At 59.0% G+C, this 56,614-nt stretch carries 53 protein-coding genes and 5 pseudogenes; 28 read left to right on the top strand and 30 right to left on the bottom strand.

Annotation, left to right across the window (positions count from 1 at the left end):
• Window positions 1-44 precede the first annotated feature (44 nt).
• The 7 genes from AC1D2N_RS19280 (at window position 45) to AC1D2N_RS19250 (ending at window position 6,804) form a co-directional block, all read left to right on the top strand.
• Window positions 45-1,337: a flagellar hook protein FlgE gene (locus tag AC1D2N_RS19280; RefSeq protein WP_018245722.1), complete on the top strand. Its 1,293-nt coding sequence runs from the start codon at window positions 45-47 to the stop codon at window positions 1,335-1,337.
• 13 nt (window positions 1,338-1,350) lie between these two features.
• The gene (gene flgK / locus AC1D2N_RS19275; RefSeq protein ID WP_477981783.1) at window positions 1,351-2,811 is read left to right on the top strand and encodes a flagellar hook-associated protein FlgK; all 1,461 of its coding nucleotides are present in this window, start codon (window positions 1,351-1,353) and stop codon (window positions 2,809-2,811) included.
• Window positions 2,812-2,813: 2 nt separating this feature from the next.
• Entirely contained in the window at window positions 2,814-3,860 is a 1,047-nt protein-coding gene (locus AC1D2N_RS19270; RefSeq protein WP_130748222.1) for a flagellar hook-associated family protein, read from the top strand.
• 10 nt (window positions 3,861-3,870) lie between these two features.
• Complete coding sequence (locus AC1D2N_RS19265; protein ID WP_018245725.1) at window positions 3,871-4,245, top strand: hypothetical protein; 375 nt, start codon at window positions 3,871-3,873, stop codon at window positions 4,243-4,245.
• Window positions 4,246-4,398: 153 nt separating this feature from the next.
• Window positions 4,399-5,292 carry a DUF6502 family protein gene (locus tag AC1D2N_RS19260; RefSeq protein ID WP_018245726.1) on the top strand — a complete coding sequence of 298 codons (894 nt, stop codon included), beginning with the start codon at window positions 4,399-4,401 and terminating at the stop codon, window positions 5,290-5,292.
• A complete protein-coding gene (locus AC1D2N_RS19255; protein WP_018245727.1) occupies window positions 5,289-6,365 on the top strand; it encodes a DUF5666 domain-containing protein in 1,077 nt (358 codons plus the stop codon). The genes AC1D2N_RS19260 and AC1D2N_RS19255 overlap by 4 nt, the downstream gene beginning before the upstream one ends.
• A 190-nt stretch (window positions 6,366-6,555) precedes the next feature.
• Window positions 6,556-6,804 carry a hypothetical protein gene (locus AC1D2N_RS19250; protein ID WP_018245728.1) on the top strand — a complete coding sequence of 83 codons (249 nt, stop codon included), beginning with the start codon at window positions 6,556-6,558 and terminating at the stop codon, window positions 6,802-6,804.
• 45 nt (window positions 6,805-6,849) lie between these two features.
• On the opposite strand, the gene AC1D2N_RS19245 is transcribed toward AC1D2N_RS19250, so the two are convergent.
• Window positions 6,850-7,263, bottom strand: coding sequence for a type II toxin-antitoxin system VapC family toxin (locus AC1D2N_RS19245; protein ID WP_018245729.1), 414 nt, complete (start codon window positions 7,261-7,263; stop codon window positions 6,850-6,852).
• A pseudogene (locus tag AC1D2N_RS19240) lies at window positions 7,260-7,509 on the bottom strand (plasmid stabilization protein). Before AC1D2N_RS19240 ends, AC1D2N_RS19245 begins: the two are co-directional and overlap by 4 nt.
• Before the next feature lie 224 nt (window positions 7,510-7,733).
• Between AC1D2N_RS19240 and AC1D2N_RS19235 the strand changes: the two are divergent.
• Window positions 7,734-9,551: pseudogene (locus tag AC1D2N_RS19235) on the top strand (methyl-accepting chemotaxis protein).
• A 286-nt stretch (window positions 9,552-9,837) separates the two neighbouring features.
• A complete protein-coding gene (locus AC1D2N_RS19230; protein ID WP_131598569.1) occupies window positions 9,838-10,233 on the top strand; it encodes a DUF4112 domain-containing protein in 396 nt (131 codons plus the stop codon).
• A gap of 27 nt (window positions 10,234-10,260) precedes the next feature.
• Here AC1D2N_RS19230 and AC1D2N_RS19225 read toward each other — a convergent pair whose 3' ends face one another.
• The 8 genes from AC1D2N_RS19225 to AC1D2N_RS19190 form a co-directional block, all read right to left on the bottom strand.
• Window positions 10,261-11,217 (bottom strand): ROK family protein, encoded by a 957-nt coding sequence (locus tag AC1D2N_RS19225; RefSeq protein WP_130748220.1) that lies wholly within the window; start codon window positions 11,215-11,217, stop codon window positions 10,261-10,263.
• Window positions 11,218-11,231: 14 nt separating this feature from the next.
• The gene (locus tag AC1D2N_RS19220) at window positions 11,232-11,933 is read right to left on the bottom strand and encodes a ribulose-phosphate 3-epimerase (RefSeq protein ID WP_018245733.1); all 702 of its coding nucleotides are present in this window, start codon (window positions 11,931-11,933) and stop codon (window positions 11,232-11,234) included.
• 4 nt (window positions 11,934-11,937) lie between these two features.
• Window positions 11,938-12,747, bottom strand: a complete 810-nt coding sequence (locus tag AC1D2N_RS19215) for an alpha/beta fold hydrolase (RefSeq protein ID WP_168331477.1) — start codon at window positions 12,745-12,747, stop codon at window positions 11,938-11,940.
• On the bottom strand, window positions 12,744-13,589 hold the full coding sequence (locus AC1D2N_RS19210) for a sugar phosphate isomerase/epimerase family protein (protein ID WP_018245735.1): 846 nt from the start codon (window positions 13,587-13,589) through the stop codon (window positions 12,744-12,746). Before AC1D2N_RS19210 ends, AC1D2N_RS19215 begins: the two co-directional genes overlap by 4 nt.
• On the bottom strand, window positions 13,589-14,665 hold the full coding sequence (locus tag AC1D2N_RS19205) for a Gfo/Idh/MocA family protein (RefSeq protein WP_168331476.1): 1,077 nt from the start codon (window positions 14,663-14,665) through the stop codon (window positions 13,589-13,591). Before AC1D2N_RS19205 ends, AC1D2N_RS19210 begins: the two co-directional genes overlap by 1 nt.
• A gap of 123 nt (window positions 14,666-14,788) precedes the next feature.
• The gene (locus AC1D2N_RS19200; protein ID WP_020572891.1) at window positions 14,789-15,934 is read right to left on the bottom strand and encodes an ABC transporter ATP-binding protein; all 1,146 of its coding nucleotides are present in this window, start codon (window positions 15,932-15,934) and stop codon (window positions 14,789-14,791) included.
• Between the two features lie 335 nt (window positions 15,935-16,269).
• Window positions 16,270-17,211: a PfkB family carbohydrate kinase gene (locus AC1D2N_RS19195; protein ID WP_018245738.1), complete on the bottom strand. Its 942-nt coding sequence runs from the start codon at window positions 17,209-17,211 to the stop codon at window positions 16,270-16,272.
• A gap of 3 nt (window positions 17,212-17,214) precedes the next feature.
• Entirely contained in the window at window positions 17,215-18,015 is an 801-nt protein-coding gene (locus tag AC1D2N_RS19190) for a beta/alpha barrel domain-containing protein (RefSeq protein WP_018245739.1), read from the bottom strand.
• 245 nt (window positions 18,016-18,260) lie between these two features.
• Between AC1D2N_RS19190 and AC1D2N_RS19185 the strand changes: the two genes are divergently transcribed.
• Complete coding sequence (locus AC1D2N_RS19185; protein ID WP_018245741.1) at window positions 18,261-19,022, top strand: DeoR/GlpR family DNA-binding transcription regulator; 762 nt, start codon at window positions 18,261-18,263, stop codon at window positions 19,020-19,022.
• A gap of 92 nt (window positions 19,023-19,114) precedes the next feature.
• On the opposite strand, the gene AC1D2N_RS19180 is transcribed toward AC1D2N_RS19185, so the two are convergent.
• Window positions 19,115-19,933: a sugar phosphate isomerase/epimerase family protein gene (locus tag AC1D2N_RS19180; RefSeq protein WP_130748217.1), complete on the bottom strand. Its 819-nt coding sequence runs from the start codon at window positions 19,931-19,933 to the stop codon at window positions 19,115-19,117.
• A 279-nt stretch (window positions 19,934-20,212) separates the two neighbouring features.
• Between AC1D2N_RS19180 and AC1D2N_RS19175 the strand changes: the two genes are divergently transcribed.
• On the top strand, window positions 20,213-21,361 hold the full coding sequence (locus tag AC1D2N_RS19175; RefSeq protein WP_130729655.1) for a Gfo/Idh/MocA family protein: 1,149 nt from the start codon (window positions 20,213-20,215) through the stop codon (window positions 21,359-21,361).
• Window positions 21,358-22,293: an alpha/beta hydrolase gene (locus AC1D2N_RS19170; protein ID WP_130729654.1), complete on the top strand. Its 936-nt coding sequence runs from the start codon at window positions 21,358-21,360 to the stop codon at window positions 22,291-22,293. Before AC1D2N_RS19175 ends, AC1D2N_RS19170 begins: the two co-directional genes overlap by 4 nt.
• A gap of 19 nt (window positions 22,294-22,312) precedes the next feature.
• Here AC1D2N_RS19170 and AC1D2N_RS19165 read toward each other — a convergent pair whose 3' ends face one another.
• A complete protein-coding gene (locus AC1D2N_RS19165) occupies window positions 22,313-23,347 on the bottom strand; it encodes a LacI family DNA-binding transcriptional regulator (protein ID WP_477981777.1) in 1,035 nt (344 codons plus the stop codon).
• A 574-nt stretch (window positions 23,348-23,921) separates the two neighbouring features.
• Between AC1D2N_RS19165 and AC1D2N_RS19160 the strand changes: the two genes are divergently transcribed.
• The 3 genes from AC1D2N_RS19160 to AC1D2N_RS19150 all read left to right on the top strand — a co-directional run bounded on the left by AC1D2N_RS19160 (window position 23,922) and on the right by AC1D2N_RS19150 (window position 27,045).
• Window positions 23,922-25,169 carry an ABC transporter substrate-binding protein gene (locus AC1D2N_RS19160; RefSeq protein WP_018245746.1) on the top strand — a complete coding sequence of 416 codons (1,248 nt, stop codon included), beginning with the start codon at window positions 23,922-23,924 and terminating at the stop codon, window positions 25,167-25,169.
• Window positions 25,170-25,255: 86 nt separating this feature from the next.
• Window positions 25,256-26,194 carry a carbohydrate ABC transporter permease gene (locus AC1D2N_RS19155; RefSeq protein ID WP_130729653.1) on the top strand — a complete coding sequence of 313 codons (939 nt, stop codon included), beginning with the start codon at window positions 25,256-25,258 and terminating at the stop codon, window positions 26,192-26,194.
• A 5-nt stretch (window positions 26,195-26,199) separates the two neighbouring features.
• Window positions 26,200-27,045 carry a carbohydrate ABC transporter permease gene (locus tag AC1D2N_RS19150; RefSeq protein WP_130729652.1) on the top strand — a complete coding sequence of 282 codons (846 nt, stop codon included), beginning with the start codon at window positions 26,200-26,202 and terminating at the stop codon, window positions 27,043-27,045.
• 78 nt (window positions 27,046-27,123) lie between these two features.
• On the opposite strand, the gene AC1D2N_RS19145 is transcribed toward AC1D2N_RS19150, so the two are convergent.
• From AC1D2N_RS19145 to AC1D2N_RS19100, 10 genes and pseudogenes are all read right to left on the bottom strand, one after another.
• Window positions 27,124-28,077, bottom strand: coding sequence for a sugar kinase (locus tag AC1D2N_RS19145; protein ID WP_130729651.1), 954 nt, complete (start codon window positions 28,075-28,077; stop codon window positions 27,124-27,126).
• Window positions 28,078-28,095: 18 nt separating this feature from the next.
• Complete coding sequence (locus AC1D2N_RS19140; protein WP_003550140.1) at window positions 28,096-28,911, bottom strand: carbohydrate ABC transporter permease; 816 nt, start codon at window positions 28,909-28,911, stop codon at window positions 28,096-28,098.
• Entirely contained in the window at window positions 28,911-29,849 is a 939-nt protein-coding gene (locus AC1D2N_RS19135) for a carbohydrate ABC transporter permease (protein ID WP_113543068.1), read from the bottom strand. The genes AC1D2N_RS19140 and AC1D2N_RS19135 overlap by 1 nt, the downstream gene beginning before the upstream one ends.
• A complete protein-coding gene (locus tag AC1D2N_RS19130; RefSeq protein ID WP_018245751.1) occupies window positions 29,849-31,177 on the bottom strand; it encodes an ABC transporter substrate-binding protein in 1,329 nt (442 codons plus the stop codon). The genes AC1D2N_RS19135 and AC1D2N_RS19130 overlap by 1 nt, the downstream gene beginning before the upstream one ends.
• A 55-nt stretch (window positions 31,178-31,232) precedes the next feature.
• Window positions 31,233-31,910: a GntR family transcriptional regulator gene (locus tag AC1D2N_RS19125; protein ID WP_018245752.1), complete on the bottom strand. Its 678-nt coding sequence runs from the start codon at window positions 31,908-31,910 to the stop codon at window positions 31,233-31,235.
• A gap of 7 nt (window positions 31,911-31,917) precedes the next feature.
• A complete protein-coding gene (locus AC1D2N_RS19120; protein WP_130729649.1) occupies window positions 31,918-32,802 on the bottom strand; it encodes a dihydrodipicolinate synthase family protein in 885 nt (294 codons plus the stop codon).
• A 112-nt stretch (window positions 32,803-32,914) separates the two neighbouring features.
• Window positions 32,915-34,219 (bottom strand): plasmid replication protein RepC, encoded by a 1,305-nt coding sequence (gene repC / locus AC1D2N_RS19115; protein WP_130729648.1) that lies wholly within the window; start codon window positions 34,217-34,219, stop codon window positions 32,915-32,917.
• A 154-nt stretch (window positions 34,220-34,373) separates the two neighbouring features.
• Window positions 34,374-35,375 (bottom strand): plasmid partitioning protein RepB, encoded by a 1,002-nt coding sequence (gene repB / locus AC1D2N_RS19110; protein WP_130729647.1) that lies wholly within the window; start codon window positions 35,373-35,375, stop codon window positions 34,374-34,376.
• Between the two features lie 4 nt (window positions 35,376-35,379).
• A complete protein-coding gene (gene repA, locus AC1D2N_RS19105) occupies window positions 35,380-36,573 on the bottom strand; it encodes a plasmid partitioning protein RepA (protein ID WP_018245756.1) in 1,194 nt (397 codons plus the stop codon).
• A gap of 274 nt (window positions 36,574-36,847) precedes the next feature.
• Window positions 36,848-37,078, bottom strand: a pseudogene (locus AC1D2N_RS19100) (hypothetical protein); the annotation flags it as partial.
• Between the two features lie 146 nt (window positions 37,079-37,224).
• Here AC1D2N_RS19100 and AC1D2N_RS19095 point away from each other — a divergent pair.
• Window positions 37,225-37,374, top strand: a complete 150-nt coding sequence (locus AC1D2N_RS19095; RefSeq protein ID WP_018245759.1) for a hypothetical protein — start codon at window positions 37,225-37,227, stop codon at window positions 37,372-37,374.
• Between the two features lie 110 nt (window positions 37,375-37,484).
• Here AC1D2N_RS19095 and AC1D2N_RS19090 read toward each other — a convergent pair whose 3' ends face one another.
• Window positions 37,485-39,278, bottom strand: coding sequence for a tetratricopeptide repeat protein (locus AC1D2N_RS19090; protein WP_130729645.1), 1,794 nt, complete (start codon window positions 39,276-39,278; stop codon window positions 37,485-37,487).
• A gap of 264 nt (window positions 39,279-39,542) precedes the next feature.
• On the opposite strand from AC1D2N_RS19090, the gene AC1D2N_RS19085 reads away from it, so the two are divergent.
• Both AC1D2N_RS19085 and AC1D2N_RS19080 read left to right on the top strand, forming a co-directional pair.
• Entirely contained in the window at window positions 39,543-40,010 is a 468-nt protein-coding gene (locus AC1D2N_RS19085) for a hypothetical protein (RefSeq protein WP_112907020.1), read from the top strand.
• 32 nt (window positions 40,011-40,042) lie between these two features.
• A pseudogene (locus AC1D2N_RS19080) lies at window positions 40,043-40,573 on the top strand (CYTH domain-containing protein).
• Here AC1D2N_RS19080 and AC1D2N_RS19075 read toward each other — a convergent pair.
• From AC1D2N_RS19075 to AC1D2N_RS19065, 3 genes are read right to left on the bottom strand one after another with little or no spacing between them, the layout of a single operon-like run.
• Window positions 40,536-41,474 carry a DUF2950 family protein gene (locus tag AC1D2N_RS19075; RefSeq protein ID WP_018245763.1) on the bottom strand — a complete coding sequence of 313 codons (939 nt, stop codon included), beginning with the start codon at window positions 41,472-41,474 and terminating at the stop codon, window positions 40,536-40,538. The pseudogene AC1D2N_RS19080 and the gene AC1D2N_RS19075 sit on opposite strands and share 38 nt — an antisense overlap.
• A gap of 29 nt (window positions 41,475-41,503) precedes the next feature.
• A complete protein-coding gene (locus AC1D2N_RS19070) occupies window positions 41,504-42,895 on the bottom strand; it encodes a DUF3300 domain-containing protein (protein WP_130729644.1) in 1,392 nt (463 codons plus the stop codon).
• A gap of 41 nt (window positions 42,896-42,936) precedes the next feature.
• Window positions 42,937-43,251: a hypothetical protein gene (locus tag AC1D2N_RS19065; RefSeq protein WP_130729643.1), complete on the bottom strand. Its 315-nt coding sequence runs from the start codon at window positions 43,249-43,251 to the stop codon at window positions 42,937-42,939.
• Window positions 43,252-43,557: 306 nt separating this feature from the next.
• On the opposite strand from AC1D2N_RS19065, the pseudogene AC1D2N_RS19060 reads away from it, so the two are divergent.
• From AC1D2N_RS19060 to AC1D2N_RS19045, 4 genes and pseudogenes are all read left to right on the top strand, one after another.
• A pseudogene (locus AC1D2N_RS19060) lies at window positions 43,558-43,680 on the top strand (HlyD family secretion protein); the annotation flags it as partial.
• An 80-nt stretch (window positions 43,681-43,760) separates the two neighbouring features.
• On the top strand, window positions 43,761-45,473 hold the full coding sequence (locus tag AC1D2N_RS19055) for a SulP family inorganic anion transporter (protein WP_130729642.1): 1,713 nt from the start codon (window positions 43,761-43,763) through the stop codon (window positions 45,471-45,473).
• An 18-nt stretch (window positions 45,474-45,491) separates the two neighbouring features.
• Window positions 45,492-46,337, top strand: a complete 846-nt coding sequence (ppk2, locus tag AC1D2N_RS19050) for a polyphosphate kinase 2 (RefSeq protein WP_018245768.1) — start codon at window positions 45,492-45,494, stop codon at window positions 46,335-46,337.
• Window positions 46,338-46,375: 38 nt separating this feature from the next.
• Complete coding sequence (locus AC1D2N_RS19045; protein ID WP_130729641.1) at window positions 46,376-47,488, top strand: AI-2E family transporter; 1,113 nt, start codon at window positions 46,376-46,378, stop codon at window positions 47,486-47,488.
• A 127-nt stretch (window positions 47,489-47,615) separates the two neighbouring features.
• Here the strand turns inward: AC1D2N_RS19045 and AC1D2N_RS19040 are convergent, their stop codons facing one another.
• The 3 genes from AC1D2N_RS19040 to cax form a co-directional block, all read right to left on the bottom strand.
• On the bottom strand, window positions 47,616-47,852 hold the full coding sequence (locus AC1D2N_RS19040; protein ID WP_130718964.1) for a hypothetical protein: 237 nt from the start codon (window positions 47,850-47,852) through the stop codon (window positions 47,616-47,618).
• Window positions 47,853-48,088: 236 nt separating this feature from the next.
• The gene (locus tag AC1D2N_RS19035; RefSeq protein WP_018245771.1) at window positions 48,089-48,439 is read right to left on the bottom strand and encodes a potassium channel family protein; all 351 of its coding nucleotides are present in this window, start codon (window positions 48,437-48,439) and stop codon (window positions 48,089-48,091) included.
• 157 nt (window positions 48,440-48,596) lie between these two features.
• Window positions 48,597-49,691 carry a calcium/proton exchanger gene (gene cax, locus AC1D2N_RS19030; protein WP_112907030.1) on the bottom strand — a complete coding sequence of 365 codons (1,095 nt, stop codon included), beginning with the start codon at window positions 49,689-49,691 and terminating at the stop codon, window positions 48,597-48,599.
• 196 nt (window positions 49,692-49,887) lie between these two features.
• Between cax and AC1D2N_RS19025 the strand changes: the two genes are divergently transcribed.
• The 4 genes from AC1D2N_RS19025 to AC1D2N_RS19010 all read left to right on the top strand — a co-directional run bounded on the left by AC1D2N_RS19025 (window position 49,888) and on the right by AC1D2N_RS19010 (window position 54,361).
• The gene (locus AC1D2N_RS19025; protein ID WP_113543077.1) at window positions 49,888-50,109 is read left to right on the top strand and encodes a hypothetical protein; all 222 of its coding nucleotides are present in this window, start codon (window positions 49,888-49,890) and stop codon (window positions 50,107-50,109) included.
• 502 nt (window positions 50,110-50,611) lie between these two features.
• The gene (locus tag AC1D2N_RS19020) at window positions 50,612-51,811 is read left to right on the top strand and encodes an ATP-binding protein (protein WP_113543078.1); all 1,200 of its coding nucleotides are present in this window, start codon (window positions 50,612-50,614) and stop codon (window positions 51,809-51,811) included.
• Window positions 51,812-51,815: 4 nt separating this feature from the next.
• Window positions 51,816-52,484 (top strand): response regulator transcription factor, encoded by a 669-nt coding sequence (locus tag AC1D2N_RS19015; protein ID WP_113543079.1) that lies wholly within the window; start codon window positions 51,816-51,818, stop codon window positions 52,482-52,484.
• Between the two features lie 95 nt (window positions 52,485-52,579).
• Entirely contained in the window at window positions 52,580-54,361 is a 1,782-nt protein-coding gene (locus tag AC1D2N_RS19010; protein WP_130729640.1) for a hypothetical protein, read from the top strand.
• 7 nt (window positions 54,362-54,368) lie between these two features.
• On the opposite strand, the gene AC1D2N_RS19005 is transcribed toward AC1D2N_RS19010, so the two are convergent.
• Window positions 54,369-55,328 carry a hypothetical protein gene (locus AC1D2N_RS19005; protein WP_130718968.1) on the bottom strand — a complete coding sequence of 320 codons (960 nt, stop codon included), beginning with the start codon at window positions 55,326-55,328 and terminating at the stop codon, window positions 54,369-54,371.
• Window positions 55,329-55,487: 159 nt separating this feature from the next.
• On the opposite strand from AC1D2N_RS19005, the gene AC1D2N_RS19000 reads away from it, so the two are divergent.
• Both AC1D2N_RS19000 and AC1D2N_RS18995 read left to right on the top strand, forming a co-directional pair.
• On the top strand, window positions 55,488-56,129 hold the full coding sequence (locus AC1D2N_RS19000; protein WP_018245788.1) for a helix-turn-helix domain-containing protein: 642 nt from the start codon (window positions 55,488-55,490) through the stop codon (window positions 56,127-56,129).
• An 88-nt stretch (window positions 56,130-56,217) separates the two neighbouring features.
• Complete coding sequence (locus AC1D2N_RS18995) at window positions 56,218-56,520, top strand: hypothetical protein (RefSeq protein WP_018245789.1); 303 nt, start codon at window positions 56,218-56,220, stop codon at window positions 56,518-56,520.
• The last annotated feature ends 94 nt before the right edge of the window (window positions 56,521-56,614 follow it).

Below are 56,614 nucleotides of genomic sequence, written 5' to 3'. Positions count from 1 at the left end.
CCCCTCGTCACATGGCATGTTCCCAAACCTTAAAGGATCGAGCCATGAGCATTTTTGGAAGCATGAAAACCGCCGTCTCCGGCATGAGCGCCCAGGCAAACCGGCTGAGCACGGTTTCCGACAATATCGCCAATGCGAACACCACCGGCTACAAAGCCGTTTCCACGTCCTTCTCGTCGCTGGTTTTGCCCTCTTCCTCGGGCAATTATAATTCCGGCGGCGTCCAGACATCCGTGCGCCAGGCGATTTCTCAACAGGGCGACATCTCCTATACGACCTCCGATTACGACCTGGCGATATCAGGAGACGGCTTCTTCATCGTGGAAAGCGCCGACGGCACGCCGGTGCTCACCCGGGCCGGCGACTTCTCGGTCGACAGCGACGGCAATCTCGTCAACGGCGCCGGTTTCACGCTCATGGGATACTCCTATGATTCCGGCGTACCGGCGGTGGTGGTCAATGGCTTCGACGGCCTGGTGCCGGTCAACGTATCCCAATCGGGCTTGAGCGCTGTCGCTTCGAGCAGCGCCTATTTCAGCGGCAACCTGAATTCCGAGGCAACTGTCGTCACCGATACCACGACGCTGCCGAGCGCCAACACGGCGAGCGTCACCGACGACACGCAGAAGATGTCGCTGGTTGCCTATGACAGCCTCGGCGGCACCGTCCAGTACGACTATTACTTCACCAAGACCGGCGTCACGACGGACGCGGGCGGCGCAGTCACCGGCAGCACCTGGGAGGTCGCGGTTTACCGCAATGCCGATGCATCCACCGGCAGCACGACGTCCTTTCCCTACTCTTCCGATGCCGTCAGCGTCGCGACGCTCTCCTTCGACGCCGACGGGCAGCTCACCTCCGCGACCGACACTGATATCGTCGATCCGGTGACGGCAAAGACGATCACCATGGACTATTCCGATTTCACCCAGCTCGCCTCCGACTTCTCGGCGACGGGCTCCGCAGACGGCCAGGCCGCAAGTGCCGTGAACTCGGTGTCTATCGGTGCGGACGGCGTGGTGTCGGTCTCCTATGCAAACGGCGCGACGAAGGCTCTCTATCAGATCCCTCTCGCGACGGTCGCCAGCCCCGACAATCTGACGCTGCTCAGCGGCAACGTCTACAGTGCCAACGGATTGTCCGGGGTAACGGTCACCGGCTTCCCGCAGACGAACGGGCTTGGTTCCATCCAGTCCGGTGCTCTCGAAAGCTCGAATGTCGATCTCGCCGGTGAACTGACGGAGATGATCGAGGCGCAGCGCAGCTATACCGCCAATTCGAAGGTGTTCCAGACCGGCTCCGATATCATGGATGTCCTCGTCAATCTGAAACGATAGGGAGGACGCCGGCATGTCGCTCACCTCCGCCTTGAACAGCGTGCAAAGTATTTTCAACACGACCGGCCAACAAAGCAGCGTCATCTCGACGAATATCGCCAATGTCGGAAATTCCGACTATGTGAGACGGGAGGCGTCGGTTACGACGTCTCTTTCCGGCGCCCAAGTTGTCAGCATCAGCCGGGCGCAGGAAACGGCGCTGCTTGCCCAGTATCTGCAAACGAATGCCAAGGACAGCGCCCAGCAGACGCTGGTGACCGGCCTCGAAAGCCTGAAGTCGCTGGTGGGCGGCAATGACTACGAGACCTCGCCGAGTACCTATCTCACAGCATTCCAGCAGGCGCTCCAGACATTCGCCACATCCCCGAGCAGCACGACATCAGCGCAATCGGCCGTGACCGCCGCGCAGGATCTTGCCAATTCGTTGAATACCGCAAGCGACGGCGTCCAGTCGATCAGAGCCGAGGCGGATGCGGAGATCGCCACACAGGTCTCCACCCTGAACACGCTGCTGTCGGAGTTCGAGGCGGCCAACAATGCGGTCAAGCTGGCGACATCGACCGGCACCGATACATCCTCGGCGCTCGACGAGCGTGAAAAGCTCCTGAAGCAGATCTCCTCGATCGTCGGCATCACCTCCACCGTGCGCGACAATAACGACATGGCGCTCTATACCTCTGATGGCACCGTGCTGTTCGAGACCATTCCCCGCACCGTCACGTTCGCGTCGACGGCAACCTACGTTGCCGGAACGGAAGGCAATTCCATCTATATCGACGGCGTTGCACTCGACGCCGGCGAAGGATCGACGACGAGTGCATCGGGTAGCCTGCAGGCGCTGCTGCAGCTTCGCGACGAAATCGCCCCGACATTCCAGGACCAGCTCGACGAGATCGCCAAATCACTGGTCCAGATCTTCTCGGAAACCGACGGCAGCACGAGCGCACCGGGACTTTTCGTGTGGACGACGGCGTCGGGCACAACCGGGGGAACACCTGCTGCTTCCGACGATACGACAGGGATCGCCTCCACTATCTCGGTCAATTCAGCCGTCGTCACAAGCGAGGGCGGCGATGCGACGAAGCTGCGCGACGGAACGATCAGCGGCATCACCGATCTCAACACCTCGGGAGACAGCGGCTTCTCGGACAATCTCGACGCCCTGTATCAGGCGCTGACGGAACAGCGTTCGTTCTCTTCCGACGCAGGTCTCTCGACGTCGCAAAGCCTGACGGACTACGCCAGCGCCTCCATCGGCTGGCTCGAACAATATCGAAGCGATGCAACGGCGGCTTCCGAAACCACAGCTGCGGCCTTGTCACGCTCCGACGAGGCCTATTCCAACGAAACGGGCGTCAACCTCGACGAGGAACTGACGCTACTTCTCGACATCGAACAATCCTACAAAGCAGCGACGAAGATCCTGAACGTCATCGACGAGATGTTCCAGTCGCTCCTCGACATAGCGAGCTAGTCATGAAAGCATCTTTTGTCTCATCATCGGCGATGCAGAATGTTTTGCGGCTCACCATCAGCCAGTCCCAAAAAAAGCTGCAGCAGGCCTCGACGGAAGCGACCACAGGAACCTACGCCGATATCGGCGTATCCCTCGGCGCCGGCGCTGCAAAGTCGATCAATCTCACCAGCGCCATCGCCCAGGCCGCCTCGTTCAAGACGAGCAATGCCGTCGTCGAATTGCGCATGAACGCATCGCAAACCGCCCTTTCGAGCCTGAAGGATGCCGGCGACAGCCTGGTCTCGAAACTGACCGCGCTCCAGGCGAGCCAGGATACGACGAGCATCGCCGTTGCCCTGCAGACGGCGAGCGCCACGATTTCGCAGCTGGTCTCGACGGCAAACACGTCGGTCAATGGCGAGTTCCTGTTCGGCGGAACCAACCTCGACAGCCAGCCTCTGACCGATCAATCCTCGGCGGTCTCGGATACGATCGTTTCGGCTCTGAACGATTATGCAACCGGTCTCGGAAAAGACGTCAACGAGTTGACAGGCGAGGAAATCGGCAGCTTCATCACCGACACGGTCGAGCCGATGTTCTCCGAGAGCGCCTGGACGGACGCTTCCGAAGGCTGGTCCACCGCTTCCAGCACCGACATGACGAGCCGGATCAGCGGATCGGAAACCATCACCTCGTCGACCAATGCCAATTCCGAAGGCATGCGCTATCTCGCTCTTGCCTCCGTCGTCGTCTCCGCCCTCTTCGGCCAGGATCTCAGTTCCGACGCGCAGAGCACCGTCGCATCCAAGGCGATCGCCTATGCGGCTCAGGCCACCGCCGGCATCGTGACGCAGCAAAGTGAGCTCGGCCTTTCACAGGAGCGGCTCGAAAAGGCAAATGACGCCCTCGACGCTCAATCCACTCTGCTTCAGGGAAACCTTGTCGATCTCCAGGGGGTGGATGCCTACGAGGCTTCGACACTCGTCAACCAGCTGCAGACGCAACTGGAGACAGCTTACACACTCGTCTCGAAACTCCAGGGTCTGAGTCTGGTCAACTATCTCTGACGGGTTGAACATGCGGGAATTCAAGCGGATGCAAATACCGGCCCTAACGAGGGAACCCAACACGACGTGTTCCGAAATCGTGGCGGAGGCGGCCTTCGCGCTCGCCTCTGGCATCATCGATACGATCCCTTTCGTCGGCAGCAAACTCGACGAACAACAGACGCGGGCATGGCCGCGATCGGGTGTCTTCACGGATGACGGCGTCGAGATGACGGGTACGCCCCCTGAAATATTCGAGCTTTGCGAGTTGCTGGCAGCCCATATCGAGAAAGGCACGTCATTCGACGTTTTCGAGGTTTTCCACAAGATTGCGCGCATCGACCGGCTGATCGACTGGCGCCATGGCGCAGTGCTGTCGCCCGAGCCGCATCCGGTAACTCATTAACGGAACACGCTAAAATCTCTTCTCAAAGGCGGCGCTATACGGCCGCGCCGCTCGGGAGCATGGCATAGGCTGGGCTTGCATGTGGCTTGTCCGTTGCGGCAGTCTGGACTTTACCATAGGGAGGCTGAGGGCGACTGCCGAAGTCTGCCGGCAATGGTCTTTCAGAGACCGAGTGTGTTGTTAATGTCAAAGCCGCGCGCGAAGCTTCCATTCTCCGAAGAGACTTTGCAGGCCATGCTGATCCGCGTGCTTCGCCCGCTGGTCAAGCTCGCACTCGCCTCCGGCTTCAACTTCATCTCCTTCTCGACCGTTCTTCGCCGCCTCTATATCGAGGTTGCGGAGAAGGAGTTCGCGCTACCGAACAAGCAGCAGACGGATAGCCGCATCTCGCTTCTGACCGGCATCCACCGCAAGGACGTCAACCGGTTGCGTGGACAGGCACTCACGGCATCGTTTCTGACCGTCGGCGTTTCACAGACAAGCCGCATCCTTGCAAGATGGCTTGCCGATCCGCTTTATTGCGATGCGGAGGATAGGCCAAGCGCCCTGCCCCGGACCTCCAGCGACGGCGGTCCGTCATTCGAGAGCCTGGTGAGCGACATCACCAAGGACGTTCATCCCCGCTCCATCCTGGACGACTGGCTGGATAAAGGCATTGTCGTTCTCGATCAGGACGGCCAGGTCCAGCTCAACCTCTCATCAATTGTTCCGAATGCCGGTGACGAAGCCCGTCGGCACTATTTTACACGCAATCTTCGTGACCATGTGCAGGCAGCGGTCATCAATCTGATGAACGACCCTCCCCCCTACTTCGAACGCGCGGTTCACTACGACGGGATATCCCCTGAGCTGGCGGCCCAACTCGACGAGATTGCGCGTGAGGAAGGGATGGCGCTGCTCCTGAAGCTCAACAAGATCGCCCATCGGGCCATCACGGATGATCCCGGCGGCAATAGCCGCTGGATTGCGGGGGTCTATGTCATGCCCGAGGCGGCTGAGGCCGATCTTCAGCCAGACGCCGCTTCCAGGACGGAGACAGACGAATGAGCCCGTCAATGATCTCCAGGAGGCAATTTCTGCTGGGCGGCATCGCACTTCAGATCGTGCGACCGGAGACCGTAGCCGCGCAACCGACGGGGACCAGCGATCATGGAATCGGCGGGTCCGGTCTTTCCATTCAGGGAGGTGGGGAGAACGAAGATCACGGGATCGGCGGAACCGGCATCGTCGGGACCATCCAGGGCTTTGGAAGCATCATCGTCAACAACGTCCACATACCTTTCAGCGCGACGACCCCGATCGAGATCGATGGACGGCGCGCTCCTGCAAGCGCGATGAAGGTCGGTCATGTGGCCCGGGTGCTGCTGACGGGAAAGCGTGCTGCCCGCATCGCGATCGTAAGCGAGGTTCAGGGCCGCATCGACCGGATTGACAAGACCGGTATCACCATATTGTCGCAAACCGTCGACACGACAGGTTTGGTGACGAAGGGCTTGCGAAAAGGCAATCGCGTTGCCGTGTTCGGCATCCGTAAACCGGATGGCACCATCATTGCTCGGCGTATCGAGCCTCGTTCCGTTTCCGATGGCGCCCATGTCCGAGGCGTGCCATCGAAGAGCGGTCATCGCGTCCGGATCGGCGGCCTTTCGCTTGGCAACACGCATGGATATCTGGTCGGCAAGCAAACGCTCGTACGTCTTAAGACAGTCGCCGACCGATTGATGATTATACGCATTCAGGCCGAGCCTGTGGTGCCGGGTCTGAAACGCGGCATCGTCAACGTCGAGACCTTCAGGTCCGCGGACAAAGGCGGGGCTGGCTCGGGACCCGGGGGCTCAACGCCTTACGGCTCGATGCGAATGTCCCCTGACGGCCATGGGTTTGTCGACGTCACCGTACGCGATTCAAGCAGAATGACGGGCTTTGCGGACAGGCAGGGCCCAGACGGCTTTGGTCCTCGCCCGCCGGATGGCCCTCCGGACGGGCCGCCGCATGATCGCCCCTCCTTCGGCAGAGGCGGGCCTGGTGGAGATTATCCCGACCCGAACAGGCGAGGTCCGCCACCGGGGGATACCGCGCCTCGCGGCCCGCCGCCTCCAGATTTTCCAGGTCCCCGCTGAAAGGCTCAGTCGAGCACATTGACATATGGGAAAATTTCCCATTTATTGTTCCTGCGATTCCTGATTTGGATTCCCAAGAAGGACTTGCCGATTGTCTATCGGGTCCGCCCCACACCCGACAGACAATCGTTTGATTTTCAATCGCTGCTGACTGCCGAACCAACCCACCATCGCCAAGAGGAATCAGGAATTGCTTTTGCTGGAACGCGAACCGGACATGTCGATGGGAATGGACCAACCGACGGTCGTTGCAACCTGGGAAAACCGTACGCAAATCATCGAAATCATGGGCATCGCGCTACAGACGAGCCAAGAATTTCAACATCTTTGGAAAAGCAGCGGCGGAACGGGCCGGCTCAGTCAAGACGACACGGATAAGTTGGTCGAACTGCTCCGCCAGATCGGCAACCTGAATGAAATGCTCATGCGATTGGCCTGAAAGGTGTCGATACCCAAGTACCAGCGCCCACGCATTTCCGAGACGTCAAAACTCCCATGGCGAGATCAATTGAAGACCTGAGGTCGCAAAATTGCCCAGATTTCGCGTCGCAAGTCGCCCACCATTGACCCGCGCGATAGCGGCGATCATGCCATCCGGCACTGACATCCCGCGCCCCTGACGAGCGGCCAAACCCATAATGTCACCATAAGCAAGAGCGGCCTCTTCGGTCAGGCCAAAAATCCGGGCTGCAAAGCGACGACGCCAGTCGGACAGTCCCTGCTCGAGGCGTTCGGCTCGCTGATCAGGCCGGATCTTCTGGATACCGAAAGCGATCTCGGCAATCGTTACTGTCGGCAGCGCCAATTCAGCATCATGGCGGACGAGCCATGAGATCACAGCTTCATTGGGTGATTTTATCAAAGTTTCCGAAACAATGTTGGTATCGAGAAAAATCAAAGCTCGATGCCCTTATGAACCTGCCTGCCTTCGTTGATAACGGCTTCGAGGTCGATATCCGTCCCGCTTTGCTGCGAAAGCCCTGGCATAGAAGGACACAGCCGGCTCTCTTCCGGCTTCGCGTATTTTATACGATTCGAGGGCCCTTTCGACAATGTCGGCTATCGAGCGGTTTTCACGGCGGGAAAGCCGGTGAGCAAGATCACGCGCTTTTGCGCTCCGTACAGAAAGCTGAGGTTCGGCCATGCCGATCTCCTTTGCGATAGGATATAAAGGCAGCGTTAGCCATCAAGATGGCAAGTGATGGCTTGATACCATTGCTTTTCGTAAATCATCAACCCAATAATGGACGGCTGCCGCTAAGCTCCAATGTCAGAATAATTAACCACATTTCAGTGTTCTTGCGAAATAATGCCATACGTAGATCAGGTCTCTCGAAGTAGAGAAGCCAAAGTTATTTGGAGACAGTCTTGGCATTTACCATTGCTCGCAGTTTGGTGGCGTTCGGCGTCGCCGTTTCAGTCGGTCTTTTCATGTCGATCGGATTGCAGCAATCGGCGCTCGAACGGCTCAAGGTCAACGGGCCGGTTTACGAGCAGGTCGTCTACGGCAAGGATTTGATTGCCGATATTCTGCCGCCGCCGCTGTTTGTGGTCGAATCCTACATGCTCTCCTTCGAGGCGAGCAAATTTCCCGAACTCACCGACACCAATCTTGCCAAGATCGCAAATCTCAAGGCCGCTTACGACGACCGCCGCGCCTATTGGAAAACCACCCGGCTGCCGCAAGCCTTGAAGGACGAGCTTGAAAACGATGTCATCGCCAAGGGCGATGAATTCTGGGAAGTGATGAACCATGAGATCATCCCGGCCTTGAATGCCAGGGATGAAGACAAGGCGCACGGTGCAATCGAGCAGTTGCGCGTCGCCTTTCATTCGCACCAGGACGCGGTCGAGAAACTCGTTGCCAATTCCGACGCCTTCCTGAAGGGTGAGGAACGCAATGCAGCCTCGGAGATCGTGACCTGGACGATCTATGCGGGTGCTGCGGGCTTCGGATCGTTCGGCCTATTGCTGGTGGGACTGTATCTCTTGCGTCGCCGGGCGATCGTGCCCCTGGATGGCATGAAAGCCTATATGGGCAATCTTGCCGAAGGCGATTTTTCGACCGACGTTCCCTACGCCAACCGTTCCGACGAGATCGGCGCCATGTCCAAGGCCGTCGCGGTATTCCGCCGCAACGCACTCGAGCGGCAGGACGCATAGAAGCGCGAGACCGCACTTCGCGATGCGGAATTCGAGCGTGAACGCAGTCAGCTGGCCGAAAGGGCCGCAGAGGAGCAGATCCGCGAAACGGTGATCGATCAGCTGACATACGGACTGGAACAGCTATCGACCGGCAACCTCGATTGCCGGATCAAGACACCCTTTGCCGCTGCCTACGAGACTTTGCGCGCGAAGTTCAACGATAGTATGGACGCGCTTTGCGCTTCGATGGCGGAGATCGCCCAGACCTCCAAGCAAGTGGGCAGCTCCTCGGCCGGCATCACCGATGCAGCCGACAGTCTTGCGTCGCGCACGGAACAGCAGGCCGCGATGCTCGAAGAGGCCACAGCCGCGCTCGATGAAATGAATATCAAAGCCAAAGACGCCTCCGACCATGCCGGCAAGGCAACCGGCATGATGGCGCAGACCCGCACCAGCGCCGAACATTCGGCAGCCGTCGTTCGCGAAGCAATCGCCGCCATGGAAAGGATCGAAGGCTCGTCCTCCCAGATTGGCGCCATCGTCAACGTCATCGATGAAATCGCCTTCCAGACCAATCTTCTGGCGCTCAATGCCGGGGTTGAAGCAGCGCGCGCGGGCGAAGCAGGCAAGGGTTTTGCCGTCGTGGCGCAGGAAGTGCGTGAACTTGCCATGCGCTCGGCCAACGCCGCCAAGGAGATCAGAGCTCTGATCTCCACCTCCTCGGCCCAGGTCTCCACCGGTGTGGAACTCGTCAACCGCACCGGCAAGGCGCTCCTGGAAATCGAGGGCCAGGTCGAGCAGGTTGCCGGCCTGATCGCCCGCATCGTTTCGGTATCCTCCGAACAGGCGGTAGCGATCGGCGAGATCAACACCTCCGTCAACGCCCTGGATCAGGTAACCCAACGCAACGCTGCCATGGCCGTCGAAACTGCCTCGGCCTGCCGCGCCCTCGGTAGCCAAACGCAGACACTGGAGGGGGTCGTCAACCGCTTTCAGGTCGATGCGGGAGCCAGCACGTCCAGACCGCAGAAAGCTGCTTGAGGCGGGAGCGGCAACGGAAGCCCCTGCTCTTTCGGCAACCTTAGTCCAAGACAATCGCCACGACGGCAACGCAATCGCCGGCCTTGAAATTGATCGTGGTTCCCGACGAGAGATGATCCTTGCTTTCGCGGCGAACCTTATCGGGTTTGCAGCGTTTCACGGCAATGGAAAATCATGATGGCACCGGCCTTTCGTTGCGTCGGACTATTTCGCGGCAATGCGACCAAATCGCTCCCACGCCCCTCTTCGAGGGGGCGGAGCGATCGTTCGTGCCAAAAGGCTGCTGATGCCAGCTTCCGCCAGCATGAAACACCTGACGTCCGTGGAAATTGGAAAAATTCGGCGCGCTGTCGGCATAGCGCGCATGATGGATACTGCGGTCAGATTGCCTGTCATCGGCGTGCGGATCGGCGCGGACTCAATTCTCGGCCTTATCCCGGCCGTCGGCGACATTGCCGGATCTCTGATCGGTCTTTTCATCATCGATGAGGCAAGACGCCTCGGTGTTCCCACCCATAAGCTCGCCCGTATGGCCGTCAATCTCGGGATCGACGCCGCCGGCGGAACGGTTCCCCTCATCGGCGATCTTTTCGACGTCTATTTCAAGTCTCATCGCCGAAACGTCGGTATCATCCTCGACCACTTTGGGATTAGCGAAGACGAGCTGAATCGGCACATCTGACGAAGCCGATCGCTTCGCCGGTCTGGATCACGTCCGAGCGCCCTTTCTCGTCAGAAACGCCAGGGCCGCCGCGCCGACGAGGCCAGAGTTCTGATCCAATGCTGCCAGCATCACCTTGACGTCCTTGAATGCCGGCATGGCCCATTGCGTGATGTAGGCTTGAATGCCCGGTTGCAGCCGATCGAACTCGTGGGAAAGCCCGCCTCCCATTACAACGATATCGGGACTGAAGATATGGATCAGGCTGGTGAAGCCGCGGCCGAGAATTTCTGCTTCCTCGTCAACCAGTTGATTTGCCAGACGATCGCCATTTCTAGCGGCCGCGAAGATGCTGCGGCTGTCGATGGCACCGCCATCGCTGCCTATCGTCGTCCCGCTAGATTCCATGGCCCTTATGCGGGCGCGTCGTGCAAAAGCCGGTCCCGATCCATAGGCCTCGAAGCAACCCCTGTTGCCGCAAGGGCAAGGCTCGCCGTTCGGCACGACCGACATGTGGCCGACATGAGCCGCCATGCCCTTGCGGCCGCGCACCACGCGACCATCCGAGATAACGCCGCCGCCGATTCCGGTGCTGACCGTGACATAGACAAGGTTATCAAGCCCCTTGCCGATACCGAACTGCCACTCACCGATGGCAGCGGCAATAGCATCATTCTCGAGGTCGACAGGAAACGGAAACCGCTTCTGCAACTCCGCCTTCAGCGGAAAATCGACGAAGCCGGAGAGGGTCGGGATATCAGTCGCGACACCGGCAACCGTATCGAGTGGGCCCGGAGCGGATACGCCGACGCCCACCACCGAAGCCGGGTTCGATGCTGCAAGCAGTCCATCGGCCAGGCCGCAAATCTGGGCGAGCACGCGGTCGGGACCCGCCAGCGCATCCGTCGGTTCGGCTGCGCGCGCCAGAATCCGGCCTTGCTCGTCGACAAGGGCAGCGCGTACCTGCGTCCCACCGAGGTCGATTCCAATGGCAACCTGCTGCATGTGAAGACCATCAGTTAGAGTGCGCGGACCCATGCCATCCGCTCGTCGAGCGACGGCGCATTGAAAGCCAGGGAACCGAGAACGACCGTCTCCGCACCCGATTGGCGCAGGTGAGGCACGGTGTGCTCGCGAATACCGCCGTCGGCCGCAAGCACGATCCGATGCGCCGCGCCGCAGCCGGCGATGATCTGCTTGGCCTGCTGAAGCCGGGCGCCGGCCTTTTCGTCGAGGCCCTGGCCCTTCACACCGATCGCCGTGCCGAGCAGCGTCACGAAACTCAGCCGGGAAACGTATCTTTCGACCCGCTCCACGGGAGTATCGACTTTGAGGACCATGCCGGCGGCGACGCCGCGGCGATCGAGGAGATCGAGCGCCTGGTCTGCGACGCTTTCGTTTTCAACATGCAGGCTAATCAGGTCGCTGCCCGCATCGGCGAACTGCTCGATCTGCGACAGGATGATGCTGTCGGCGACCATCAGGTGAACATGGATCGGGCGTGCGGAAATTTTGCGCACCCCGGCGACGAGATCGGGGAAAAACAACATTGCCGGCGCGAAATGACCATCGGCGACATCGATATGGAGGATGTCGACGTGCGGATCGACACGCATCAGATCATCGGCGAGACGCACAAGATCGGCCGACCAGATGGAGAATTCAGCAATCAAGCGATCCTTCGGAAGATCAGCGATCCAGGTCTTGGAGGGGGTCGTCATTGTTTCAGAGCTCCTTCAGAAAATGGCCCATGGCAAGCCGGAAGTCGGCGACATATTGCGGACGGCTCACAGTCCTCGATGTGATCTGCACGAAACGCGCGCCGGCAATGCGCTCGGCAAGAGCACATGCGTGGCCAAGAGGATGAATGCTGTCCCGATCATGGCCGATGATGAGCGTCGGTACGGCGATATTGCCGACCTCCTCGTCGGTCACATCAGGACCGTCATTTGAGATCCTGGTGAGCAGTTCGGCGGTCACATCCAAAGGCGTGCGGGAGAAAAAGCCGGCGAGTGACGCCAGATTGTCCGGAGCCTCGGCGGCGAGCCGCACGCCCACCGGCCCTGCCAGGAACGTAGTCTTTGCCTCATCCGGCGGCAGAGTTTTCAAAAGCCGCCCGACTTCGGCATTGGGCGCCATATTCTCCGGCTCGGGTGCCGTCAGCCAGGCCGGCCTTGCGATGATCAGAGCCTTGACAAGATCGGGCCGCTTGACCGCGAGACGTAAGGCGATCGCAGCACCCATCGAGATGCCGCCGATCACGATCGGCGGCGTAAGGTTTTTCTCGATATAGGCGGCGATGTCATCGCAGAAGGTCGCGATCGACAACCGCTCCAGATTGCCGGCTTGGGAGTGGCCGTGGCCACGCGCTTCGATCGTTACCCGGCGAAAACCCGCTTCGAGCGGAAAGACTTCGTCGGTCTGCGCCGCGTCTCCGCATAAGCCATGCTGGAATATGGCGGACGCGCCCTCGCCCGCCATATCCACATTGAGAATGGTCCCGTCGCTGGTTTCGAACGGTCGAGCCCGTCTCATCTTCCTGCCCCCGCAGAATGACCGTCGAGGCTATTCTTCAGGAAGGCCGCCACACCGGCCGCCTCCGAAGCCGAAAGACCATGCGTGACGAGACTGCCCTCGAAGCCGATCGCCTTGAGACGGCCGAGATAATGCGCGTAGTCGAGGACGCCCTTGCCGGCGGTCGCGAAACTACCGTCGCGATTGCGGTCTTTCGCATGCGCCATGACGATCCGATCGGCCAGAAGGTCGATGGCGGAAGACACGATGCTCCGCTGCTCATCCAGCGTCGCGAGCTCGAAGAGATTGGCCGGATCGAGCACGATCTTGATGCGGGGGCTCTTTAGTGCCGTGATCAGCCGATGGGCTTTCTCAGCCGAGTTGACGACATTGGCAAGCTCGGGCTCGATGCCGAGATCGACATCGTAGCGTTCGGCGATCTCGATGGCCGTTCCCATCGCTTCGAGGAGGTCCCGCCAGGCCTCCGGCGTATTGTTGTCGGCGTGGGCCTTCCACTGGTCGATGGGATCGCGTGTGCCGGTGCAGAGCGTGATCAGGGCGGTCGACATGCCGGTGCTGCGCTTGGCCAGCGTCGCGAGGTTACGAAGGCCGGCCTCGCGAACGGCAGGATCCGGGTGGATCATGTTGAAAGTGCCGGAAACGGCAACGATTTCGACGCCGCTCTCGCGCGCGGCTTCGGCGACCGAGCTGGCCTGGGCTTCCGTAATGATCTCCGGCATCGGCGCAAGGCCCGAGCAGGCCATATTATATTGGGCGCAGGTGAACCCGGCCGCGGCGACCGAGTTGAGAACGCTTACCGGTTCCGTTCCCTCGAAGGTCTTTGCGAAAATGCCGAGCTTCATCACACGCCACCCGTGACGTCGGCCAACGCAACCGCCTTACCGCTTTCGGCCGAACGCGCGACGGCGACCATCGCCCGTACGGATGCCAGGCCGTCATCGATGTCGGCGCCTTCCATCACGGCGCCATCCAGAATGGTGCGGGCGAAGCCTTCGACCTGACGGCGATAGAAATGGCCGTCGGCACCGAGAACTCGATGGGTCGCGCCGTCCGCCTCTCGGAAAATGTCCACCTCGCTGGTCTTGTAGTACCACGGGTTATAGGTCTTGCCCAAAATGCTGCCATTCTTGCCATAGATCTGGAAGCCTTCGTGCCAGTCCATGCGCACCTGAACGGTGAGATCGAGATGGCCGAGCGTGCCGGAGACAAATTCCACGTCCACGAACCAGCACCAGATACCGGCGCGCTCCGACAGGCGAGCGTTGACGGAAACGATGTCGCCGGCGAAATAACGTGCGGTGTCGATCAGATGGCAACCGTGGGCAAGCATGTAGTAGCGCCGCAGGTCGGCTTTCGGATTGGCGGAGGGCTTCCGCGCATTGGCGCTGGTGACGATCAGGGGCTGGACCGCATCGGTCATCGGATAGCGGTGCGTGCTGTCGCAATACCATGCTTTCAGAGCAACCATTTCGCCCATTTCATCGCGGATGAACGATTTGGCAGCCTGCAGCCCCGCGTCGAAACGCTTCATATGCCCGACCTGAAACACCTTTCCCGCCCTGTCGACTACAGCTTTCAGTTCAAGGCATTCCTCGACGGTGACACCGACGGGTTTCTCGCACAGGACATGTTTGCCTGCCTGAAGGGCGCGAATGGAAGCCGGGACGTGAAAGGCATCGGCGGTCGCGATCACCACGGCATCGAGGTCGGGATCGGCCAGCATCTTATCGTAATCGTCATAGGTTTTTTCCACCCCGTGGGTGATTGCCATACGTTCGCGGAGATCCTCGGCAACGTCGCAAATCGCATAGAGGTCGGCATTGGCTGCCTTCGTGCAGCTCTCGAAGTGCGCGGCCTGGGCAATCTGGCCCGCTCCCAATACGCCGATGCGGAGACGTCGTTCCTGTTTTGCTGGCATCGAAAAGCCCTTCAGGTCGGATATTGAAGTGAACGCCGGTTTCGGCGTCGGATGGAATGCTTTCAAACGTCAGCGACGTCTTCTGGCCGGGCCGCCACCAGCGCCCGCTGCTCCCTCGTCAATTCAGAGCGCCATATGCGTTTGAGGATGGAAAAAGTGCAGTTTCGCCGGGTCGATCGCCACATTGATCGATTGGCCTGTCTCGACCGCACTGACAGCCTCGAACCGCGCAACGGCGTTGGCGGCCCCGCTCAAGTCCTCGACAGCATCGGGGTCGCCTGAGTCGATCCGGACCGCGTCGATCTTCAAATGCACGATCAACTCGGAGCCTAGCTCCTCGATCGACTTCACGACAACCGGGATCGTCGGATGGGAGGCACCCGACGGCAACCGGCTGTCGTAGAGGTCCTCGGGCCTGACCCCAAAGATCAGGGCCTTTCCCTCGAAGGCGGAAAGACCGGGAGCGCGTTCGAAGGCGCCGTCGGACAAGGGAATGGAGAAGCCCGGCAGATGGATCCGCCCGCCCTCCAGACGCCCTTCGAAAAGGTTCATCGACGGCGAACCGATAAAGCCGGCGACAAACGCATTGACCGGGCGGTGATACAGAGCCTTGGGCGTATCCACCTGCTGAAGCACGCCGCCCTTCAGCACCGCGACCCGATCGCCCATGGTCAGCGCTTCGGTCTGGTCGTGCGTCACGTAGATCGTCGTCACGCCCAACTGTCTCTGCAGGCTGGCGATCTCTGCCCGCATCTGAACGCGCAGCTTCGCATCAAGGTTCGAGAGCGGTTCGTCCATGAGGAATGCCGCGGGCTCACGGACCATCGCGCGGCCCATCGCCACACGCTGGCGCTGGCCGCCGGAAAGCTGTGCGGGCTTGTTGCCCAGCAAGGATTCCAGCTGCAGGATCTTGGCGATCTCATGCACGCGTTTGGTGCGTTCGGCCTTGTTCTTTCCGGCCAGCTTCATCGAAAAGGCGATGTTGTCGAACACGGTCATGTGCGGATAAAGCGCATAGCTTTGAAAGACCATGGCAATGTCCCGGTCCTTGGGCGCGAGATCCACGACGTCCTGACCGCCGATGCTCAATGTTCCGCTGCTGATTTCCTCGAGCCCGGCAATCATGCGCAGAGCGGTCGATTTTCCGCATCCGGACGGCCCGACCAGAATCAGAAACTCGCCATCATGGATCGTCAGGCTCAGATCCTTGATCGCATGGTAGCTGTTTCCATAGGTCTTGCAGATTTTGTCGAGTACAACCACAGCCACGTCTCGTCCTCCCGTACCAGTCCGGATCACATCTTGAACGGCGCTCCCCGCCGTCTCCGATCCTTTTGACAAGAAAGCTCAGGCCTGAGCGTCAAAGTCAACAAAAGAATCGAGGTGAATTCATCACAATCTATCGGAAACAAATCGTATCTAGTTGAAAAATATCATCATTCTATATGAAACGAATATTAATTTGCGGAATTATATTTTTTATCGCGCGTAACTTTTATGGCCAACGCCATGACTGTCAAGAGATCTCGCAAGGCGCTTCAATTGCAGATCAGCGACGCACCGCTCGGTCGGTCGACCAGTGTCGACACCGGTCACACCTGCGCTCACTTTTGGCATCCCGACATCGGGAGCGGCGCAGGTGCATTCTCCGCCGCCATCCATGCCAGACATGTCCGGTGATCCGGCAGGCCTCGGCGCCCTCCCCGTGCGGTCACGGAAATGGCGGCCGCCGCCGTGGCATAGGCAGCGCAATCAAGCGGGCGCTTACCCCTAGCGAGGGCAAGGGCGTAGGCACCGTGAAAACAATCACCGGCGCCGGTCGTATCGACCGCCTGAACCTGATAGGCCGGCACATGCCACCTGACGGTATCGCCCTTCTGGCGGAGATAGGTTCCTCGTTCGCCATCAGTAAGGACAACCGCGGACCGATCCCCGGACCAGAGCTTCTCCAGGATCATCGTGGGATCACCTTCGCCGGTGTATTCCTGCGCAAAGGCGAGCGGCAGCACGAGGTGATCGGCAAAAGCCAGGATCCGGTCTGTCGCGGCACCGACCGTCCATTCGATATCGGCAATCACGGCCAGACCCAGGGCGCGTGCGCGCGCCACGACACTTTCCGCGTGCGTGGCATAGCCATCGATCAGCAGGACCGGGGCCTGCATCAGAACATCGTCGGGCAGTGCATCGGATGTCCCGTGCAGCACATCGTCGTCATAAGCGATGAACCGGGCGCCGTCGGGACCGACCGTGATCACGGAGCGGATTGGCGCGGCATCAGCGTGGCGGGGAGCCAGCGATATGTCGACGCCGTCCCGCTCGAGTTCGCTACCCGCCACATCGGCCGTTGGCTCATCGCCGAGCCAGCCTATGAAGCCGGCCCGCCCACCAAGCCGGGCGGCGGCAACCAGGGCCGTCGCCACGTTGCCGCCATGGTCCGTGGCACGCTTAATCACTTTTCCCTTGCCGGCCGTCAGCCCCCGATCGACATAGATGATGTCATCGATTGCCAGGGCGCCGAAGCCCAGAACCTGGAAAGGGCGCGACACGTCTCAAGCACCGGCCGCCGCCAGCGCATCCTCCGGCGTCATGCCTTTATGAATGACGAACTTGAAGGCACGCGCAGCCATGGTCGTATCGCCGTGGCCCCAAAGGTTGCGACCGACGACCGCGCCTTTGGCTCCAGCGCGCAATGCCTCCGAGGTCTGGACGAGCGCTCCGAGCAGCGTTTCGGTCTTGGGGCCGCCGGCGATCACGACCGGAATCGGGCAGGTCGCAACGGTCTCGCGGAAGGATTCGAAATCGCCGGTATAGCCGACCTTGATCACGTCGACTCCGGCCTCGAATCCGATGCGCACCGCATAGGCAATCTCATCCGGGGTGAACACGATCTTGCCGCCGTCGGAGAAATCACGGGGATAGACATGAGCAACGACCGGCATCTCGAAGCGGGCGGCGGCGTTGACCGTATCGGTGAGCCAGCGGATATATTCTCCTTCGGTGGCGCCGCGCACGGGAATGGCGACAGCCAGAGCGTCCGCACCATAGCGCACCGCGTCTTCCGGGGTCGCAATAAGCTGGCGAATGCGGTCGTCAGCGGTGAAGCAACCACCCTGAATGACGAGCGCTGCCTTTCCGGCATATTCCGACCAGAGGTGGCGCGCCGCGCCAGGCTGGATGCTGATGTAGTCGGGTCCCCCCGCCATGACGCGTCTGAGCGCACCCGGCAGGTCGGCAAGCCCGCCCTCACGCACATTGCCATAACCGACAAAATGATCGACGGCGCCTCCGAACAGATGACCCGATGGGTTCGAGAACAGGCGTGCGAGGCGGACTTTGGTTCCGAGACCCATGGCGATACTTCCTTCGTGATTGCCGGCTTTGCGATTGCTGGCGCCGATGCTGAGGAAACCCTAACTCGAAAACAAACAAATATTCAATATTTCGATTTCTTTCGTTTTTACATGGATGATGAATTTTTGACGTGCATTTTCGTCATCATGCGGCTATTTTTGCAGCAGGAGCCGTAGGATAAGGCGGCGAACTTTCGTTTTTCAAAAGTCATATGGTCGCAAAAGGCGACAGGTCGGGATCACAAATGCTTGCAGAGCAGAGGCGGCAGCAGATCATGCTGGAACTTCAACGGGTCGGTCAGGCACGCACCCGCCAGCTCGCGGAATTCTTCGAGGTCTCGGAAGTGACGATCCGCTCCGACCTCGAAATCATGGACGCGAAGAAGCAACTGATCAAAACACATGGCGGGGCAATCGCCCTGCCGTCCGACTCGCCAGCGGCGGCCTTTGAGGAACGCATGCAGCGCAATTTCGATGCGAAGCGACGCATTGCCCAGATGGCTGCGCGGCAGATCATCGACAATCAGTCAATCGTCTTCGACAGCGGTTCGACGCTGTTGCAAGTGGCCATGCAGATGCCCCCGGTCAACAACGTCGTGGTTGCGACGACGGCGATGAACATCGCGCAGCATCTGATGTACCGTCCAGGGCTCGACGTGCACATGATCGGCGGCCGCGTATTTCCCAGCACCGTGAGCACGATTGTGTCGGACTCCGACAAGGCGGTCGGCGGCCTCGTCGCCCACCAGGCCTTTGTCAGCGCCCACGCGATCGATCAGGCCTTCGACGTCGTCGATGTCTCCGAGGATATTGCGCGAACCAAGCGCAACCTGGTTCGCATGGCCCGGCGTGTCGTCCTCGTGGCGGATTCGAGCAAATTTGACATCGGCGCCTCCTCCAAAGCCTTCTCGCTATCGCGCGTCGACCTGATCATCACGGACAGCAACATGCCGCACAGCATTCGCCACCGGCTGGACAAGCTGGGCGTGGAGGTTCGCTACGCGTGACCTGCAGTCCACCTCTCCAATTTACAAGAGAGACAGGAGAGGCTTTGGCGTCGACGGATGGCTTTGGCCGACGCCATGGAATACGAGAAGGGCTAAAATCCCAGACGTCGAAGCGTCTCGCGGTTCGCGCGAACGGCCGCGGCAGGATCGGTTCCGGCATGGTCCGATTCTTCCTCGACCACGATCCAGCCGATAAAGTTCGGCGCATCCCGAATGGCCGAAATCACGGCAGGCACGTCGCAGACGCCTTCCCCCAGCATCGCCCAGGTCCCGCCGGCGTCAACATCCTTCAGATGCACGTAGCGGATCCGGTCCCGGTGGGCCGCCAGCGTATCGCCGATCTGCTGGCCGCCACGCAGGATATGGCCGGTATCCGGCACCCAACCCACGCCTGGATCCAAGAGAGCAAAGAGGCGATCATAGTCGTTGCGGGTGAAGAGGAGCGTATTGTGGTGCGAGGAAGGATGGACCGCAACGGCGACGCCAGCCGACTGTCCGATCTCGGTCGCACGATTGTAGTACTCGGCCGCAATGGCGAATTTCTCATCGAGTGGACCATCCGAGACGACCGTCGCCGATCCCATCGATACCATCGCACCGGGAAAGTTCGCCGCGAAATCGACCCATCGCCGCGCCGCGTCGAGATCGGAGGCAATCTTTTCCGCAACCGTGAAGCCGCTGGCGGAGCCGAAGGCAAAGGAAACCAGCGCCAAACCGGCATCCTTCAGGGTGCGGGCAAAGTCGGCAGGCTTGAGCGCGTAGTGACCGATCATCGTGTCGGTGATTTCGATACCGGCATATCCGCCATCGGCAATGGCGCGCACCAGATCGTCCGGACCGCCGCTCCAACCGGTACCCAGCATCTCCCAGGTGAATGTTTGGCAGCCGATCTGCAGCTCAGCATTTTTCATATCTCGGTCCTGACCTATTCGTTGATGACAGCCGGTACCGAAGCCGGCGGCTTCCCTGCGCGAGCAATCCCCGTGGCTTCGCCGGCCTTGCCAAACCCCTTCCGCCCGGAGAGGCGGCCGAACACCGGAACGGCGGGCTCTTCAGCGGGGATTGCGACGCCAGCGTCTTGCCATTACCTACGGTCAAATGTTACCGTGCGTCAATATATTTTATTCCTTGCGATTAAAATGTAACGCACCTCAACCCTTCACACCGCAACGGCAAAATCAGGTTCTTCGATGACACAGACCAATGGTATGAAACTCAGGATAGGCGTTGTGGGATGCGGCAATATTTCGCTCGCCTATATGCGCAACGCGCCGCTGTTCCGCGACGTCGAAATCATCGCCTGTGCAGACCTCAACGCTGATGCCGCCAAGCGCCGCGCGGCGGAATTCGATCTGCGGGCGGCTGACGTCGATAGCCTCATTGACGACAAGAACATCGACCTGATCCTCAATCTGACAATCCCGGCTGCGCATTTTGACGTTTCGATGCGGGCGCTGTCGGCAGGCAAGCATGTCTTCACGGAGAAGCCGCTCGGCGTCACGGCCGCGGAAGGACGCCGGCTGGTGGATGCCGCCGCCGGCAAGGGCCTCATGCTCGGCTCGGCGCCAGACACGTTCCTGGGAGCGGCCGGACGCCATGCCCGGCGGCAGATGGAAGCCGGCGCTATCGGCAAGCTGGTGACTGGAACAGCCTTCATGATGGGGCGCGGCATGGAGCACTGGCATCCGGATCCCAGCTTCTACTACCAGGCCGGCGCCGGCCCGGTCATGGATATGGGGCCCTACTATCTCACGATGATGGTCAATCTGATGGGGCCGATCCGCCGTGTGCAGGCCGTCGCCACAAGCGGGCAGGAAGAGCGGCTCATCACCGCCGAGGGGCCGAAACAGGGCACCACATTCAGGGTGGGCACGCCGACCAGCGTGCTTTCGCTCCTTGAATTCGATTGCGGCGCCACGGTCACCTTCGGCAGCTCCTGGGACGTCTTCCGCCACTCCAACCACCCCATCGAGCTCCACGGTACCGAAGGCTCGCTGCGCCTGCCCGACCCCGACAATTTCGGCGGCTCCGTCGGGCTCTCCAGCCGTGGCGCTCCCTGGCAGGAAACGGATACATCAGGCGAACTCTTCGGTGCCGTCAACTGGCCGATCGCAGCGCCGGATCGTGCCAACTACCGCATGCTTGGCCTTGCCGATCTCGCGCGCGCAATCATCGAAGACCGTGCGCCACGCGCTTCGGGCGATCTCGCCCTGCATGTGCTCGAAGTCATGGAAGCGATCCTGCGTGCAGGTGAAACCGATATCGCGCAGACTATTACGGGTATTGTCGCGCAGCCAAAAGAATTGCGGGAAGACGAAGCAAGGAGCTTGCTGGCATGACGCAACTGGACGAATCCGCCAAACGCGCCCTTGCCTGGCCGGGCGATCCGGAAACGCCGGTGGAAAGTTGCACCCCGGCGCAGGCGCGGCAGCAGTATCTGGACAGTTTCGCAGACATCCAGTGGCCACTCGAGGACGTGGCCGAGATGTTGGAAAGCCATGTGGGCGCCATCAGGTTGAAGATATGGCGCGGTCGGGCCGCGCCGCGCCAGGGTGCACCGGCCTTGCTTTATCTCCATGGCGGCGGCTTTGTGATCGGCGCGCCGGAAACCCATGAGGATATCTGCCGGACGCTTGCCAATATGGCAGGCGCCGTCGTGGTTTCACCCGACTATCGCCTGGCCCCGGAACACCCCTTTCCGACCGCGATCGATGATTGCGCCGCAACACTCGTCTGGATGACCGATCAAGCTGATGCCCTCGGCATCGATCCCTTGCGGATTATCGTCGCCGGCGATAGCGCCGGCGGCAATCTGGCCGCCGTCGTCGCCCTCCTGGCGCGGGACGGACAGGTGCCGGCTGTCATCGGACAGGTGTTGATCTATCCAGTGACCGACCAGTCGCAGGCAAGCGACAGCTACTTGCGTTATGCGGAGGGTTTCGGTCTGACGGCCGCGGCGATGAAATGGTTCCGAGACCACTATCTGCCGGAAGCCGCGAGCGGGGCGGATTGGCGCGCCTCGCCGCTCAGCGCAGCGTCGCTGGCGGGGGTGGCGCCAGCCTTCGTGATCCTTGCCGGATACGACGTACTATTTGACGAAGGGGCGGCCTATGCCGAGCGGCTGAGCTTGGAAGCGCAGGCCACAAGCCAGACCTGGCCCGGACAGATCCATGGCTTCGTATCAAAGAGACGGGCCATTCCGGAGGGGCAAGAGGCCCTCAAAGCCATTGCAATGGCATGGCGCGCCATGGACCCTGCGCTTGCCCGTTGAAGCGGGAACCCGCCCAGTCTCAAGCCGAGTCGCGCATAACAAGCGTCGCCTCGAGGATCACCCTGTTGGTCACAGGGGTCGTCCCATCATCCCCGCTCTCGATGTGCGCCAGCAAAAGCTCCACGGATTTCGCCGCGATCTCGGGCGCGTTCTGGGCCATGGTCGTCAGCGACGGACAGGTATATCGGCTCAGCGGGTGATCGTCGTGCCCGGCGATGCGTACGTCACAAGCGTCGCTCCGGCCGATTTTCAGTCCCGAAGCGAATGCGGCTGCCATCGCGCCGAAAGCGAAGCGGTCGTTGGCGCATAGCAGCGTTTTGCCGGGAAGACCGCCATTCGCAAGAATTCTCTGCATCTGCTCGTATCCGAGACGCTCGAATTCCCAGGAAGGTGGGGCGTCGCAATCAATGACGAGCGGGGAATGCCCTTCCCTCGCCATGGTCGCGCGGTAGCTCGCCTGCCGCTCGCCGGCATTTTCCGTCAAATGCGGAATTTCCAGGAATATCGGTGGCTCACCGGATCGGCAGAGATATTGCACAATGGCTGCCATGCTTTGCGCGTTGTCGTTGCCGACATAAGGAAGGTCAGCGCTGGCAGGGTTGTCGAAGCAGACGACGGGGATTGCGTCGCTTAGTCTTTCCAGCGCAGAACGGCGAGAACCGGCCCCGAGCGGCGCCACGATCGCACCTGCAACCTTCAGCGAGAGCAGGGTCCGCACGGCCTCCGCCTCCAGCTCTGGCCGCGTGTGCGAAGATATCTGGACGGGCCAGAAACCCTTTTCGCGCAACTCCAGCTCGATCAGCGACACCACCTGCACATAAAAGGGATCCGACATGGTCGGGACCAGAATCCCGATATTCCTGGTCCGCTTGCGATTGAGATGCCGCGCGAAAAGGTTCGGCTCGAAATTCGACTTCTTGAGAGCCGCCTCGATACGCTTGCGGGTGACCTCCTTGATCAGCGAGGGATCATCGAAATATTTCGACAATGTCGGACGCGATACGCCGGCGGCGGTTGCGAAGTCATCCATCGATTTATAGCTTTTCTTGGCCATTCAATTCCTTATTGGCGGGACGACAACTGGTCAGGAATGATTTCTCACTCAACGGCAGGTCCACTGACGCGCCAAATCACGCATTCGGCAATTTGTACAGGGTGAACTTCGTTTTCCGGAATCGTCGAAAACCAACACGTAAGCCGGCGTGATCCGTCATTTTGGTGCGGGCCATCCCCTCCTTTCGAAAATCGAAATGTTCCCTTCATCTGCGACTTGCGCAGTCTGCGCCGCGTGGTTGCAAAAGGCGCTTGTTTCAGCGCCTAAATTCGAAAATTTACAGTGAAGACTGCCGGGCGCCACTCTTTTCATTTTGTTGGGTAAACTTTCATTTGTTTACGAAAGTAAAGAAAAAATGCGTCACAAGCAACACAAATGCTGCAGAAAAATACTGACGATGTCAATCCATTTTATTATTTTCTATCAATGATTTAACTGAACACGCGCCGCGAATGTCGACCCCCCCATCCTTTCCTGATCACAGTTCTTCATTGACAGATGGGGGCTTCAGGGAACCTACTTTGCCTACGATCTTGAGGAGGATCGATTAACTGACAATCTTTGGGAGGCACAGATGAATATCAGAAAATTCGGCGTGACCATGCGGGCTGCCGTAGCGGTATGGGCGCTCTGCGCCACATCCGCGTTTGCCGACACCACCATCGAATTCATTCAATGGTGGGAACCCGAAATGCCGTCCGGCGCCTTGCGCGGCATTATGAACGATTTCGAAGCCAAAAATCCCGGCATCAAGGTGACGCTGGTCAGCGGTCCCTATGCCACGACGCGTGACCAGATCGTCGTCGGCGCCGCCTCGGGAACGCTGAGCGACGTAGTGGGGCTGGATGGTGCCTGGGTAAACGGGCTCGCCAAGCAGGGCGCAATCGCCTCGATGGACGAATTGATGGAAAAGGCCAAGTACGACAAGAGCCAGATCACCGATATCGTCAAGGTCGATGGCAAGAGCGTGATGTTCCCGCTCGCATCCTTCGTCTATCCCGTCTTCGTGAACCTCGATATCGCCAAGGCATCCGGCGTCGACAAGCTGCCGACGACCCGCACGGAATTTGCAGACGCCGCGAAGAAGATGACCGACGCCGCGAAGAACCAGTATGGCTGGGTTCTGCCGCTCTCGCTGCAATCTCCGAGCGGAATCCAGAACGACGTGATGTCCTGGGTCTGGGCCTCCGGCGCCTCGATGCTAAAGGACGGCAAGCCTGACCTCGAAAATGACGCTGTCGTCGGAACGCTCGACTATATCGCTTCCCTCAATAAAGAAGGCGTTATTTCTCCCGGCATTTTCGCCAAGAAGGAACAGGACAAGGTCGAGGAATTCGTCAACGGCCGCGTCGGCATGATGGTGGATTCCCTCGCCCATGTGACCCTCATCCGCGAGCGCAATCCGAAGCTCAATTTCGGCATATCAGCCTTGCCAGCCACTGACGGCTACACCGGCAAGCGCGGCATGCCCTATGCGTCCTGGGGCATCGGCATCAGCGAAGGCAGCCAGCACAAGGAAGAGGCCTGGAAGCTCGTCGAATATCTGATGAGCCCTGACGTCAACGGCCGTCTGGTCTCGATTGCCAACGCCTTCCCCGGCAACGTCCACGCCAAGCCGGATTTCGTGGCATCGGACCCGATTTTCGCGGAAGCTTTTAAAATCTTCCAGAGCGGTTATCCTGCCAACGAATTCGTCGGGCTTCCGGTCGCCGAAGAGCTGATGCGCGACATGAACGTCGAAGTTCAGAAGATGTTCGACGGGGGGCAATCAGCCAAGGATGCGGCTGCCAATACCCAGAAGGCGTGGCTCGCAAAGTTCTAAGCACGTCGCTTTCACGGATCACCGGCAGCGCGCCCTGGCGCTGCCGGTGCAGTCGTCAAATCTCGGCAGAATGGAAGTCACAGCTCATGAATCATTCCGCTCCGGCTCTGGTCGCTGCGCACGCCAAAGCGCCAAGAAAAGGATGGCTTCGTTACAGCACCTTGAGGAAGCTGGTGCCGTATTTCTACGTGTCGCCGGCGACCCTCCTGCTTGTTCTGCTGATGCTGTTCCCGATGGTGATGGTCTTCAAATATTCATTGATGGACGGCGCCATCATGAAAAAGGACGCTGCCTTCGCGGGCTTCCAGAATTATCTGACCATCTTCGAGAATCCGGTCTTCTGGCAGTCGGTGGTGCAGACGCTTTATTTCACGATCATGAGCGTCGTCTTCCACTTCATCATCGGCCTGGCCTTCGCGCTGCTGTTGAACACCAACCGCGTCGATCCGCTCATTCGCAGCATCCTGCGTGTGCTCTTCATCCTGCCCTGGCTGTTCACCGCCGTCATCATCGCCATCATCTGGCGCCTGTTGCTCGACCCGAACGGTGTCGTCAACAGCGTGCTGATGGCGCTCCATATCATCTACTTCAAGGTCGAGTGGTTTTCGTCCACGCGCACCGCCATCCACGCTTTGACCTTCGCAAATATCTGGGCAGGCTATCCGCTCTACATGGTCAGCCTGCTCGCCGGCCTCCAGGGCATTTCGAAGGAGCTTTACGAGGCAGCCGGTATCGACGGCGCCAACGAACTCGAAAAATTCTGGTACATCACCATTCCGCAGTTGATGCCGATCATCATCAGCATCGCGCTTCTCGACTTCATCTGGACGATGCAGGTTTTTCCACTCGTTTGGATGACGACGGGCGGCGGGCCGATCTATTCGACGGAAGTGCTCTCCACCTTCACCTACAAGCTCGCCTTCTCCCAGTACGAATTTTCGTTGGCTTCGGCGAGCGCGATGATCATCCTCATCATCTCGATGAGCGTCACCTACTTCTACATCAAACACCAGCAGCGCAGGTGATCGCCATGGCAAAGCGTTCCTTCAAGAGCTCGGTATTGCCGACCATCCTGACCTATCTCGGCCTGGGGATCGGCCTGGTCTTTTCGGCCTTTCCGATCGTGTGGATGTTTTTCAGTTCGCTGAAATCGAATACCGAAATCTTCGCCCTTCCGCCGCGGCTTTTTCCGCAGGATTTTACGGTGGCCGCCTATCTGACGATCTTCAACGATCCGGTGAAAGTGCGGTTCTTCATCAACAGCTACTTCGTTGCCGGCGTCGTTACGTGCCTGACCCTCGTCGTCGCGATCGTGACCGCCTACGGCTTCAGCCGCTATCAGTTCCGGTTCAAGAACACCTTGAACATCTTCATCATCAGCACCCAGACCGTTCCGCCGATCACCCTTCTCATCCCCTATTTCGGAATGGTGGTCGCCTTCAGGATCTTCGATACCTATCTGGCGCTGATCCTGACCTACATGGTCTTCACACTGCCTTATGCCATCCTGCTGATGACAGGCTATCTCAACACCTTGCCGAAAGAGCTGGACGAGGCCGTCCTTGTCGACGGCGGCTCGAGCTGGACGGCGCTCTGGCGCGTCATCGTTCCGGTCTCCATCCCCGGGATCGTCGCCACGGCGGTCTACACATTTCTGCTGGCCTGGAACGAATTCCTCTTCGCGCTGACGCTGACGAAATCGATGGATCTTAGAACCGTTCCGATCGGCATCCAACTTCTGATGGGCCAGCACGCCTTCGAGTGGAACGAGATGATGGCGATGAGCGTGCTCGGTTCCCTTCCCCTTCTGGTCCTTTACCTCGTTGCTCAGCGCTACTTCCTGGCAGGCATGACAGCCGGCTCGGTCAAAAGCTGATGGAGCGCTGATCCTAAACTGGCTTTGAGAACGCATACCGCAGGCAGATCGCTTTTCCGATCTGCCTGCCCGCCAAGACTACCGCCCAGCGCTCCAATCCCGCAGGGCATCGCAGACTTCGGCTCTGGTGGGCGCACCGATACGTCCACCGAATACCTGGCATTTGAGTGCCGCCGCCATGGATGACAATCGCATCGTCTCTTCGATCGGCAAGCCTTCCGCAGTAGCCAGCGCAAAAGCGCCATGGAAGATATCGCCGGCCGCGAGTGTATCGACCGCCCTCACCTTCGGAGCGGCAAGATGGACAATTTCGCCGGTTCGGTCGTCCAACCAGAAGCAGCCATTTTCGCCAGCCGTGACGCTGATGAAGGCATGCTCGAACTTTCGCTTCAGAACGCCGACGACCTTCAACAGCTCGGCTGTCCCGACAAGCCGTTCGGCGGCCGGCTGCGAGAATACGATATGGCTGGCGGCCGGTGCCAACATCTCGATCACGCCATCGCCTGCAACGTCACCATCGAGAATGGCCGGCTTGCCCGCCTCTCGGGCCGCCGACAGCGCCCGCAGAGCAAGCTTCGGCCACCGGACGTCGACCAGCACCGCATCGAAAGCAGAAACGTCCTGTTTTGTGACCGGCTTGACCGTTTCGTGCAGGCCGGCATCGTAGAAAGGCACGATCAAGCGCTCGCCCTGGTCATCGACAAGGATCGTCGAGACGGCCGAGCGGGCGCCTGCCACACGCACCATGCCGCTCGTGTCTATGCCGCTGTCGCTGAGGTCGGCGATGATGCGGTCGCCGGTGGCGTCACCGCCGACTGCGCCCCAGAGGCTGGCTTTGCCGCCCAGCCGGGTGACCGCAAAGGCCGCGCTCGATGCCATGCCTTCGGCAATCTGCAGCATATCGTAAGGCAGAATTTTTCCCTGGCCGGTCGGTAACGAGCGCACGCGAAACAACGTGTCCATAACCGCCGCGCCGACACACAAAACGCGGCGCGCCTGACCGGGAGGCGGGTCGAAGGCAGAAGTCGTCAAAACCGTTGTCTCACCCGCTCACTTGACGGCTCCGGCCGTCAGGCCCGCCACGATCTGCCGTTGCGCAAACACCGTCAATATCAGCACGGGCAAGGTGACAATCAACGCCGCCGCCGCCAGCGGACCCCAACTGACCTGCTCGAACGAGAGCATGTTGTAGACTGCGACCGGAAGCGTGCGTGTCTCGCGGCTGGCGAGCACGATGCCGAAGACGAAGTTGTTCCACGAGAAGATGACTGACAGGATGAAGGCGACCACGATGCCCGGCCTTGCGATCGGCAAGGCGACCAGCCGGAAAACCTGCCAGGGTGTGGCGCCGTCAATGCTTGCAGCCTCTTCCAGCTCCATCGGCGTCGTCTCGAAATAACCGATCATGATCCACACGACGATCGGCACGGTGACCACGAGATGTATAATGATCTGCGGCATGAGCGTGCCGAGCAGATTCAGCCACTGGAACAGCAGGAAGAGCGGGATCAGGAAAGAAAGGCCGGGCGTCATGCGTGCGATCATGATGACCATCGCGGACTTCTCCGCCTTCAGCCGCGCGATGCCATATCCGGCGGGCACGCCGATCAGCAGCGCCAGAAGCGTGGCCGCACCCGTCACCAGCACCGAATTCCAGAGATAGAGGAAGAAGTTGTTCTCTTCGAAGACCTTCAGATAGTTCGACCAGGCCAAGCGCTCCGGAATGAAGATCGGCGGATAGGCGCCGTTGTCGATCTCATATTTCAGCGACAGCGAGATCATCCAGAGGAAGAACAGGACGACCGGCGAGATCATCACCAAAGCAACAAACAGCAGTCCGATGCGATCGAGTGTCTTGCGCTTCATCAGCGTGCCTCCCCGTCGGACCAATTTACGCGCTGCCGGAGCATCATAAGGACGAAGGAGAGCAGGACGATGAGGATGAAGAAGACCACCGCCATAGCCGAGCCATAGCCGATGTCGTAGTAGGCGAAAGCGGTGTTGTAGAGATAGATGTTGATCGTCTCCGACGCCGTGCCGGGGCCGCCTTGGGTCATGGCATAGATGATGTCGAAACTTTTCACCGCATCGATGCTGCGGATAATCACGGCAATCATCAGGAACGGCGCGATCATCGGCAGCGTCAGATAGCGGAATTTCTGCCAGACATTGGCTCCGTCGATTTCAGCACTTTCATAGGGCTCGCGCGGAACCGCCGCCAGACCGCCGAGCACGATCAGCATGATAAGCGGCGTCCACTGCCAGGTCTCGACCAGCACCAGCGACGGGATGACGCTGCTCTGATTATAGATCCACTCCTGCGGGCCGATGCCGATGAAGGAGAGGAGATAGTTGAGGACGCCGAGCTGCGGATGGAACATCATCGTCCAGACGAGTGCGATGGCGACCGGTGTCGCCATCATCGGCATCACGAATATGCCGCGGATAAGACCGCGCAGTGGAAATTGAGCATCAAAGATCAGCGCCGCGAGCGTCCCCAGAAAAAGGGGAACCACCACCGACAGCGTCGTATAGAGCACCGTATGCCACAGCGACTCCCAAAAGCGCATGTCGGTGGCGAGGCGCGCGTAATTGTCCAGCCCAGCAAAGACCTGCGATTGGCCGAGCGTCCAGCTGTTGACGCTCATCCACACAGTAAACACCCATGGAAAGACGATGACGGCTGATATGACGATGAGCGCCGGGATGACGAAGGGCCAGTAGTTGGGAGCAAACCGATCTGGTTTGCTCCTTCCTTTCGACGTCTTGGCCACTGCGGTCGTTTCGATACTTGTCGACGCCATTATCCCTCGCTTTTCGCCAGGACGGGTTCGAACTGTGCCGTCGCTGCCTTCAGTTCGGTTTCGGGATCGGCGCCGCCGATCATGTTGGTAAGACCGACGCCATAAACGTCACGGAACTCGGTGACCGGAATGATGACCGGCAGCGCGAGCTTCGATATCTTGCCGGAACCGACGACGGCATCAAGCCATGCGCTCGGCATCTTGACACCTTCACGGACTTTCGCATCCTCGAGGACAGACTGGCGGAAAGGAACGCCGGCGCCGGCCTGCAGCAGACGTGCGCCCATTTCATGCGAAATCGCCCATTGGCAGAAGAGGTACCCGGCCTCTTTTTTCTGGCTTGCCGCGACGACGCCAAGCCCGTCGCCGAAGGTGCCTGCGGCCTGTGCTTTCGGACCTTTCGGCATGATGCCGTAACCGACCTGGCCGACGACGCGTGACTTTTCCGGATTCTCAATCGGCGGCGCAAAACCGACGCCGTCCAGCCACATACCGATCTTGCCCTGCAGGAAGGCCGACTGCGCCTCGGCCCAGTTGAAACCGGATACGCCGGGAGGGGCGGTCTTGGTCATCAGCCTTTGGTAAAGCTTGGCCGCATCGATCGCTTCCTGCGATGTTGTGCGCAGCTTGCCATCAGGGCCGAGCGGGCTCGAACCATAACCGAGCAGCAGCGACGTCCAGACCGGCGTATTGGCGTTCTTCAGGCCGCGGGCGACGAAACCGTAGGTGTTGGTGGAAGGATCGGTGAGCGCCTCCGCAGCACTGGCGAGTTCTTCGAACGTCGTCGGGTAGGCAAGCCCCTTCTTCTCGAACAGCGCCTTGTTCCAATAGATGATCCAGTAATCGACCGAGAATGGAAGCGAACGCAGAACGCCGTCCGGATCTTTGGCAAAAGTCAGGCCGGCTTCGGCGAAGTCGCTTTCAACCAGAGACGGGTCGGTCAGAGAGGGGTCCTTGAGGAAACCGCTGATATCGGCAAGCCAGCCGCCCTTTTCGAACTGCCGCTTCTGGACATGATAGCTCATGTGCACGACGTCAAAGCTCGGCTTGCCGGAGCTCAGCTCGATGGTCGTCTTCTGGCGCTGCTGTTGTTCGGGCGTCGCTTCGGCATTGACCTTGATGCCGGTGAGCTCCTCGAATTCAGGCAGGTACTTCAGAAGTATTTCGCTGCGAGGGCTCTTGACCAGGTTGACTTCGAGCGTCGTGCCGGCAAAGCGCTTCCAATCGACCGCAGCCGATGCCAGCCGCACGCCGAGCATGCTGCTGGCCCCAAAAGCGGCCGTGCCCGCCAGAAAGCCGCGTCTCGTCGGATTTAAAAACGATGACATGTGATTCCTCCTCCTTTTGCCGGCGATCTCCTCACCCCCGGCTGTTTATTTCCGATTATATCCTGAGCGCACGATCTCTTGCATGATTAATGTGTGCGACAAGGCTGTTGACGGCGTCCTCCGCCGATCGTCGTTCGATTGCCTCGAGCACCTTGAGGTGCTCGCCCATGACAGGTCCGACGTGACCATCGATGCGAAAACGATCCTGACTGATCAGGCGCATCTTGATCGAGTTCACCCGGTAGGCGTTCGAGATGATGGTATTTCCTAAAGCATCGATAAAGGCGTCGTGCATGCCCCAATCGACAGCTTGCGCGTGCACTTCCAATTCGTGCGATCCATCGCCGTTTCGAATGGCATCGGCAATATCCCGATGCTGTTTCAGAAGCTTGGCGATCGTCTCGTCAGACGCAGAGCGGGTGAAAAGCGCAACTGCTTCCTTCTCCAGGAAGACGCGCAGCTGAAACGCCTCGCGAATGAGGTTAAGGTCGATATGAGCGATCTGCAAACCCCGCTGGGGCACTGTCTTGATCAGCCCTTCGGCTTCGAGCCTCGGGATAAGTTCGCGGATGGCGCCAAGCGTCAGCCCCGTCAGCTCGACGAGGCGACGCTGCGAAACGAACTGGCCGGGGCGCACATCACGCGCAAGAAGGTGGCGTGTGAAGCTTTCATACGCCTTTTCCCGCAGTGTCGGCTGCTCGTCGGTTCCGTCCATCGCCTCTCCCAGAAACATGTCCGCCCTATGCCGCTTTCGAGCGGAAAAGAGTATCGAAGGCACGAAAGAGTTGCGCCTGCCCTTCTGCGGATATTGAGACGAGTGGCGGACGAACCGCAAGCCAGATTTCATCCGACGTCACGTGAGTGACCATGGTTTTCACGGCCGCAGTCACCGGAAATTTCAGCAGTTCCTCCACGAAATCCTCGATGCGGGAATCGTCCATGCCTTCCTCCGCCATCAGCTTGACCTCGCGTGGCACGAAATTCGCCATGCCGGAGATCGCACCCTGGCCGCCAAGCCGCACGCCCCTCGCCAGGTGACGTTCGTCCCCCACCAGGATGACGAGATCGCCATGCGCCTTCAATAGTGCTTCCGTGAAAGGCCAGTCGCCGGAGGAATCCTTGACGCCGATAACGATGTTGGGAAAGGCGGTCCGCAGCCGACCAATCAACGATACGGTCAGCGGAACCATGGTGAGCGAGGGAATGTTGTAGACGATAATGTCTCGCGCCTTGTCGCCGAGGATGGCGAATACAGCCGAAAACCACTGGAAGACGCCGTCATCACTCACGTTCTTGAAGTAGGAAGGGGGAGCAAGAAGGATATTTCGGGCTCCTTTGGAAAGCGCGTGACTTGCCAGCATCGCGGCATCCTCGGCCGCGTCGACCAGCACGCCGACGATGATTTGCTTTGCTGCTATCCCGCTATCAAGCATCGAAGCGAGGACACGTTCACGTTCCTGCGTTCCGATGGAAGAGCCTTCACCCGTCGTCCCGAACAGCGTAACGCTCGAGCATCCGGCCGCGAGGCTGCGCCGCGCCTGCTCGATCATCGCCTCGATCGCGATATCGCCATTGCTGTCGAACGGTGTCGCAAGCGCGACCGAGAGCCCGAATTTCTGTGTCAACTATGCTTCCTCCCAATTACCGCGTCAGACGTAGCAGACTAACATGTTAGCTGTAAAGAGGTGATTACACACCCCTCGTTACGCGATTGTCGCGGCCGTAGCTTCCTTACGATCAACTGGCATGCCTTGCTGCCGGTCCGTTCGCCCGAACGAGCGCCATCAGCATCGGGCCGATCGCAAACTCGCCCCTTTCGGTCCTTCGGGTCAGATCCCTGAGGTAACCACCGGGCGAGTTGATCTGCCCTCCCCTTTCCAGGATACAGGCGATCACGGTTGCGGCGTTTTCCGGCCCCATACCGGAGCAGGCTTCCTCATAGGCCGAGGGACTGACGCCGAGCATCGAGCGCACAACGACGGCGGCCGACATCAGGTCTCGCCAGTTACCGATGGTTCCGCCGGGCCCGTAGTCGAGAATACTCGGGCAGGCCTGGAGGACGAGGCCGAGCGGGAAGGATTTCAGGCTTGGCCCGGCCCCTGGATCGACCGCGCCTCCCGCCCTGTTGCTCATCCCGCCGGACGGCTTCGGCTGTTTCAATCTTCGCTCGACCGGCGGCCCGGCGTTCGGTTCATCATCGGCTGCTGCCTTTTCGCCCTGCTTCGTTTCGAAGCTTGGTTCAAGTTCATAAGTGGTGTCGGGATTTGAATTCTGTCTGTGACGCTCAACTTGAGACTCATTGGCGTCTATTTTTTTCGTTTTTATCCGTCTTTCCAGCACGTTGACGATCTCGGTACGCAGCAGCCCCATCTCATCGAGCAACGGTGCCAGTTCTTCTGCGGTCGCCACGCGCGGAATCCGGGCAAGGAGCGTTCGAAACATCGCCGAAATGCCTTCCCAATCACCAGAAACCCCTTCTTCGATAGCCGCCGCGATCAGCTTGGAGACATCGCGCCGGCCCACCGTCAGGCGTTCCCTGGTCACCCGTAACAGTTCCCGGTCGGCAACCGCCTGGGCGGCCAGGCTTTCGATCTCGACAGCACGCGCCAGAAGCGGCGCGACGCTAAAGCCAAAGGCCTCGCCGATGGCCCCTGCCCTGTCGCGGCGCGCATAGCGCTTTCCGTTCGGACTGTCCTTGCGCAGGATCAGGCCGGCGTCGACCAGGACGGCAAGATGCCGCCTGAGGGTGGCTGCCGTCATGCCGCGAGCACGCAGCGACAGCTGCGCATTCGACGGGAAGACAATCAGGCCCTTCTCCTCGGAAATCTCATCGTCTGGGTAGAAGGTCAAAAGCGCATCGAGCACCGTCAACGCCCGATCGGTCACGCCGAGCGCCGGCCGCGCTTCACAGATTGCCCTGAACAGCTTCCACTTACTGCGCTTCATTCCCGGCTCGATGGTCTCGGCCAATTGCTGACTTGCCAGCATGCCAAGCGACATCGGCCGCCGCCCAAAGGGCGTCGTCACATATCCACTCTCCATTTGCCTTCACCTTCGTTCAGGCAAAAGAAAACCATCCACCAATTTGGTGCCTAAGACGCTTGACTGTGATTCGTGGAAATGCGATTCTCGATGTGCTTAAGATCTGAGAAGGGCTTCCACGACGGCGTCGTTGGGGGCCTTTTTCTTTTGCTCGCTACGCTCCTCTGTCCTTGTTGAACTCCTGGAACAGGCCTTTCAGCCGTTCCTGGACGAATTGATCGAAACCGGGTGCGGTCTTGCCGTCGAAGACAAAGGTCGCACCGGACGCTGTCGTCTTGATCATGACAGGCACGCCACTAACCTGGGTTTTGGCCACCGCCGGCTTCGGCGCGGCCGTCTTCTTCGTTGCCAGAACGAGTGCCCGCTGAAAGCGCTCGTCACTCGAAATTTTGCGCGCGTCGTCCGCGGACAACTCCGCGATGATCTTCTCGACGTCGGCTTTCTCAAGCCGCTCGCCCAATTCCAACCATCGCCGGCGGCCGATATCAGGTGCCGCACCGATGGCGTTGACGAGCCTCAGGGGGACCTGTCGTATGACGATCAGCATTCTCGACAGCGCCGCCTTGTCCACGCCGAGAGCCGCCATAATGACATCGCGGCCAAAGCTGCGTTCCTCGAGCCGCGATGCAAAGAGCGCGCGCTCGATGTAGGAGAGATTGGTTCGAGCGCTGTTTTCCTGTCCCTGGCTGACGACCAGTTGACCGTCGGTGAGATCGCGGACGACCGCGCGCACCCTGATGCCGATTTCTCGGGCGGCAGCCAGGCGACGATGGCCATAGGCGACTTGGTAGCGTCCCCTGGTTTCGGGATGTGGGCGGACTAGGATCGGAACCTGCTGCCCGTGCTCACGGATTTGCTCGACGAGCTGTGCAAGTTCGGCCGCATCGATCGCCAATCGGTCGCTGACGAAGGAAGCGTCGATCAGGCCGGGATCGAGTTCGACGATGGTCTGGCCGGTGGCAAGCTGCCGTTCCAGTTCACTCGCACGTTCCATTTTCTCGGTAATGTTGCCGAGCGTTTTCGTAATGCCGCCGACAGGCGCAGCACTGCGCTCCTGCGGCACGAATCCGGCGATCGGACGATTGTCGCGTGGTGCAACCGCGTCCATCCTTTCCGGGTTCGGAGCGGAAATTTCGATGAGGTTCTTGCGCGCCATCTATCTATTTCCTTCCCCAGGTCGAGCGAATATGCGCCTCGATCTCGCCATTCACGAGGTTGAGGGATTCCAGCGCCCGATCGTAGGTTCCGCGTGTGAACTGCGACCGCTCGACCTCGTAGAGAGTCTGCTTGGTGACGCCGGCATCGGCGACCGCCGTCGATTTCACCATGGCATTGTGCAGCATTCGATTGCCGAAGATCGCCCGCATGAAGCCGGTCATCTGGCTTTGCGGTCCGTCGTTCGGCTCGAACCGGGTCACGAGATAGCGCATCCAGTCATAGCTGGTACGTCCGCCAGCCTTTTCGACGACCGACATCAGCTCACTCGTCATCGTCAGAAACTGCGACATCGACATGACATCCAGCATCTGCGGGTGGACCGTGATCAAGACCGAGGTTGCCGCGCAGAGCGCCGACATCGTGAGGAAACCCAGCTGTGGCGGGCAGTCGATAACCACGACGTCATAAAGGCTTTCGATCTCCGTCAGGACTTCGCCGATGCGGGCAAAGAACATCGTCTCCGCCGTCCCCGACGCCATCGCCTTCGGCGTCTCGTGCTCGAATTCCATCAGCTCGAGATTGCCCGGAATGAGATGCAGATTGGGCGTGTAGGTGGCGCGCACGATGTCGGCGATGGGGCGCGGCTCCTCATATCGGATCGCACCGTAGATCGTTTCGCCCTCTCCGACGTCGAACTCCGGCTGATGACCGAACAAGGCGGACAAGGAGGCCTGCGGATCGAGGTCGACGGCGAGCACGCGGTAGCCTCGCAGCGCCATGAACTGCGCCAGATGGGCCGCAGTGGTGGTCTTGCCCGAGCCGCCCTTGAAATTCATGACGGAGATGATCTGGAGCTTCTCGCCCGGCCTGCGAGCCGGCACATATTTCGGCGTTCCGTTTCGCTCGTCGAGGACCCGGCGAATGCGATCCATATCCGTTGCACTGTAAAGCCGCCGTCCGTTTGCGAGCGGATCGGGCCCATGGCCGTCGGCGGCCACCTGGCGGAGATAACCTTCTCCGATGCCGATAAAGGCCGCAGCTTCCGCCGGCGAAAATGTTCTGATCGTCTTTTGCGACAGCGGGGGGAAGATTTTTGCCTGATGCTGCTGAAGTTGATAGGATAACTCCTTCGCATCTGTTGCCAGAAGCGATGGGAGGTGCTCTTGATCGTCCTGAACAGCAAGACTCGGCTGCATGATCTTTTTCCCAGGTAACTGCGCAATTTTGAACGAAAGCGCTTCAGTTGCGCAGTTACTATATGCCCCGATTCGTTACCAATTTACAAATGCTTAACCAAACCGCCCGTTTCAGCCGATCGAGACGGCTGACGACATGACACAGATTTCAGGTGATTCGCGCATTGCCGACGGCTCGAAGTAACTGATACCAACGGTGGCTTTCCAGCCGACCGGGAGGTCAATGGCGTCGCCGTATAAATCCACTTTATCAATAGCTTGGGCGCTGTCTCTCATTTCCGCGCTTATCGTCCTCCGTTTCCGGAAAATCTTTCTGCAGCATAAAGAGATTGCCCTTGCCAGCCTTCCTCCAGCCCGAAGCGGCATCAGGCGACGTCACCGTCAGGCCGCCGATATCGACAGGCGGCGCAAATGCCTGGCGGCAGGAGAAGAGGCCGAAAAGCACGAGAACGAAACCCAAGGCTGATTTGACCCGGCCGATCCGATCGATATGCGCGTTGCCCATGCGCCCCTGCCCTTGCGTTTCGACTACCGCCGACGGATTTGGAGCCGGGTGCGGCCATTTCAACCCCGAGCTTTCATGAAGGTTTCTTGAGGTCTGATCGCAAAGCTCAGAGCGAGCGATGCGAAACTTTCGCCTGTCGATTTCTCATGAAACCATCCCGATGCCGCTTTGCAAGCAACGAGAACTCGGTCGAGTTCAAGAAGCGCGGCAGGATCTTGAAGTTCATCCTGTTCGGCTCCGATGCCCAGGATAGATGGGCCGATCAACCTTTCGTCGTGAAGGCAATAGCGATCTGATTTTGATCAGCTCATTGTCATAGCGGCCCGTCACGACGACCTGCAGACTGCACGCGACGAGCCTGATATTCACCAAAGTGAGAATAAAACAGACGTTGCAGTCGTTGCACTCAGTTCCCAGGCTTCTCGTCGTTTTGCAGCGGCAAGCCGGCTGCCTGCAGTCCTACAAAAAACCGCTCTTGGTCTTCGATCCGCACCAGCCGACTGGCGACCTCCTGTTTAATATTCGGGATCAACGCCGGTGAGTGGAGCTCGATCCAGTCGAGTTGCTCCTTCGCCTCGGCCTTCTTTCCCATGGAGCCGAGGATAGCGACCAGCACGAGACGATGCATCGGATTGTAATTGAGGTCCGACATGCGGGACCATAATTCCGCAGCCTGTGTATCCCCTCGCATGAAGGCGCAAAGCGCCATTCCCACCTCGTAATATCCGCGGGGGCCAGCATTTTTGCTGACGACCGCAGAAATCAGCTCGCATCCCCTGCCCCATTGGCCCGACATCGACAAGCGCAAGCCGTATTCACCGGCCACTTCAGTGTCGTTCGGATTGCTGGCATAGGCCGCCTCGCCGGCGCGCATGGCCCCGGCCAAATCTCCACCGAAAAAATTGGCAAGCATGAGGGCCTGAAGTGCGCGCGCATTCTTTGGGTCGAGTTGCACGGCGCGCTCTGCAAATTTCTTTGCGACGCCAAGCGTGGCGACGGTCGGTCTTGTGTTCAACTGATACGGAAAGCGAAACTCATCAAGATAGGTCAGGGACAACAAGGCCGTGGCATTGGAATCGGCCGATTTTTCCTCAACTGAAAGTTGCAAACAGGTTTTTGCGATTTCGTGTGCACGGGCAGTCATTTCGCTGCGGTAGCTGTAATAGGACAAGACACATGAAAAGGCGTCCGCGCCATTAGCGATATTGGCGGTATCGGTCTGGAACATGACGCCAAATGGACGCGCGACTGCCGTTGCAATTTGTTCGGCAAGACTTGCCTGCGTTTTCAGGATGCCCTGCACTTTCATGTCGGCATCGTAATTGCTCGCCCAGATAACGGCCCCATCCGTCCGCCGTACAAGCCGCGCGGTTGAACGCAGCATGCTGCTTTCCAACCGCACGCCTCCCTGAAGGGCATAAAGCGGCTCTGGCGAAATCTGCCCCTCTCTGGACCGCGGCAAGTCGGTAACGACGACAATGTCGTTAAAGGGAACCAGCTTTTCAATAATGTCGTCGGTGATGCCCTGCGAAATGTCCAACGCAAGTCTCCCGTCGGAACTGCTTTCGAAGCGCTCGACGACAATGATCGGGCGACTGCCGACTCCGGATGCTATCTCAGTTCCCGCGTCAAGCGGCCTGTCATGCTGAAGCAGCGCGGCGGCCGAGAGAAGACTTAACAACACGCCTCCGGCAAGGAGCCAATTTCGGGATCGTGACAATTGGGGATTTGCCGTAATTCGCTTGATTACATCCCCGGGGGCATCAATCCGTTGTAAGCCCTCCTCCGAAGATATCGGCCATTCGGATTGCGGCATCGCTAACGTTTCAACGCCCGGCCTCACGTCGAAGACCGGAGCATAGCCGCCCCTCGGAATCGTGATGATGACCCGGTCGGCGCTGCCGGCAGTCAGATAATAGTGCTCCAGCTCTCTGCGCAGCCGCCCTGCTTCGATGCGTACGCACGGATCCTGCTGGGCGTCGAAATTCGCATCTCTGCCAAAAACGGCTTGCGCGATGGTAAAGGCCTTTAAATAGTCGCGACGACCGGCAAGCGTTTCAGTCACGACAAATTCCAGGAATCGTCTCGCCCGCTCGGGAAGGCGAAATTCCGGACTGGAAAGAACGCGCTCGAGTTGCTGCTGCACTTCTTCGTGTGAAGCCAAGCCGCTGCCAGTTGCACCAACACCTGCACTTGTCATCGGTTCCCCGCCAGTTTCCGATTGCAAACAACCTGCAGTATAATGCTTCAGACAATAGTCCCGACTTGTCAGAACGGCAACGCCATTCGACCGAACAAGCTGACAGGGACAAACTAACTTTGACGGCCACCGACGTTCAGGGAGGGGGCAGCGAGCGCCGCATGCCAGCGTAAGATACAGTATACTACCGAAGCGGACGTGTATTTTACTGCCCTAGCCTCCCCGCGCGCCTTATCATTTCCGCGCATGATGGAGGAAGCGACGATGACATCACCTGAGACGCCAACATCCCATTCGATGACAAGCGCAGAGGATCTGCGCAAGCGTGCTCTGGAGCTTCAGCTTCTCGAAATGGAGCGCAACGAAAAGATCAAATCGCGGGAGGCAAAGAAACATGCCGAATTCGTGGAGGATTTTTTTCGCAAGCAAATCGGTGAAGCGGAACGCGCCGTTATCAAGCGGCTCGTCATGAAGGCAGCTGCGGACGGCAAGTACGAAGCACTGATCTACAGCTTCCCCTCGACTTTCTGCACCGATAGCGGTCGAGCTATCAATAATAATCTTCCCGGATGGCAGAAGACGCTGCAGGGAAGGGCAAAGGAGCTTCTGGAACTGTTCGAGGAGGTTGCCAAGCCACAGGGCTACGGGCTCAAGGCGATGATCATCAACTTCCCCGACGGCATGCCGGGCGACGTAGGCTTCTTCCTGACCTGGGAACCGCCTGTCGAGTGACCGACGGAGCGATCCAAGCGAAGGAACCACAATTGAAAGCGACTGAAATCGAGCGCAAGTTTCTGGTCCGCGACGACAGTTGGCGTCATTGCGCCGACAATGGGCAGGTCCTACAGCAGGCTTATCTGTCCCAACGTAATCGGAGCTGCGTGCGCGTTCGCCTGATTGACGGACATTGTGGATACCTCACAATTAAGTTCCCCAAGTCACGCCTCGCTAAAGAGGAATAGGAGTACGAAATTCCCGTCGGCGAGGCACGTGATCTTCTGCTCGCCGCCGGTCACATTCTCGAGAAAACCCGCTACCGCGTTCTTCATGACGATAGACATTGGCAGGTGGACGTCTTTGCGGAACCGTACGAAGGATTGACGCTCGCCGAGATCGAAATGGCGAGCGAGGATGACCGCTTCACGCTGCCGCAATGGCTTGGACGCGAGGTAACGGGCAACAACCGGTACTCCAACCGCGCCATGGCCGCTGCCTCGCGTGTGTCGGCCATAGCGCAGGGAGCCACTGGCTCGGATCCTACTCGCCTACGATGGTCCAATCGGCATCCGGATTGAAATCTTTTATCGCCGCGGCCCGCGCTTCGGTTTGCGGGCCGAGATCGCGCTGGTAGATGGCACTCCTCCCGTTGACAACAAATGTCTGCACGCCGGTCACCCGATATTTGACCGGCCAAGCGATAAGGGCAAAGCCGCCCGTCATGTAGCCGTTGACTATATAGCTTTTCTTGCCCTCAAGGACTTGGTCTCCCTGTGCAGTCAGGATGCGATAGCGATAGCCAAAGTAACCTTCCCCGCGTTTGGCGGCGCCGAAGGCCGCCGTCTCGACCAGCGCGCTTGCCGGGCTTTCCTCGGGATAGACGTTCGGATCCCAGTACAGGCCATCAAGTTTGCCCGGACTGCTGATCAATTTCTTCGCGAACTCATAAATGCCATCGCCGTCACGATCCTCGGATGCGTATTGATACTGCGCCGCGACATATTCGTGCATCGTATCAAGGGTGGCGAGTTCATTTTCTCCGATGCGGCGGTTGATGATCTCTTCGAAACCGCGCTGGGTGTCAAAGGACCATTTGCCGTCCTTGCCTTCGGTCAGCGGAAACGGCAGCGGCCAGAGCCGATCGCCGATCGCAACGATCTTCATGCCTGCAGAATCCCGCAGGACCACTTGACGCTCGGCGCCTTCGCGGATCAATCCGTAGGCGATCATCGCCTCATTGCTCGAGCGCAGCTTGTCTGGCTTCAAGCCGAGCAAAGCGGCAAGATCGTCGATACTGTCGGAACTCAGGGCAGATTTCAGTTTGTCTAGAGCAAGCGATGGATTGTCGAATTTCGGCGACGGCGTTGCCGCCTTGTATTCGGCGAGATCTGTCTGCACTTGGGAGAGCGCCGGTGCCGCCGGCATTGCGCAAAGCACCGTCGCAAGCATAAACGGAATTGCGATCGATTGACGTCTCATGATGTAACTCCTTGAGCTAGAAAGAGGTTTTACCGCCGTCCGCCGCCACCGCCGCGTCCACCACCGCCGCCACGGCCGCCACCGCCGCGACTCGGCATTGGGCGCGACCGCTGCTGGGGGGGACGCGCTGACTGGCGATGGGCGCCCATGCTCTGCGCTCCCCGCTTTGAGGAGACAGTCTCGCGACGACCGGACTGGACGTTGCCAAGCGCGCTTGGTTGCCGTCCGCGATTGTCGGGTCTGGCGGCCATCTGCGGCTTGTTGGGCTTCTTGACGGATTTCTGCGCAGGCTTTGACGGACGATTGGCTGCCTTCTGAGGACGCGCCTCGGGCCGGGATGCAGCCGGGCGATTGGCGGCCGTAGGCCTATTTCCCTGCGGCCGCTCCTTCAGTCCCTGCGCCGTGCTTTTGCGAATATCTTCCGCTCGCGCCGAATTGGCACGATTCGCAGGTCTCTGGCTCGCCTGGATATCGTTAGCCCTGTTGCGCAACTGGTTGCGATTGTCGGCCTGCAGCCCCGACTTGATCGCCGATCGGTCCAGCTTCGAAATCTGGTCCTTGCCGATACTCAGCTTGCTGCGATCGACATTGCTCCAATCGACGTCGTTCCATTTCAGCTTTCCGTTGAAGTTGCGGTCGTTCAGGCAATTGTTGCAGTCGATATCGATATCGCCATCCCAGCGGCCACCCCATACACCCCAGTCATCCCAGTTGACGACGGCTGCCCAGGCAAGGCCGGTCACCGCGCCGGCAAAGAATGTCGCCCCGGGATAATAATAGTTGTCGTAATAATCGGGGTAATAGGAGACCGGCGCTGACGCATAGTCCGGCTCATAGAGCATTTCCGGCGGATATTGCGGGATATAGATCTTTTCCGGATCGGTTGGGCGGATGATGATGTTGTCGTTTTCGGTAACAACCGTCACCTTGTCATCCGTCTTGATGATGTTCTTTGCCACCGCTTCGTCGCGAAGCTGCTGGATGGCAATCAGGACATCCTTCTGCTGGTTGGCGAGCGCATCGGCGAGCGATTGGGTCCAGTCGAGATCCTCGCTCATCATCTTGACGATGTCTGGATAGTTGAGAAGCGAGACGACACTGCCGTCCCAATCACTCTTGGGCTTGAGATCGGAATTTTTCTTCTTCGCCTCCAGGAACCGCTGCGCTTCGATGACCTGGAGAGGAAAGAGCGAGGCAGCTGAAATTGCCGCGACCAACTCGTCCGGATAGAGGGCGATCCGTGCCACCAGTACTTCTAGCTCATCATCCGACAGAAGCGCGGTTTCGGGTTGGTCGGCACTCGTCTGTGCGGGTGCCGTTGCCGGCGCAGGGGTCTGGGCTCGCGCAGGGAGGGCCGGCTGGAACGCAATGATTGCGAGAGCCGACAATCCACCAAGCAGTTTGCGAGATATTGCTTTCATAACGCACGTACCTCCCTAGGATCATTGAATGACAGAAGCGCTTACGGAGATTTCGGGCCGGTCGGCGGCGACCGCCTGAGCACCACAATTTTCGATTGGGCGATCGCCTCCCCCATTTCTTTCAACAGGGCGTCGACGAGATCTGTATATTCCTGCCGCCGCGCCTCTCGAACCGCCTCCGGTAGCCCCTCGATATGTGCCAGAGCCTGCGCCGCAGCAGCGAGATCCTCACACATGCTGTGAAAGGGCTCGTTGACATAGAAAAGCCGCTGCACCAGCCGCTTCTGTTCGGGAAAAGAAGTTTCTGCCGTCTCGAGGGCGGACAAGTATGTCGAACCACTTTCTCCCGACACCATCTCCGCCTCCGCCGTCGAACTACGCTAAGCAGATGCAAGGGACTATATAACAGGCGGATCGCCGAGAGACGTAAAATACGCGATCTTACGTTAGCCGGCTTCCGAAAAACTCGGGAAATTCCGCACATGGAAACTCGAATGGCATCATCTCGCGGACCCCACCTCTTTAGTTTCCGCAGAGACGTTCTTGTCGCACGGGCCGACTACCAAGCCGCCCGTGTAGCTTACGTGATGCTACGGGTCTTTGGGCCAAAGCGGGTCTAGAATTTCATGGTCGACAGCGACGGAACGGTGTGAATTCAGATCATGCCGGGCGGCGTCGTCGCGGAGGTCGCGGTCTATACCCACCACTGGCACCACGTGGCAGTTCTGCGAAAAGTGCTTCTGCGCATGAGCAGCTGGATGAACTTCGTGTTCCTGGAACATTGAAATGAGACGCCGATCCTTTCGGCATCAGCGATGCAAACGTGATGCCGGCAAGGTGCAGAGAAACATGTCAGGAGGCCGCGGTGATAGCCAATCTTCCGATCCTGCGTGGCCTGGCCGGTTTCAATCGAGACTGGCTCCGCAGTGACATACCGGCTGGCCTTTCGATTGCGGCCGTGGGCTTGCCGAGCGCCATCGCCTATCCGGCGATCGCCGGTCTGCCGCCTGAAACCGGCATCTACGCCAGCATCGTTGGTCCGATCGCCTACGCGATCTTCGGTCCTTCCCGGCTGTTGGTCATCGGCCCCGACGCCGCCACAATGACGGTACTTGCGGCTGCGATGGCGGCGATCATTGCGGCAGAGCCCGCCGCCGCCGGCATCGATCGGGTCGCCATCGCCTCGACCCTTGCCCTCGGGGTCGGTTTCTTTTGCATCGCTGCAAAGCTGCTGAAGCTCGGCGTCCTGGCAAGCTTTCTCTCCCGCCCCATTCTTGTCGGTTTCTTCGCAGGCGTGTCCCTCTCGATCCTGGTCGGCCAGATCGGTCGTTTTACCGGAGTGAAGATCGAGTCGGAGGGATTGATCCCGCCGCTCCTCGAGATTCTCCGCAAGAGCGCTTCGATCCATTGGCCGTCGCTCCTTTTCGGCCTGCTCATGTTCGCATTGCTATGGGCAGTCCGGGCCTTCCCGGTCAAGGTCCCCGGCCCCGTTCTGGTCGTCGTCCTGTCCGTCGTTCTTTCCGCAATCTTTGATTTTCAGGGACGAGGCATCGCCGTCGTCGGCGACATTCCGAGCGGGCTGCCGATGCTCTCCTTGCCAGCACTCCATCAGATGCCGCTCGACAAGATCGTGCTCGGCTCCGCTGCGATCTTTCTCGTGAGCTTCGGCGCCGGCATCGTAGCCGCGCGCAGCTTCGCATCTCGGACCGGCGAAGAGGTCGATGCAAATCAGGAGCTGATCGGCCTTGGCGCCGCCAATATCGCACCCGGCCTCTTCGGTTCGTTTCCGATCAGCGTGTCGGATTCGAGAACCGCCATAAACCTGTCGACCGGCGGCGTCTCTCAAGCTTCCGGTTTGGTTTCGGCCGCCACGCTGGTTGCGGCACTTGTTTTCCTTCATAGTGCCTTGCGGATACTTCCAATCCCTGCGCTCGCGGCAATCCTTGCAACGGCAGCCATCAGCCTTATCGATGTTCACGAGCTCAAAAAGATCTGGCGCATCAGTCGCATGGAATTCGTCTTTGCGCTGATCGCAATGTGGGGCGCAATCAGCTTCGGCGTTCTCAACGGCGTAATCGTCGCCGTTGCCGCAACCCTTGTCTATCTGGTGCGCAAGACGATGTTCCCGCGCGACGGCCTTCTTGGCCGCATCGAGGGACGGCATGGTTTCTTCGACCTGGCCCGCTTTCCGGAAGCGCGCCCCGTAGAGGGTGCGGCAGTCTTCGCGATCCAGGGCAACATCCTGTTCTACAATGCCGATTACCTGCGTATGCGGCTGACGACGATTGCGAAGGAGCTCGCGGCCGGAACGAGCTGCTTTGTGCTGGATGCCAGTGCTATCACACATATTGATAGCACTGGCGCGACCACGCTCGCCGCTGTGGCCGAGATCCTTGCGAAGCGAGATATCATCTTCGCAATCGCCGACCTCAGCGAAGAAAGCCGCGACATTCTCGACCGCGCTGGAGTGATCAAGGCGATCGGCGCTCACAACCTTTTCAATGGCAGGGAAGAAGCCCTGACGGCGCTCACGAGCAAGAATAGCCAAGCGAGCGACTCGGCAAGCACTGAGCTTTAGACGCGAAGGAGGAGAACCATGGACGAGAAATATGAACCCCAGCAGGTCGATGCAGAGGCAGGCCGCAATGGCAAAGACAAAAAGAAGAAGAAGAAGTCATGGGATTATGACAAGGAAATCAGCCGCCTGCAGGTGGAACTGGCCCATCTGCAGGCTTGGATAAAAAAATCCGGCGCACGAGTGGTCATCGTCTTCGAGGGGCGCGATGCCGCCGGGAAAGGTGGCATGATCAAGCGTATCATGGAAAAGGTAAGCCCACGCGTCTTTCGCGTGATCGCCCTGCCCGCTCCGACCGATCGCGAGAAGTCCCAGATCTATATGCAGCGCTATATCGGCTATCTGCCGGCGGCTGGGGAAATCGTGATCTTCGATCGCAGCTGGTACAACCGTGCAGGCGTCGATCGCGTCATGGGCTTCTGCAGCGAGAAGAAGGCACAGCGATTTCTTGAACTGGCGCCTCGCTTCGAAGCGGCAATCGTCGAAAGCGGCATCATTTTGTTGAAATACTTCCTGACGGTCAGTGAAGATGAACAGGATCGCCGTTTCAAGCGCAGAATCGACGACCCGTTGAGACAATGGAAGCTCAGCCCCATGGATGTCGAATCCTATCAACGCTGGTGGGACTACACACGCGCCTATGACGAAATGCTGCGAATGACCGACAGCAACCATGCGCCGTGGTGGATCGTGCCATCGGATGACAAGAAGCATGCGCGGGTTAACTGCATCTCGCACATCCTGCAATCCATTCCCTATGAGCGTGTGAAGTTTGCGGCACCTGATCTCGGCAAACGCCAGAAACGCCCGTCGGATTTTGTCGAGGATAGCAGTATTCGGCACGTCGTGCCCGACACGACGTCATAGATCACCTCGGCCGGAACGGCGCGGGACGGGATGCGACGATGGAACAAATAACCGGAGATACGACGGCGCAAAGAGCCGACACGGGGCAGATTTCGATAGAGGCGAAGGTAAGCGACCTCGTCAGATTGGGTATTATCGGGCTCTTTGCCTATTGGACCCTGCTTCTCATCGCGCCCTTCGCGCTGATCGTCGCCTGGTCGGCCATCCTTGCGGTGGCGCTCTTTCCGATGTTCGAGGCGCTTTCGAGACTGATCGGAAACAGGCCCGTCATTGCCGCGACTGTCATTGTCGTGGCCTGTCTCGTCCTGATCATCGTGCCCCTGGCGCTCGTTGCGGTCAACGTTACCGATGCGATACAGCCGCTTCTCGCCAAATTGCGGGCTGAGAACTTCGCGCTGCCCGCCGCGCCGGCAACCATTCGCGAATGGCCCATTGTCGGTGAGCGAATTTATGACGCATGGAACCAGCTCGCTACCAATCTGGCATCGACCATCGTCAAGCTTCAAGCACCAATTCTCGAAGTCATGGGTGTCATCGTCGCAAAATTGGCCTCGCTCAGTGGCGGTGTCTTGAGCTTCGTCGCCTCGATTATTCTCTCGGGTATCCTACTCACCATGTCGCCGCGACTGGCTGTGGCAATACAGGTACTGGCAAGCAGGATCGCTGGCGATAAGGGCGTCGGCTTTGCGCGCCTGGCCGGAATGACCGTGCGAAACGTCTCGAGGGGCGTGATAGGAGTCGCCTTCCTGCAGGCGCTCTTATGCGGATTGTGCTTTGCCCTCTTTGGCATTCCGGCCCGCGGGGCCCTGACGTTACTGGTGTTTGTCCTTTGCATAATGCAGCTCGGGCCTGCGCTGGTACTCGTGCCTGCCATCATTTGGGCGTGGTTCTCCTGGCCGACTTCGACCGCGCTCATCTTCACAATCGTCGCTGTCCCGATCATGGTTGTCGACAACGTCCTGAAGCCGATCCTGATGGCGAGAGGTCTCTCGACCCCGATGCCGGTCATACTGATTGGCGTGATAGGGGGCACCCTGTCATACGGTCTGCTGGGGCTGTTTTTGGGACCGATCGTCCTCAGTGTCTTTTATGAATTGCTGAGAGCCTGGGCCTGGCCGTCAGAGGCACCAGGCGGATCGAAAAATGCTTGAAACAAAGCGTGACCGACAAGACGGGAGGCATGAAAACACGCCGAACTCGTGTCAGGACTTGTCACAAGTCGAAAAATCTCCATCCGCCGACGGACTACCTTCCGGTTTTAAAGTGTGCATTCCCTCCTCACCGATCGGTGCAATACATGATGACTTCTTGCTCTATCTCGCGGCAGAGTTGCTCGTACTCCTTGATCAGGACTTCCTCCCTGGGACTCTGTCTTCGAAACCGGTCCAGCGCATCGGCGGCAAGATCGTAAGCTTCAAAGATCTCGTCCAGTGTCTCACTGGCCCTGTCGGCCAAAACACGACGGAAATCGGGGAGTCTAAGCATCAATTTCCTCCGTCCACGCTCTCTGCCCATTGATTAGCTCCGCGTTAAGCACCCCCGCAAATCATACGAAATCGCTCGAGTATCAGATCGTACCATAGGAGATCTGCATTGATGTGTTTTCGGAATGAGAGATCGGCTGGGATGCAATGGCGGTGGGAAGCCGTTTGCGGCGAACGTGGACATGCCAGCGCGAAAACGTAGCTTTATGTGACCTAGCATATCGATGGCACGCCGCCGGACGGGGGAAGACGTCTCGTTGACATGTCCTACTCCGCGCTGCCGCGATCAGTCGCGTTCAAGGCCTTCACAGTGACCGCAGCAACGACGCCGGTCAGTATAATTCCCGCAAAGCCGATCACCACTGCCAACACCCGCGCCGACACGTGCTTGGGCGTAAAATCGCCATAGCCGATAGTAAGCCCTGTAACGAAGGTGAAGTAGAGAGCTTCGTCGATTCGCCAATCCTCTATGCGCCATATCGCAAGGCCGGAGATGATCATTATCGACACAATGCCGGATAGAATCGGCCAGATTACCCGCAGCTGCTTAGCAAGCGCGATGAAGAACAGACGTCTAATTTGCCTATTGCTCGGCTCATTGCCTACTTTTGACGGCATGACTTCGACCTTTCTGCGGTCAGCGTCAGGAGAGAGCAATGAAGCGTGGAGAACCCAAGCCCGAGATCCACCAGACCGCATCAGTCGCGCTCACATCCAACCACAGTCTATTTGCCTCCGGACGATTGCCTCTCTCTCTCGAGAGCGGCAATCCACTTCACGGCATTCGTGGCGGCAAGACATAAAGCGTTATGGCGAAGATCAAATAAACCATCAGCACCAACACGCCGACGAACCATGCAGACCGTCCGCTATTGGTTACGAACATCGCCGTAATGGTCGCAAGCAGCACCATCACCACGACGCCTGGCGGGAACTGCAGGTCCATCGGTGACGGGCCGATCACGTAACTGAGCAAGACCAGGACGGGCGCTACGAACAAAGCGATCTGCGAAGCACTTCCCAGCGCGATGCCCACGCTGAGGTCAAGCCGGTTCTTGCGGGCGCCGGAAAACGCCGAGGCCATTTCGGCAGCGCCGCCAACCAGTGCGACGACAATGAAACCGACAAAGGCAGGCGTCATTCCGAAAGCTTCCGCTGCCTTTTGCACGGATTCGACGAAGATCTCGCTTACCAGCGCCACGAGGACGGTGACCCCGGCGAGCGTGACCAGGGCCAGGCCGATCGGCCACGGCATTTCGTCTGTCTGTGCGTGTTCTGCGGCGGCGAAAATCTCGCGATGCGTCCTGAGGCTGAACAGCAGCCCAAGTCCGTATCCGACGATGAGCAGGAGGGCTAGGCCAAGACTGAGCTGTTGGGTGACGGCGGCCGCGGAGGTGGAGTCCATTTCAGCAACAGCCGAAGGCATCAGCAACCCGACTGTGGCGAGAAAGAGCAGGCCGGCTTGAAGACGCGCGCTGGCTCGGTTGAACTCCTGGAAGTGGTACTTAAGCCCGCCAAGCAAAAACGAAGCGCCCAGCATGAACAGCGTGTTGGTGACGATCGCGCCGGCGATGGACGATTTCACCAGCGTGTACTCGCCGGCGCGCAGGGCAGCCAGCGCGATCACCAACTCGGTGAGATTTCCCAGGGTGGCATTGAGCAGCCCACCTGCGGCGTCACCCGTTTTGGCGGCAACTGATTCCGTAGCGTGACTGAGCAACCCGGCCAGCGGCACGATAGCAAGCACCGACAGAACAAAGAGTGTCGTGTGGGCCTCGGGGATGAATATCGCAGCAACGAACACCACCGGCACGGCGATCAGCAACCACAGCATAGGGCTGTCGCGTATCTCTTTCAAAAGGAGGCTCAACGGACGCTCCTATTCGGGTGATGCTATTCAGGCAAGGCCGTCTGCTGGAAGAAAGTGACAGTCGCTTCATCCGGGGGCCGAACCACTTTGAACACCATCAAACTATTTTGGCCGGTCATGTCATTGATCGCAGACAAGGTGCGCTGCAGCATCCTGCGATTGGGCACATTCAATGGAGGCGTGAAACTTCGCATCGATGGATCTGCCATATGCGCCAATGGGTGGGGTGGACTTCCAGTCGTTCACCAGTCATGGCATTCGCCCAACCATCAGGCAGGCGCCGACATGGAAAGATCAGGGCATCAACGCCTTGATCGCCGATGACGGCGAGTTCTATATCCTCTTCGAATGGAGCTTCGACAATCAACCGCCACATCACCGAATCCTCCACGACGATGCACCAGCATCAACTGGATAGAACATCCTCTCGGCTTGCCAGCACTCGGCCGACGTGCTTACTCCTCAAGCGCTTCGCACTTGTCGCGACTACGCTTGCCTGTCCCAACTCGGCGATGAGGCGATCAATGGCGATTTCACGTGCGGAAAAACATCCTGTCAGTGCGACAATCGCTCATCCTATATAGAAAGTCAGATTGCCATTACGGATCTGTGTCACCCATTCGATGACTTCAGACGCCAGTTTCTTGGCTTTCAGTTTGAACCAGCCACTTGTTGGAACGGGCGGCCGCCCATTTGCTTGCCATAGTAGCGGAACAATCACGCCCGGGCATTGCGCCGGATCAATGGAGATGAGGAAGCCCGAAATATCGCGAGCTTCTCGCTGGGGGGCGCAGGACGACAATAGAGCCTACGCGATGCTACACCGCTCATCCGTTCAAAGGTGGTAATCTTGCATCATTATCGACGAGCAAAACGGTCCAGCTACTGCATAACTTCTCGGATGAGCGCAGGAGACCATCATGTCCATCAAGATGGAAAGGCCGCATGTTGCAGAGTACGGTCCTGACGTTTCAACCGTGGTCGAAGGGGACTCGTTCATACTAGGGCGCAGCCAACCTTCACGCGTGCTCCGCCATGAAGATAGAGCACCGCGGATGGACTGGATCTGGAAGCTCTACGAACACATGCCGGATGCGGTGTTTTTTATCACCGAGAGCCATCTTGTTTCGGCCTGCAACAAAACGGCAGTCGCCCTGTTTGGCTACGACGAAAGCGAATTGGTCGGCCGCAAGATCGACTTCGTCTGGCGCTCGACACCGGATGTTCAACTAAGAGGGCGATGGGCAGACCAAGGCCCAGTACGCGCCGGCCTCGCAATCACCAAAAGCGGTGCTCAATTCCCGACTGCCCTTACAATCATCAGGGGGCAGGACGCAAAGGAGGGCTTCACTGCAGCGATTTTCGAGGACTTCCGCGCCGAGCGCGAGACATTGCAGCAGGTTCAGGAGCTTCAATGCGAGATTGCCCGCCTCGCAAGAATAACCGCGCTCGGGGAAATGGCATCGACCCTTGCCCATGAGCTTTCACAACCGCTCTCGTCAATCGCTGCCTATTCGCAGGGATGCAGACGCCTTGTCATGAATGATCACCGTCGATGCGGCGAGAAGCTTCGCGAAGCCCTATCGGACATTACGCAACATGCTATGTGGGCAGGAACGATCGTCCAGAACATAAGAGACTTGGTAAAGCCCGGCGCTGGCGCCAGAAAACAGGAAGCGATGCACGAGTTGATCCATGAGGCGACCACACTCGCGTTCATCGGATCACAGCGCAAGGGGCTCCATGCGGATCTCCGCCTCGAAGCGGCGTGGGACACGGTCATTGTCGACCGTGTCCAGATCGTGCAGGTGTTGACAAACCTTGTTCGCAATGCCCTGGAGGCAACCGACGATGTCGATCAGCCCCATATTGCGATCCGAACCAAATCCGACACATCTTCCCATCTCGTTGTCGAAGTGTCCGACAACGGCTGCGGTATCGCAGCCGAGATCGAGGAGGCATTGTTCCGCCCCTTCGTGACCAGTAAACCGCGCGGCCTCGGCATGGGCCTGGCCTTGTCCAAGCGCATTGTCGAAGCCCATGGAGGCCGCATAACTGCGCGCAAGGGGATGAACTGCGGTTCGATGCTCTGTTTCTCGCTTCCGCTGGCGGAGATCTAAGCCGATGGCAAACGATCTCACGATCCATCTCGTTGATGACGAGGAATCGCTCAGACGGTCGGTGACATTCCTATTGGTATCGGCAGGTTTTGCCGTTCGCGCGCATAGCTGCGCGAGGGCGTTTCTCGAGCTTTTGCCTCTTTCCGGGAGGAACTGCCTTGTTACCGACCTCCGCATGCCGCATGTCGACGGTATCGAACTGCTCCACCGCTTGCACGATTTCAACGCGGACGTTCCGGCGATCGTCATCACCGGCCAGGGCGATGTCGCAGCAGCCGTTCTGGCGATGAAGGCCGGAGCGTCCGACTTCCTGGAAAAACCTCTCAAAGAAGAGGCGCTGATAGCAGCCATCAACGAAGCAATGGGACAGAGGCGTGCCGGCAGGGCGGTTGCCGATCCCGAAAGTGTCACGGCGCGACTTCGGCAGCTTACGGACCGCGAACACCAAGTCCTCATCGGCGTGCTTGACGGCCTTCAGAACAAGATGATCGCCTATCATCTAGGCATCAGTTCGCGGACTGTGGAAGTCCACCGCGCCAATGTGATGGCAAAGATGGGCGCGCGCAATCTGACAGAGCTCATGTGGATGGCCATTACCATTGACGCGACCGGGCAGCGATCTGAAATCGAGAGGGGCGCGCCCGTCGGCCACATATTGCCCCACCTTCGCTGATCGAAAAGCAATCCTTGCAAGCAAAGACATGTACGATATGATGTGTTAGAACATACTTAAATAATAGCGTGATCTTGTCGTGGGGGCGGTCGGTCATGAGAAGCGCCAAGCTCAACACTTTCCGCAGTTTTGAGCCGACAGCAGACGAAATCTGCCTGCAAGTCGAGCGAATCCTCATGAGCGAGGAATTTCACACCCCCAAACGCGGGCGAAATTTCCTGGAATTTGTCGTCAACGAGACACTTGCGGGTCGATCGGGGTTTTTGAAGGCCTTTACGATAGCAAATATGGTTTTCGGCCGGGAAGCATCCTTCGATCCGCAAAACGATCCGGTCGTCCGGATCGAGGCCGGCCGAATAAGAAAAGCCCTCGAGCGCTACTACCTTGTCGCGGGCCAAGCGGACGAGGTCATCATTACCGTGCCGAAAGGCGGATATGTGCCCCATTTCGAATATGCTCAGGATGAGCCCGACCCCGTATCTGAGAAAGGGCTGGAAAAATCGCCGGCCGGGGGACTGGATGATCAAGACGATCCGCTTCCGGACATAGATCGCAGAGCGAGGCCAGTCGCTCTTGGCCTTGGAGCCACTCTCGTCACCGTTCTTGCGCTTCTGCTCCTCGCTCTTGCTGGCGCACTTTCAGTTTCGCGGGATGTTTCGACCCGGGCATCACCAGCGGGATCCGCGAAACCAAAGGTGGTTGTCGATTTTTTTTCCGAGAGCGGCCCCATAGGCGCCGGTTCGGACATCGCCCGTGGCCTGAGGGACGACGTCATCGGCCAACTCGCTCAGTTCGATGACATCGTCGTAGTTGCCGGGTCGGTACTCGGCGAACCTGCTGACGGCGCCGCCTATGCGCTCCAGAGCAATGTCCAGCTCGATGGCAGCAGGATGCGCGCCGCTGCGAGGCTGGTGCGTCAATCGGATGGGGCCGTCATATGGGCCGACAACTATGATGCTAATCTCGATGTTCAAAACAAGCTTGTGATTCAAGGCGATGCCGCCCGGAAAATCGCCAGCGCGATTGCACAGCCACATGGCGCTATCTTCCAAGCCGATACGGAAACGATCGCCAGGCCTGCGGAGAATGGCGGCTCGGACGCCTATGCCTGCACCCTGATCTATTACAGCTACCGGCAGGCCATGACTGAGCAAAGCCATAGGAAGGCACGCGAATGCCTGCAACAAACAACCCAGCATTTTCCCGATAACGCATCCTCTTGGGCCCTCCTGTCCATGGTCTATCTTGACGAGATACGTTTTCGCTACAAACTCGGCACGCCAGCCTCAGCCCAACCCCTCGAACTGGCGATTGCTGCGGTGGAACGAGCAATATCGCTGGCGCCCGGCAATCCGCACGTGCTGCAGGCCCAGATGCTGGTGAGCTTTTTCAGAGGGGATATCGAGAAGGCGCTGACGGCCGGGACCTCTGCCTATTCCGCAAATCCAGACGATGTCGAAGTTGCAGGCGAATACGGCTCCCGCCTTGCGATGTCAGGAAAATGGCAATCAGGTTGCGAATTGCTGTCGATCGCTCTCAGCAGGAACGCCGGACCTAAAGGCTTTTATGAGGTCGGCATGGCTTTGTGCGCCTTCATGCGAGGCGATATCGAAGCGGCGGAGCAGTGGTCGCGACGGTCCGATCTCGATGGCAACCCCATGCACCATCTCTTGCTGCTGTCCATTCTCGGGACCGCTGGAAAGACGAATGAAGCCAGACTGGAACGGGAATGGCTCAACACCCACGCACCGGAAATGATGGGCAATGTCCGTACGGAGGTCTCTCTGCGTTTGCAAAGACCGGAAGACCAGGAGCTGTTCCTCAACGGCCTGCGCGCCGCGGGAATGGTCATTCCTCCTGTCAACACGCCAAGATAGTTACGGGTCAGGGCCCTGCGTCGCCAAGCTTGCGAAATTTTGAAATCTCCATCGCGATTTGCACGGCGATGTCGTCCTCGACATCGAGAATGGTCTGGCCACTCAGATCGCGATCATATTGATTTGCCCAGACGACTACCCCGTCGGCGCCGTCTATCAGGCGGATATGCAGATGCACGATCGTGCTTTCGACAAGTGCACTTCCTTGCAGGTTGAAATGCGGTCCGCTCGTTACCGCGCCGGAGCGGCCTGGAGTAAGCACGACCAGGTTTTGCACCTCCATGAGTTTTGCAATCAGCTGATCGCCCAGTCCCTTTGCAAAATTAGCTGTCTGCGCCGTGCCGTCGAGGGCGACGAGGGGGTCGACAGTAATCCTGATCCTGTTCGTCGGCGCTGAGGCAACAGGGGTCCGGGTCGCTTGCGGTGGTGATAGGTAGGATTCGAGTGGGCGAATGAGGGCTAAGATCGCCATTGCCCCGAATAGTGCAGGGACACCAATCGGCAGCAGAAGATGGCGATAGGTCGTTGGCCCCTGCTGCCCAGTCTGTTTTTGTGGATTCTCGTGATCTTGCGAAGCGGCCACTTCTCTGGCAATCGACGTGTTTTCGCCGCTCGAAAACAGCGTGGCGTAGCCTCCTTTGGGAATTGTGATCCTTATCGGGTCGTTGCTTCCACACACGAGGTAATATCGCTCGAGTGCGCGGCGGATACGGCCAGCCTCTATGCGCACGACCGGATCATTCTGGGCATCGAAGGACGCGTCGCGTCCGAAAACGATCTGCGCGATCATATGGGCCTTGAGCCGTTCGCTGTGCCCTTCAAGCGTCTCTTCAACAATATACTGCAGAAAGCGACGCCCGCGCTCGGGAGCATGGAATTGCGGGCTGGCGAGTATGCGTTCAAGCTGCTCTCGCACGCTGGCGGGACCTTGAGATAAGTCGCTTTCCCCTCCCTCTTCCGATGCCATAGGACCTCCCACGACATTTTCGTGTCGCTCTCCCCAAAGGGCGAAAGCCTTATACACCGCAGAGTAATCCGGGGCTTCCGTAGCAATACGTAAGGGGTATCTCGAATATCGGGTCGCGCGGCAATTGCTTATGCTCCGATGCGGATAGGGGCGACGCAGATGCTTCAAAATCACGCAATAAATTACACGACTGCTCGAGGCCACCGGTATGGGGGCGCAGCCGCTACAACCAAGGATCAGTCGATTAGGCTCAAGGCCGATGAGACGATCTACAGCGAAGGCGAACACGCGCTTACGATCTACCACGTAGAAGCGGGCGCTGTGCGGATCTATAGGCTGACGGCCGCCGGACAGAGATACATTCTGTCGTTTTACGGAAAGGGCGAATGGTTCGGGCTTGAAACGGGCGATATACGCACCGATTTTGCCGAAGCCGTCTGCGAAACCTGCGTCACGCCCTTTCGCGCCAATCATGACGCCGTCGTTCCCATCGATCTTCTGCACATTGCCTTGACGAATCTTGCCAAGGCGCAACACAAACAACTCGTCATCACCGAGCAGAGCGCACTGAAGCGCGTCGCGGCCTTTGTCTGCGAAATGGCCGACCGTCATCCGGGCGATTGCGAATTTGACATGATGATTTCCCGCAGCGATATCGCCGACTATCTTGGACTGACAGTCGAAACCGTTGCCCGCTGTTTCACGAAGCTCCGCGAAAAACGTATCCTTTGCCTGAACGGCAAACTGCAACGCATCGTTCGCCTTCTCGATCGCGATGCGCTGATCAGCCTCACGATCTAACGGCAAAGCATTCGCAGGTTCGATCTCAGAAAGAAGGACTTTGACGATGACGCATGCATCTCGCCGGAAATCAGGCACATCGGGCAAAATGCTCTATGCAGGCTTGATATCGTTGGCCTTTCCCATGACGGCAGTTGTGGCGCAAGACAATCCGTTTGATCAGTTCCCGGTGGTTATCCAGTGCAAATACCACGAAACCTTTCACGCCTTTTATCTGTCGCGTGTGTCTCAAGATGGAACTGCAACCTATTCTGCATCCGACCGGATCGCCGGCACCATCACGATCGACGGCAAGGCAAAGGCAATAGGCGCTGAAGGCGGAGGCAGTTGTGTCGGCAAAACCTTGTCAGAGCTTCGCGCATCGCACCAGGCCTACGACCTGAAACGCTAGGGCATCGAATTGAAAATGAGAGATCCAGAGGACTTTCGCATCCTGGCAAGGCTCACCCCTGCAATCGCTGCGTCCTCGGACTCGATCGCGGTGG

The organism is Rhizobium sp. P1_B8, from assembly GCF_056406515.1.
Note: the sequence above shows the minus strand (reverse complement) of the source record. Positions and strands in the feature narration are given on the sequence as shown.

Bases quoted from the DNA above. Each gene is read 5' to 3' on its own strand.
- AC1D2N_RS19140 (WP_003550140.1), bottom strand. From the start codon at position 28,911: ATGAAGCGCAAGACACTCGATCGCATCGGACTGCTGTTTGTTGCTTTG.
- AC1D2N_RS19095 (WP_018245759.1), top strand. From the start codon at position 37,225: ATGAAACCATCCCGATGCCGCTTTGCAAGCAACGAGAACTCGGTCGAG.
- AC1D2N_RS19190 (WP_018245739.1), bottom strand. From the start codon at position 18,015: ATGGGTCTCGGAACCAAAGTCCGCCTCGCACGCCTGTTCTCGAACCCA.
- AC1D2N_RS19040 (WP_130718964.1), bottom strand. From the start codon at position 47,852: ATGGGCAGAGAGCGTGGACGGAGGAAATTGATGCTTAGACTCCCCGAT.
- AC1D2N_RS19085 (WP_112907020.1), top strand. From the start codon at position 39,543: ATGACATCACCTGAGACGCCAACATCCCATTCGATGACAAGCGCAGAG.
- AC1D2N_RS18995 (WP_018245789.1), top strand. From the start codon at position 56,218: ATGCTCTATGCAGGCTTGATATCGTTGGCCTTTCCCATGACGGCAGTT.
- AC1D2N_RS19265 (WP_018245725.1), top strand. From the start codon at position 3,871: ATGCGGGAATTCAAGCGGATGCAAATACCGGCCCTAACGAGGGAACCC.
- AC1D2N_RS19130 (WP_018245751.1), bottom strand. From the start codon at position 31,177: ATGTCATCGTTTTTAAATCCGACGAGACGCGGCTTTCTGGCGGGCACG.
- AC1D2N_RS19065 (WP_130729643.1), bottom strand. From the start codon at position 43,251: ATGGTGTCGGGAGAAAGTGGTTCGACATACTTGTCCGCCCTCGAGACG.
- AC1D2N_RS19215 (WP_168331477.1), bottom strand. From the start codon at position 12,747: ATGAGACGGGCTCGACCGTTCGAAACCAGCGACGGGACCATTCTCAAT.
- AC1D2N_RS19180 (WP_130748217.1), bottom strand. From the start codon at position 19,933: ATGAAAAATGCTGAGCTGCAGATCGGCTGCCAAACATTCACCTGGGAG.
- AC1D2N_RS19045 (WP_130729641.1), top strand. From the start codon at position 46,376: ATGGAACAAATAACCGGAGATACGACGGCGCAAAGAGCCGACACGGGG.
- AC1D2N_RS19020 (WP_113543078.1), top strand. From the start codon at position 50,612: ATGTCCATCAAGATGGAAAGGCCGCATGTTGCAGAGTACGGTCCTGAC.
- AC1D2N_RS19070 (WP_130729644.1), bottom strand. From the start codon at position 42,895: ATGAAAGCAATATCTCGCAAACTGCTTGGTGGATTGTCGGCTCTCGCA.
- AC1D2N_RS19000 (WP_018245788.1), top strand. From the start codon at position 55,488: ATGCTTCAAAATCACGCAATAAATTACACGACTGCTCGAGGCCACCGG.
- repB (WP_130729647.1), bottom strand. From the start codon at position 35,375: ATGGCGCGCAAGAACCTCATCGAAATTTCCGCTCCGAACCCGGAAAGG.
- AC1D2N_RS19075 (WP_018245763.1), bottom strand. From the start codon at position 41,474: ATGAGACGTCAATCGATCGCAATTCCGTTTATGCTTGCGACGGTGCTT.
- AC1D2N_RS19125 (WP_018245752.1), bottom strand. From the start codon at position 31,910: ATGTTTCTGGGAGAGGCGATGGACGGAACCGACGAGCAGCCGACACTG.
- AC1D2N_RS19025 (WP_113543077.1), top strand. From the start codon at position 49,888: ATGGATCTGCCATATGCGCCAATGGGTGGGGTGGACTTCCAGTCGTTC.
- AC1D2N_RS19150 (WP_130729652.1), top strand. From the start codon at position 26,200: ATGGCAAAGCGTTCCTTCAAGAGCTCGGTATTGCCGACCATCCTGACC.
- AC1D2N_RS19205 (WP_168331476.1), bottom strand. From the start codon at position 14,665: ATGCCAGCAAAACAGGAACGACGTCTCCGCATCGGCGTATTGGGAGCG.
- AC1D2N_RS19090 (WP_130729645.1), bottom strand. From the start codon at position 39,278: ATGACAAGTGCAGGTGTTGGTGCAACTGGCAGCGGCTTGGCTTCACAC.
- AC1D2N_RS19170 (WP_130729654.1), top strand. From the start codon at position 21,358: ATGACGCAACTGGACGAATCCGCCAAACGCGCCCTTGCCTGGCCGGGC.
- AC1D2N_RS19185 (WP_018245741.1), top strand. From the start codon at position 18,261: ATGCTTGCAGAGCAGAGGCGGCAGCAGATCATGCTGGAACTTCAACGG.
- AC1D2N_RS19160 (WP_018245746.1), top strand. From the start codon at position 23,922: ATGAATATCAGAAAATTCGGCGTGACCATGCGGGCTGCCGTAGCGGTA.
- AC1D2N_RS19015 (WP_113543079.1), top strand. From the start codon at position 51,816: ATGGCAAACGATCTCACGATCCATCTCGTTGATGACGAGGAATCGCTC.
- AC1D2N_RS19230 (WP_131598569.1), top strand. From the start codon at position 9,838: ATGCCAGCTTCCGCCAGCATGAAACACCTGACGTCCGTGGAAATTGGA.
- AC1D2N_RS19010 (WP_130729640.1), top strand. From the start codon at position 52,580: ATGAGAAGCGCCAAGCTCAACACTTTCCGCAGTTTTGAGCCGACAGCA.
- repA (WP_018245756.1), bottom strand. From the start codon at position 36,573: ATGCAGCCGAGTCTTGCTGTTCAGGACGATCAAGAGCACCTCCCATCG.
- AC1D2N_RS19260 (WP_018245726.1), top strand. From the start codon at position 4,399: ATGGTCTTTCAGAGACCGAGTGTGTTGTTAATGTCAAAGCCGCGCGCG.
- AC1D2N_RS19135 (WP_113543068.1), bottom strand. From the start codon at position 29,849: ATGGCGTCGACAAGTATCGAAACGACCGCAGTGGCCAAGACGTCGAAA.
- repC (WP_130729648.1), bottom strand. From the start codon at position 34,219: ATGGAGAGTGGATATGTGACGACGCCCTTTGGGCGGCGGCCGATGTCG.
- AC1D2N_RS19270 (WP_130748222.1), top strand. From the start codon at position 2,814: ATGAAAGCATCTTTTGTCTCATCATCGGCGATGCAGAATGTTTTGCGG.
- AC1D2N_RS19280 (WP_018245722.1), top strand. From the start codon at position 45: ATGAGCATTTTTGGAAGCATGAAAACCGCCGTCTCCGGCATGAGCGCC.
- AC1D2N_RS19005 (WP_130718968.1), bottom strand. From the start codon at position 55,328: ATGGCATCGGAAGAGGGAGGGGAAAGCGACTTATCTCAAGGTCCCGCC.
- AC1D2N_RS19225 (WP_130748220.1), bottom strand. From the start codon at position 11,217: ATGCAGCAGGTTGCCATTGGAATCGACCTCGGTGGGACGCAGGTACGC.
- AC1D2N_RS19210 (WP_018245735.1), bottom strand. From the start codon at position 13,589: ATGAAGCTCGGCATTTTCGCAAAGACCTTCGAGGGAACGGAACCGGTA.
- ppk2 (WP_018245768.1), top strand. From the start codon at position 45,492: ATGGACGAGAAATATGAACCCCAGCAGGTCGATGCAGAGGCAGGCCGC.
- AC1D2N_RS19165 (WP_477981777.1), bottom strand. From the start codon at position 23,347: ATGGCCAAGAAAAGCTATAAATCGATGGATGACTTCGCAACCGCCGCC.
- AC1D2N_RS19220 (WP_018245733.1), bottom strand. From the start codon at position 11,933: ATGACGACCCCCTCCAAGACCTGGATCGCTGATCTTCCGAAGGATCGC.
- AC1D2N_RS19155 (WP_130729653.1), top strand. From the start codon at position 25,256: ATGAATCATTCCGCTCCGGCTCTGGTCGCTGCGCACGCCAAAGCGCCA.
- AC1D2N_RS19255 (WP_018245727.1), top strand. From the start codon at position 5,289: ATGAGCCCGTCAATGATCTCCAGGAGGCAATTTCTGCTGGGCGGCATC.
- AC1D2N_RS19035 (WP_018245771.1), bottom strand. From the start codon at position 48,439: ATGCCGTCAAAAGTAGGCAATGAGCCGAGCAATAGGCAAATTAGACGT.
- AC1D2N_RS19175 (WP_130729655.1), top strand. From the start codon at position 20,213: ATGACACAGACCAATGGTATGAAACTCAGGATAGGCGTTGTGGGATGC.
- flgK (WP_477981783.1), top strand. From the start codon at position 1,351: ATGTCGCTCACCTCCGCCTTGAACAGCGTGCAAAGTATTTTCAACACG.